The sequence below is a fragment of the Cryobacterium sp. genome (genome assembly GCF_026786305.1).
Classification (GTDB): Bacteria; Actinomycetota; Actinomycetes; order Actinomycetales; family Microbacteriaceae; genus Cryobacterium.
In genome coordinates, this window is sequence record NZ_JAJAYI010000027.1 from 1 (window position 1) to 40592 (window position 40592).

At 66.6% G+C, this 40592-nt stretch carries 30 protein-coding genes and 1 riboswitch; of the genes, 20 read left to right on the plus strand and 10 right to left on the minus strand.

Annotation, left to right across the window (positions count from 1 at the left end):
• Positions 1 to 55 precede the first annotated feature (55 nt).
• From LH475_RS14500 to LH475_RS02705, 6 genes are all read left to right on the plus strand, one after another.
• Positions 56 to 472, plus strand: coding sequence for a hypothetical protein (locus LH475_RS14500; RefSeq protein ID WP_366145582.1), 417 nt, complete (start codon positions 56 to 58; stop codon positions 470 to 472).
• Between the two features lie 386 nt (positions 473 to 858).
• On the plus strand, positions 859 to 4440 hold the full coding sequence (locus LH475_RS02685; protein WP_297412808.1) for a S8 family serine peptidase: 3582 nt from the start codon (positions 859 to 861) through the stop codon (positions 4438 to 4440).
• A gap of 234 nt (positions 4441 to 4674) precedes the next feature.
• Positions 4675 to 8373: a S8 family peptidase gene (locus tag LH475_RS02690; RefSeq protein ID WP_196843362.1), complete on the plus strand. Its 3699-nt coding sequence runs from the start codon at positions 4675 to 4677 to the stop codon at positions 8371 to 8373.
• A gap of 85 nt (positions 8374 to 8458) precedes the next feature.
• Positions 8459 to 9697, plus strand: coding sequence for an MFS transporter (locus LH475_RS02695; protein WP_297412809.1), 1239 nt, complete (start codon positions 8459 to 8461; stop codon positions 9695 to 9697).
• 91 nt (positions 9698 to 9788) lie between these two features.
• Entirely contained in the window at positions 9789 to 10787 is a 999-nt protein-coding gene (locus LH475_RS02700; protein WP_196843361.1) for a ring-cleaving dioxygenase, read from the plus strand.
• A 76-nt stretch (positions 10788 to 10863) separates the two neighbouring features.
• The gene (locus LH475_RS02705; RefSeq protein WP_196843360.1) at positions 10864 to 11571 is read left to right on the plus strand and encodes an alpha/beta hydrolase; all 708 of its coding nucleotides are present in this window, start codon (positions 10864 to 10866) and stop codon (positions 11569 to 11571) included.
• Between the two features lie 35 nt (positions 11572 to 11606).
• Here LH475_RS02705 and LH475_RS02710 read toward each other — a convergent pair whose 3' ends face one another.
• Positions 11607 to 11963, minus strand: a complete 357-nt coding sequence (locus tag LH475_RS02710; protein WP_297412810.1) for a YrdB family protein — start codon at positions 11961 to 11963, stop codon at positions 11607 to 11609.
• 76 nt (positions 11964 to 12039) lie between these two features.
• Complete coding sequence (gene purU / locus LH475_RS02715; protein WP_297412811.1) at positions 12040 to 12900, minus strand: formyltetrahydrofolate deformylase; 861 nt, start codon at positions 12898 to 12900, stop codon at positions 12040 to 12042.
• Positions 12901 to 13116: 216 nt separating this feature from the next.
• On the opposite strand from purU, the gene LH475_RS02720 reads away from it, so the two are divergent.
• On the plus strand, positions 13117 to 14370 hold the full coding sequence (locus LH475_RS02720; protein ID WP_196843358.1) for an MFS transporter: 1254 nt from the start codon (positions 13117 to 13119) through the stop codon (positions 14368 to 14370).
• A gap of 32 nt (positions 14371 to 14402) precedes the next feature.
• On the opposite strand, the gene LH475_RS02725 is transcribed toward LH475_RS02720, so the two are convergent.
• Positions 14403 to 15809, minus strand: coding sequence for an amino acid permease (locus tag LH475_RS02725; RefSeq protein WP_196843535.1), 1407 nt, complete (start codon positions 15807 to 15809; stop codon positions 14403 to 14405).
• A gap of 491 nt (positions 15810 to 16300) precedes the next feature.
• Between LH475_RS02725 and LH475_RS02730 the strand changes: the two genes are divergently transcribed.
• From LH475_RS02730 to LH475_RS02765, 8 genes are all read left to right on the plus strand, one after another.
• Entirely contained in the window at positions 16301 to 19267 is a 2967-nt protein-coding gene (locus tag LH475_RS02730) for a Na+/H+ antiporter subunit A (protein WP_196843357.1), read from the plus strand.
• Positions 19264 to 19809, plus strand: coding sequence for an NADH-quinone oxidoreductase subunit K (locus LH475_RS02735; RefSeq protein WP_196843356.1), 546 nt, complete (start codon positions 19264 to 19266; stop codon positions 19807 to 19809). The genes LH475_RS02730 and LH475_RS02735 overlap by 4 nt, the downstream gene beginning before the upstream one ends.
• Complete coding sequence (locus LH475_RS02740) at positions 19806 to 21413, plus strand: Na+/H+ antiporter subunit D (RefSeq protein WP_297412812.1); 1608 nt, start codon at positions 19806 to 19808, stop codon at positions 21411 to 21413. The genes LH475_RS02735 and LH475_RS02740 overlap by 4 nt, the downstream gene beginning before the upstream one ends.
• Positions 21410 to 22015, plus strand: coding sequence for a Na+/H+ antiporter subunit E (locus LH475_RS02745; protein WP_297412813.1), 606 nt, complete (start codon positions 21410 to 21412; stop codon positions 22013 to 22015). The genes LH475_RS02740 and LH475_RS02745 overlap by 4 nt, the downstream gene beginning before the upstream one ends.
• Complete coding sequence (locus tag LH475_RS02750; protein WP_297412814.1) at positions 22012 to 22281, plus strand: monovalent cation/H+ antiporter complex subunit F; 270 nt, start codon at positions 22012 to 22014, stop codon at positions 22279 to 22281. The genes LH475_RS02745 and LH475_RS02750 overlap by 4 nt, the downstream gene beginning before the upstream one ends.
• On the plus strand, positions 22278 to 22622 hold the full coding sequence (mnhG, locus tag LH475_RS02755) for a monovalent cation/H(+) antiporter subunit G (protein ID WP_196843353.1): 345 nt from the start codon (positions 22278 to 22280) through the stop codon (positions 22620 to 22622). The genes LH475_RS02750 and mnhG overlap by 4 nt, the downstream gene beginning before the upstream one ends.
• 50 nt (positions 22623 to 22672) lie before the next feature.
• Positions 22673 to 22761: riboswitch (ZMP/ZTP riboswitch) on the plus strand.
• Positions 22762 to 22782: 21 nt separating this feature from the next.
• Complete coding sequence (gene glyA, locus LH475_RS02760; protein ID WP_297412815.1) at positions 22783 to 24075, plus strand: serine hydroxymethyltransferase; 1293 nt, start codon at positions 22783 to 22785, stop codon at positions 24073 to 24075.
• A 183-nt stretch (positions 24076 to 24258) separates the two neighbouring features.
• Positions 24259 to 25143 carry a bifunctional methylenetetrahydrofolate dehydrogenase/methenyltetrahydrofolate cyclohydrolase gene (locus LH475_RS02765; RefSeq protein WP_196843352.1) on the plus strand — a complete coding sequence of 295 codons (885 nt, stop codon included), beginning with the start codon at positions 24259 to 24261 and terminating at the stop codon, positions 25141 to 25143.
• An 81-nt stretch (positions 25144 to 25224) separates the two neighbouring features.
• On the opposite strand, the gene LH475_RS02770 is transcribed toward LH475_RS02765, so the two are convergent.
• Genes LH475_RS02770 through galT form a run of 3 tightly spaced genes read right to left on the minus strand, consistent with a single transcriptional unit; the run spans position 25225 to position 28197 of the window.
• Positions 25225 to 25767, minus strand: a complete 543-nt coding sequence (locus LH475_RS02770) for a gamma carbonic anhydrase family protein (RefSeq protein WP_196843351.1) — start codon at positions 25765 to 25767, stop codon at positions 25225 to 25227.
• A gap of 52 nt (positions 25768 to 25819) precedes the next feature.
• Positions 25820 to 26977, minus strand: a complete 1158-nt coding sequence (gene galK / locus LH475_RS02775; protein ID WP_297412816.1) for a galactokinase — start codon at positions 26975 to 26977, stop codon at positions 25820 to 25822.
• Entirely contained in the window at positions 26974 to 28197 is a 1224-nt protein-coding gene (galT, locus tag LH475_RS02780) for a galactose-1-phosphate uridylyltransferase (RefSeq protein ID WP_297412817.1), read from the minus strand. The genes galK and galT overlap by 4 nt, the downstream gene beginning before the upstream one ends.
• A gap of 84 nt (positions 28198 to 28281) precedes the next feature.
• On the opposite strand from galT, the gene LH475_RS02785 reads away from it, so the two are divergent.
• The 3 genes from LH475_RS02785 to LH475_RS02795 are packed head-to-tail and all read left to right on the plus strand — an operon-like array spanning position 28282 to position 32185.
• Complete coding sequence (locus tag LH475_RS02785) at positions 28282 to 29112, plus strand: DeoR/GlpR family DNA-binding transcription regulator (RefSeq protein ID WP_297412818.1); 831 nt, start codon at positions 28282 to 28284, stop codon at positions 29110 to 29112.
• 9 nt (positions 29113 to 29121) lie between these two features.
• Positions 29122 to 30108, plus strand: a complete 987-nt coding sequence (locus LH475_RS02790; RefSeq protein ID WP_196843347.1) for an aldose 1-epimerase family protein — start codon at positions 29122 to 29124, stop codon at positions 30106 to 30108.
• A gap of 49 nt (positions 30109 to 30157) precedes the next feature.
• Positions 30158 to 32185: a TPM domain-containing protein gene (locus tag LH475_RS02795; RefSeq protein WP_297412819.1), complete on the plus strand. Its 2028-nt coding sequence runs from the start codon at positions 30158 to 30160 to the stop codon at positions 32183 to 32185.
• A gap of 106 nt (positions 32186 to 32291) precedes the next feature.
• Here LH475_RS02795 and LH475_RS02800 read toward each other — a convergent pair whose 3' ends face one another.
• Positions 32292 to 32933, minus strand: coding sequence for a LysR family transcriptional regulator (locus tag LH475_RS02800; protein ID WP_196843345.1), 642 nt, complete (start codon positions 32931 to 32933; stop codon positions 32292 to 32294).
• A 72-nt stretch (positions 32934 to 33005) separates the two neighbouring features.
• On the opposite strand from LH475_RS02800, the gene LH475_RS02805 reads away from it, so the two are divergent.
• Positions 33006 to 33938 (plus strand): DMT family transporter, encoded by a 933-nt coding sequence (locus LH475_RS02805; RefSeq protein WP_196843344.1) that lies wholly within the window; start codon positions 33006 to 33008, stop codon positions 33936 to 33938.
• Between the two features lie 152 nt (positions 33939 to 34090).
• Here the strand turns inward: LH475_RS02805 and LH475_RS02810 are convergent, their stop codons facing one another.
• The 3 genes from LH475_RS02810 to LH475_RS02820 form a co-directional block, all read right to left on the minus strand.
• Positions 34091 to 35596 carry an APC family permease gene (locus tag LH475_RS02810; RefSeq protein WP_196843343.1) on the minus strand — a complete coding sequence of 502 codons (1506 nt, stop codon included), beginning with the start codon at positions 35594 to 35596 and terminating at the stop codon, positions 34091 to 34093.
• A 308-nt stretch (positions 35597 to 35904) separates the two neighbouring features.
• Positions 35905 to 37023, minus strand: coding sequence for a helix-turn-helix domain-containing protein (locus tag LH475_RS02815; protein ID WP_297412820.1), 1119 nt, complete (start codon positions 37021 to 37023; stop codon positions 35905 to 35907).
• An 801-nt stretch (positions 37024 to 37824) separates the two neighbouring features.
• Entirely contained in the window at positions 37825 to 38421 is a 597-nt protein-coding gene (locus LH475_RS02820; RefSeq protein WP_196843342.1) for a TetR family transcriptional regulator, read from the minus strand.
• Between the two features lie 156 nt (positions 38422 to 38577).
• Here LH475_RS02820 and LH475_RS02825 point away from each other — a divergent pair, with 156 nt between their 5' ends.
• Positions 38578 to 40500, plus strand: a complete 1923-nt coding sequence (locus LH475_RS02825) for a primary-amine oxidase (RefSeq protein ID WP_196843341.1) — start codon at positions 38578 to 38580, stop codon at positions 40498 to 40500.
• Positions 40501 to 40592 lie beyond the last annotated feature (92 nt).

Below are 40592 nucleotides of genomic sequence, written 5' to 3' on the forward strand. Positions count from 1 at the left end.
CCCACCCCCCCCCCCCCCCCCCCCCCCCCGGGGGGGGGGCACGCTGGCGTTCTGGGTGCAGGCGCAGCTGTTCTCGGTGGCGCACGGCACCGGCGCGGTAGAGAATGCAGGCATACCCCGCCTTCTCGCGCTTGTGCGCCGCTACCCCCTGGCCGCTACCCCCTGGCCGCTACCCCGCCAGATCGCCCACCGGCTCGACCCTGACTCGGGTGAGGCCACCGACGTGCCCGCCACCGAGGTGCTCGAAGCGCTCTCCCGCGCCAAGACGGTTGTTTTTGACAAGACCGGAACGCTCACCTGGGGCACGCCAGCGATCACCGAGGTGCGCCCCGAAGCGGGCTGCACCACCGACGAGCGCTGGACCGTGGCGGCGTCGGCCGAGCAGTATTCGAGTCACGTAGCTGGCGGCATCCGCTATTGCGGCCGCGCACGAGCGCGGGAGCGATCGGTCAGGAGGCCGTCGACCTCGTGACCATTCTGAACGCGCTGCGCTCGATTGGCAGTCGGCGGGATGGCGCCGCGGCGCGCGGGCTTTCGGTTGCCGCGAGCGGTCCCGAAAAAGCGGACAGAACGGTACACCCAGTAGTAGACAGACCGTTCTGAATCAGAGGCATTTCACGGCCTGAATTGTGCACACGTCAAGGTAACGATCGTGTTACCGAGCAATCTGCACACTGTACGGGGGTATGGCCAATGCGATACGTTCACGATCACGCTGTACCTCGAACTGGGGCAGAGCGGCCGGCGCACTCCGATCGAACGGACACACACGTGAAATCACACTTCAGGCGAACCACGCTCCCGCCCGAAAGCCCGCACGTCGCCCCGCACCAGGCGCGGAGCGTGATGGCACTGTTCATGACCACAACCCTCGTCGTCGCCGGCGTCCTCGTCGGTGCGAGCGGCGCCGTAGCCGCACCGATGGCCCCCGGACTCGGCGGCACGATCGGCGCCGGCATTGGCCAGCCGGTCACCAACTTCACCGACGGTCGCTACATCGTGACCCTGGCCGACGACGCTGTCGCCACCTACACCGGCGGGGTGGACGGCTTTGCGCCGACCAGCCCGGACGCCGGCGCCCGCCTCGATCCGCGAAGTCGCGCCTCGTCGAGCTACTCCGACTACTTGGGTGGTAAGCAGAAGAAGGTGGCGGCATCCGTTGATGCCACGATCGACTACTCCTACACGCTCGCCCTCAACGGGTTCGCCGCCGAACTGACCGCAACGCAGGCCGCAGCGCTCTCGGCCGAGAAAGACGTCGTGGCCATCACGCCCGACGACCTCAAGCACGTGACGGCCACCTCGTCCACTGATTTTCTCGGACTCTCCGGCGATGACGGCGTCTGGGCGAACACCGGCGGTGCCGAAACCGCGGGCGAGGGCGTCGTCATCGGCGTGCTCGACACCGGGCTTGCACCGGAGAACCCCTCCTTCGCCGGCCAAGCGCTCGGCAGCACGCCCGGCGCCGCTCCCTACATCGACGGTGACACGATCACCATGAACAAGAGCGACGGCACCACCTTCACCGGCCAGTGCGTCACGGGCGTGCAGTTTGCCACGAGCGACTGCAGCACCAAGGTTGTCGGCGCGCGCTACTTCGTGACCGGCTTCGGCGCCGACCGCATCGGTGGTCCGTCTACCGGCGAATACCTCTCGCCGCGCGACGGCGACGGCCACGGATCGCACACCGCGAGTACCGCGGGCGGCAATCATGACGTCACCGCGACCATCAGCGGCCTCGACTACGGCCTCATCTCGGGCGTGGCCCCGGCGGCGAAACTCGCCGCCTACAAGGTGTGCTGGTCCGGACCCGATCCCACGTTGTCGACCGATGACGGCTGCGCTACCTCCGACCTGCTGGCCGGCATCAACCAGGCCGTTGCCGACAACGTCGACGTGCTGAACTATTCGATCGGCGGCGGAGCGGCCGACACCACGGTCTCGCCGACCGACCAGGCCTTCCTCGGCGCTGCCGCAGCGGGCATCTTCGTAGCCGCCTCGGCCGGTAACGCCGGACCCGGTGCGTCCACGCTCGACAACGCCGCCCCGTGGATCACCACGGTCGCCGCGAGCACGATCCCCGGCTATGAGGCGACCGCCACCTTCGGCGACGGTACAGCTCACGCGGGCGGATCGATCTCGGTCGACCGTGCCCCGGGCGCCACGCCGCTGGCTGGAACGCTCGTACGCGGTGACCTCGTGGCCGTCGCCGGCCACGACTCGGCCGACGCCCTGCTCTGCGGCCCAGGTTCACTCGACGCCGACCTCGCCCGTGGAACCATCGTGTTCTGTGAACGTGGTGTCTACGACCGGGTGGCGAAATCGGCCGAGGTGCTGCGTGCCGGCGGCATCGGCATGCTCCTGGTGAACCGTGTTCCCGGCTCGGTCGACACCGACGAGCACACGGTGCCCACCATTCACCTCGACGCCCCCTATTGGGACGCGACGTTTGCCTACGCGGGCAGCGCCGGGGCATCCGTTGTCTTCACCGATGGCAACACGACCAGCTACACGCCGCCGACACCGCAGGTGGCCGGGTTCTCCTCGCGCGGACCGGTGCTCGCCGACGGCAGCGACATTCTCAAGCCCGACGTGACCGCGCCCGGCGTGGCCATTCTCGCTGACGGCCCCAACGCCGCGGGTGGCGAGCCGACCTGGCAGTTCCTCTCCGGCACGTCGATGTCGAGCCCGCAGATCGCCGGACTCGCCGCCCTGTACCTCGGCGAACGTCCCCTCGCGACGCCGGGCGAGATCAAGTCGGCCCTGATGACGAGCGCCTATGACACCGTCGACGCCAACGGCGACACCGTCACAGACCCGCTCACGCAGGGGGCCGGACACGTCGACCCGACGAAGATGTTCGAACCGGGCCTGCTCTATCTCAACGACACCGAGGCCTGGTACTCGTACATTCAGGGCATCGGCTACGACGTCGGCGTCGACCCGGTCGACCCGAGTAACCTCAACCTGGCCTCCATCGCGATCGGGTCACTGACCGCGCCGGAAACCATCACTCGCACCGTCACGAGCACCGAGGCCGGCACCTTCACCGCCCAGCCGGTCACCGTGCCTGGTATCGACGCGGTCGTGTCGCCCGCCACGCTGAGCTTTGGTGCCGCGGGCGAATCGGCCAGCTACACGGTGACTTTCACCAGAACGGATGCCCCACTCGATACGTTCTCGACCGGCACGCTCAACTGGGTGAGCGACTCGGGAACAGTCGTGCACAGCCCCGTCGCCATTCAGCCGGTGACCCTGATCGCCCCCGCCACCGCGGACGGCACCGGGGTCGACGGTTCGGTCGACGTGTCCATCACCCCCGGAGCCACCGGAGACGTGGCACTCAACCTGATCGGCCTCGCGGCCGGGCTGCACCAGCCCGACGCTGCCGACCCGTCGAGCCCGAACACCGGAACAGGCACCGCCGGCGACGAGTTCAGCTACCAGGTCGAGGTTGTGAACGGCACCCAGCTCGCCCGATTCGATCTCGACGCGGTCGACCAGACCGCCGACCTCGACCTGATCGTCTACCGCCTGAGCGGTGACGGCGGCAGCCCGGTCGCCGGCTGGCAATCAGCGACCGGTTCGGCCGATGAGCTCATCGACCTGGTCGATCCGCAGGCCGGCTTCTACCGGGTGATCAACTCGGTCTACAGCGGAACGACGGCGTTCAACGTGAACACCTACTCGGTGCTCGCCGGCGCCGGTGAGGGGTCGTTCGCGGCCGCGCCGCCGGTCGTCGCGGGCCAGCAGGGCGTAACGGCGACGTACTCGCTGTCCTGGTCGGGCCTTACCCCCGACACCGGGTATCTCGGTCTCGTCGGCTACGGCGACAGCGCGGTATCGACGGTCGTGTCCGTGGCCAGCGGCGCAGCGGCCGAGCCGGAGGCGCCCGTGAACACGGTCCTGCCGTCGATCGAGGGCACCGCTGTGGTCGGACAGAAGCTGACCGCCAACCCCGGCGAGTGGAACGTCGCCGGGCTGGAGTACAGCTATCAGTGGCAGTCCGATGGTCGCGACATCAAGAAGGCCACCGAGACCGACTACGAGCCGACCAGATCGCAGGGCGGCAAGACGCTCACCGTGGTCGTTACCGCTACGGCCGACGGCCGGCCGGCCGGCGCGGCCACCTCGGCCGGGGTCGTCGTGAAGTACGGCGCCACGGTTGACCTGAAGGTGGAGTCGAGGGCCAAGCCGCACTCGGCGGGCGTGAAGATCGCGGTGTCGGTGACGACCGACGCACCGCGCTCGGCGCAGTTGGGAACAGTGCAGGTCCTGGTCGACGACACGAGCTACGACGTCGCCCTCGACAGGTTGGGCGAGGGAACGCTCACCCTGGCCGACCCGGACCGCGGCACATACACGGTCACCGCGCACTATGCCGGCACCGACCTCGTCGCCGCGGCAACGAGCAAGCCGGGCACGCTGATCGTGCGGTAGCCGGGCCGCGCGGCAAACGCGCGCCGCAGCATCCGCTTCGAATCGGATGCCGCGGCGCGCGTTTGAGCGTGCCCGCCCGCTGATCCCCCCAGCGTGCGGTACCTGTGGAATGCCCCTATCCGGGGGGCGGCGAGCGCGCTACGGTCACGAGCGAACTGTCCCGCGATAGGAACAGTCAACCGTTCCTGCTGTGGAACGAGACCACCTCGCACCGTTATCGGATTGGACACCCACGTGAGTTCTTTCTTCAGGCGCACGACGTCTGCGCCGGATTCAGCGCTGAACCCGGCGCCAACGTCCCGCCCGCGCCGTCGCGCCACAATCGCGGCCACCGTCACCATCGCCCTGGTGGGCGCTTCAACGCTCGTCGGCGGGGTTGTGCCGGCCAACGCCGCCCCCGCAGCGACGGGGCTGTCCGGCAGCATCGGCCATACCGGCGGACAGCGCATGGACTTCACGGCCGGCCGCTACATCGTGACCCTCAGCGACGAGGCCGTCGCGCTGTACCAGGGCGGTGTCAATGGTTTCTCGGCCACCATGCCGGGCGCCGGGGCCAAACTCGACGCCCAAAGCCGCTCGGCCGAGAGCTACCGGAACTATCTCACGCGGGTACAGAGCGAGGTGGCGGCATCCGTTGACGCCACCGTGGGGTATTCCTACACGCTCGCCCTCAACGGTTTCGCCGCGCAGCTGAGCGGCAAGCAGGCGGCGACACTCGCCGCACAGAGAAACGTGGTGTCGGTGGTACCCGACGCTCTCCGGCACGTGACCGTGCAGTCGTCGACCGACTTTCTGCGGCTGAGCGGGCCGACCGGCCTGTGGTCCGAGCTCGGCGGGTCGAGCGAGTCCGGAAAGGGCGTCGTAATCGGCGTGCTCGACACCGGAATCGCCCCGGAGAACCCCTCATTCGCCGGCGCAGCGCTCGGCACGACGCCCGGCGCTGAGCCGTGGTTCGACGGCGACACGATCACCATGAACAAGGCCGACGGAACCACCTTCACCGGCACCTGCCAAAGTGGCGAACAGTTCACTACGCGTGACTGCAACACCAAGGTGATCGGGGCCCGCTACTTTCTGAACGGGTTCGGGGCCGACCAAATCGGCGACGCTTCAACGGGTGAATATGTCTCCCCGCGGGACGGCGACGGCCACGGTTCGCACACCGCGAGCACCGCCGGCGGTAACGTCGACGTGCCGACCATGATAAACGGGGTCGATTTCGGCGTCATTTCGGGGGTGGCCCCGGCCGCCAAGATCGCCGCCTACAAGGTGTGCTGGTCGGGCCCCGACCCGTCGGTCACGAGCGATGACGGCTGCGCGGACACCGACATTCTGGGGGCCATCGACCAGGCCATCTCCGACGGCGTCGACGTGATCAACTACTCGATCGGCGGCGGCCCGGCCCAGACCACGTTCTCAGCCACCGGCCAGGCCTTCCTGGGCGCGGCAGCAGCGGGGATCTTCGTGGCCGCCTCTGCCGGCAACGACGGACCCACCGCGTCGACCCTCGACAACGCTTCACCGTGGATCACCACGGTCGCCGCGAGCACCATCCCCTCGTACGAGGCGACGGCCACCCTGGGTGATGGCTCGACCTACGCCGGTGCGTCGATCACCGTCGACCGCGCGCCGGGAGCCACCCCGCTCTCCGGCAACCTGCTGCGGGCCGACCTCGTATCGGTGGACGGCTTCGACCCAGCCGACGCACTGCTCTGCGCACCGGGCGCACTCGACCCGGCCAAGGTGGCCGGTGGGATCGTCTTCTGCCAACGCGGCGTTTACGACCGGGTGGCTAAATCGGCCGAGGTGCTGCGGGCGGGCGGCAGCGGCATGCTGCTGGTCAACCGCACACCGGCCGACGTCGACACCGATGAACACTCGGTGCCGAGCATCCACTTGGACGCCCCCGCCTTCGATCCGGTCTTCGCCTACGCGGCCACGGAGGCTGCAACGGTCACGTTCACGCCCGACAACACCACCGCCAAGCCGACCCCGGTGCCCCAGGTGGCCGGATTCTCCTCCCGTGGGCCGGTGACCGCCGACGGCGGCGACCTGCTCAAGCCCGATATCGCCGCTCCCGGTGTCAGCATTCTTGCCGACGGTGCCAATGCGGCCGGGGCCGACCCGACGTTTGAGTTCTTGTCGGGCACCTCGATGGCCAGCCCTCACATCGCCGGTCTCGCCGCGCTGATTCTGGGCTTTCGGCCGCTCGCAACCCCGGCCGAGATCAAATCGGTCATGATGACAACGGCCAAGGACACGGTCGATGCCAACGGTGACCGGGTGACCGACCCGTTTGCACAGGGGGCCGGACAGGTCAATCCCTCCTCCTTCGGCTATCCGGGCCTGGTCTACCAGAGCGGCCCGGCCGACTGGCTGGCCTACCTGCAGGGCATCGGTTTTGATGCCGGCGTCGATCCGATCGACGCCAGCAACCTGAACCTGCCGTCGATTCAGATCGGAGCCCTGACCGCACCCGAGACGATCACCCGCACGGTGACCGCCGTACGGGCGGGCACCTACACCGCTATCCCGATTGAGATCCCCGGCGTCACGGCGGTCGTCTCCCCGGCCACCATGACCTTCGGTGCTGTCGGTGAGAAGCAGAGCTACACGGTCACCTTCACTCGAACAACTGCCCCGCTCGACGAATATGCCACCGGCTCGTTGGACTGGAGCTTCGGCAACGGTGGTTCGGGTGACCCGGGCGACTCCTTCGACGTGGTGCACAGCCCGATCGCTGTTCGACCGGTCACCGTCGTCGCCCCCACGGAGGTGGACGGGACCGGCGTGGACGGGTCGGTTGATGTGACGGTTACCCCGGGAGGGTCGGAGCCGGTGCCGCTCACACTGAGCGGCCTCGCCACCGGGCTGCACCAGGCTGACCCTGCGGACCCGTCCAACCCGCACTCCGGTTCCGGCGCGACCGGCGACCAGTTCAGCTACGAGGTGGAGCTGGCCGGCGGCCGGCTGGACCGGTTCGACCTGAACGCAGTGGACGACTCGACCGACCTGGACCTGTTCGTGCTGCTGCTCGACGGCCCGGGCGGTGACCCGGTTGCCGGATGGCAGTCCGCCACCGGATCCGCCGATGAACACGTCGACATCTTCGACCCGGAAGCCGGTTTCTACCGCATCATCGTAGACGTCTTCTCGGGGTCGACCACGTTCGACGTGAACACGTTCGCGGTCGCGTCGGGAGAGCCCACCAGTGGGTTCACCGCAACACCGGCGACGATTCAGGGGCCGCAGGGCGTTCCGATCACCTACACGCTGAACTGGGCCGGCCTCACGCCGAACACGCCCCACCTCGGTGTGGTTGACTACGGCGACAGCACCGTTTCGACGATTCTCGCCGTCGCGGCCAGCGCCGGGAACGAGCCGGAGGCCCCGATGAACGCGGTGGCGCCGAGCGTGTCGGGCACCCCCGAGATCGGGCACGTGTTGACGGCTGATCCCGGCCAGTGGAACACCGAGGGCCTCGCCTTCGGCTACCAGTGGCAGAGCGACGGTGTCGACATTGCCGGTGCGACAGCGTCGACCTTCACGCCGAGAGCGGCGCTCGCCGGAACGACGCTGACCGTGGTGGTGACGGCGTCAAAGGTGGGGTTGCCGAGCGCCTCGGCAACCTCGGCCGGAGTGGTGGTGAAATACGCGGCCAAGGTTAGGGTGACACTGAATCACCGGGCCGTCTTCTCCTCCAGCCGGGTCACCGTGTCGGTCACCGTTACGAGCAAGGGCACGGTCGGCGACACCGCCACGGTCACGGTCGACAAGCGCCGCTTCACCGTGAAGCTCGACGCGAAGGGGCACGGCAGTGTCACCCTGCCGCAGCTCGGTCGCGGCCTGTACAGGGTCGTCGGGCACTACGCCGGCAACGACACGGTTGCGGCCGCGACCAGCCCGGCGCGTTCCCTGCTGATCGTGCGGTAGCCCCCACGCTGCCTGACCGGGCCCGGGCTTCTGCAGCCGGACCCGGGGCGCGGGAGACTGCAGCCCGGCAGCCTAGGCTGGGGGGATGCGACTGGAGGGATGGATGCGGGGGCGACCCGGAGTATCCGTTGTACCCGGCGCGAGCCCGAAGCCTCGACTGAACCGCGACGTGATTGTGCTCGGCCTCATCGCCTTCTTCGTGATGGTGGGGTTCGGCGTTGTCGTTCCGGTGCTTCCGGTCTACGTGCAGAGCTTCGGGGTGGGCAACCTCGAGGTCGGGGCGGTCGTCTCCGCGTTCGCGCTCATGCGTTTTGTGTTCAGCCCGGCCTGCGGTCGGCTCATCGACTGGGCGGGGGAACGCACCGTTCTGGCCGTCGGCATCGGCATCGTCGCGCTCTCGAGCGGGCTGGTCGGCGCCGCAGACAGCTACCTGCAACTGTTGCTGCTGCGCGGCGCGGGCGGCATCGGCTCGGCCATGTTTTCGGTGTCGGCGATGACATTGCTGCTGCGCACCGCCGAGCCTGGCCGTCGGGCCCGCGCGATCGGTTTCTATCAGGGCGGATTTCTCATCGGGGGCATGGCCGGCCCCGCGATCGGCAGCCTACTCGCGACCATCTCGCTGACCGCCCCGTTCTTCTTCTACGCCGGCACCCTCACCGTGGCCGGCCTGGTCGGGCTGTTTCTGTTGCGCTCCGGGGGGCGGGGCAGCGCGCTCGCCGCGGTCGACGCATCCGCCGTGCGCACGCCCTTTCGGGAGGTGCTGCGCGACGAACGTTTTCGCGCGGCCTGCCTGGCCAACTTTGCGCAGGGCTGGACCTCGCTGGGGGTGCGCACGACGCTCATTCCACTGTTCGTCGTCGTCGTGCTCGGCGGCACGAGCTCGTGGACCGGAATCGCCCTCGCCGCTGCGGCCGTGGCCCAGGCGCTCGCACTCGCACCGGCCGCCCGGTTTGTTGACATCGTCGGTCGCAAACCGGCCATCATCGGAGCTTTTGCTCTGGCGGGTCTCGCGATTGTGGCAATCTCCTTCGCGCCGAACATCTGGGTGCTCGGCGCGCTGCTCTGCGTGTACGGGGTCGCTGCTGCTTTTATGGGCACCGCGCCGGCCGCTGCCGTCGGCGACGCCGCCGGCGTCCGCGGGGGCCGCCCGGTGTCGGTGTTCTCGATGTGTGCGGATGCCGGGGCGATCGTTGGTCCGCTCGTCGCGGGTCTGCTCGTTGATAGCTTCTCGTTCTCGGCCGGGTTTGCCGTGGGCGCCGTGTTCCTGCTCATCGCGGCCGCCTACGCGGTGCGGATGCCGTCGGAGCGTCGCGTCGACGGCTGACCCTGGCTTGGTGGCAACCCGATCGGGAATACCCAGCGAGGTGCATGCGTTTGCATGAATGTCTACCGATTTTTTGCCAGGAGAGGACCTCATGACCGTCCAGACCACCGGACTGCACCACGTCACCGCGATTGCGGGCGCCCCGCAGCGCAATATCGACTTCTACGTGACCGGGCTCGGCCTGCGACTCGTGAAGAAGACCGTCAACTTTGACGACCCGGGGACCTATCACCTGTATTACGGCGACGATTCCGGCCGGCCCGGTTCGCTGCTCACCTTTTTTCCGTGGACCGGTATTCGCAGCGGCCGCACCGGCTCCGGCCAGTCGACGACGACCGCATTCTCGGTCCCGGCAGGCAGCCTCGGCTGGTGGAAGGCGCACTTCGCGAAGCTCGAAGTGGAATCCGAGGTGACGGGACGCTCCTCGAATGAAGAACGGCTCTCACTGCGCGACCCCGACGGGCTGCAGCTCGACCTGGTGGCGTCGTCAACCGTGGATCCGCGTAATCCGTGGGATTCCGCATCCGTTCCCGCCGAGTTCGCGGTGCGGGGGCAGCACTCCTCGGTGCTCACCGTAGCCGACCCGGCAAAGACCGTGCAGGCGCTCACGACCGACCTGGGCATGCACGTCATCTCCGAAACGGATGGTCGCATTCGGGTGGGCGCCGGCGACGGCGCGGCCGGCAACCTCGTTGACGTGCTCGCCGACCCCACCGGCGAGCCGGGCCTCACCGCCGGTGGAACCGTGCATCACGTGGCGTTCCGGGTGCCAGACCGCACCACCCAGGCCGAATGGCGCGAGCAACTCGTGGATCGTGGCTACGGCGTGACGGCGATTCTCGACCGCCAATACTTCACCTCGATCTACTTTCGCGAACCGGGCGGCGTGCTGTTTGAAATCGCCACCGACACCCCCGGATTCGACATCGACGAGCCGCTGCTCGAGCTGGGCAGGTCGCTGAAGCTTCCGCCGTGGCTTGAACCGAGCCGCGAGGCGATCGAGAACGCGGTCGCGCCGCTCGCGCTACCGCCTGAGAATAACCCGGCCATAACGGATGCTGCGGCGCCGGTCGCCGCTGGCGCCCAATGAGTGCCGCGATCATCGACGGTGCTGCGCTTGAAGACAGAGCCGCGATGCTGGTCGCCGTCACGCTGGTACCGGGCGCATGAGCGCCGCAGCACCGGACGCCCCGTGGCCGCACCTGTTTCGTCCGGGGGCAGCCGACGCCCCCGTGCTGGTACTGCTGCACGGAACCGGTGGCAATGAGCACGAGGTGAGCCGTCTGGCCGACGTGCTTGACCCGAACGCCGCCGTGTTGGCGCCGCGCGGGCGGGTGCAGGAGAACGGGCTGAATCGCTGGTTCCGGCGACTGTCGGAGGGCGTCTTCGATACCGACGACGTTGCTCGACGAGCCGACGACCTCGCCGGGTTTCTGGTCTGGGCGCGGAAACATTACGCCTTGGGTGACCGCCACCTGGTGGCCGTCGGATTCTCGAACGGCGCCAACATCGCCCTCGCCACGGCGTTGTTGCACCCCGAGGTGCTCGCGCGGGTGATCGCGTTCTCCGGGATGCATCCGCTCGACCGAGTGCCGACGGCCCCCGATTCGGGTACCGAGCCGCCTACCGCTGTTGCCGCGGGGAGTGAGCACGCGATCGATGTGCGGCTCGCTCAAACCGAACTGGCGGCATCCACTGTGCTGCTGCTGAACGGTCGACAAGACCCCATGGCACCGCTGGCGAGTGTGCAGAAGCTTGTCACCGCCCTCGTCGAACGCGGTGCAACGGTGCAACAGGAGCTGCGCCCCGGTGGGCACGGCATTGCCGAAACGGATATCGCAGCCGCCGCGGCGTGGCTCAGGAATTTTTCATAGTCGGGTTCGATGGATGCGCGCCGGAAGACGCGCGGTTAGCGCACTTCTTTGCGTCCGGAGATGACGCCGCTGACCGTTGCGACGATGGCAAAGATCACGGTGATGATGGGAAAACCGAGGTCCCACCAGGCGATGGCGGCGGAGCCGAAGATGGCGATCTCGATGAAGGCTTTACCGAACAGGTCGAGGCGGAACACGGCCTTGGGCGACCGGAACAAGGCCCAGACCAGAATGGCGAAGGCGGGGGTGGCGAGGCCGAGTAGCACGCCCGGCCACGGCAGGGGCCAGGCCAGGAAGCCCCAGATGCCGAGGCTGACGAAGGCGACGAGTTCGAGTACGAACCGGAGCATGTCGTTGGGGCCGATTTTCGGTAGGTCGCGCGTATCTGTCACCCGTCAATCCTAGCGATGCCCGTCACCCCTGGGTTCCGGGCCCGGTCGCGGAGGGTGGGCAAGGAACGGCGCGGGACTACTTGAAGATGATCGTGCGGGCCCCGTCGAGCAGCACGCGGTTCTCGGCGAACCACTTCACCGCCTGGGTGAGCGTGCGGCTCTCCTCGTCCTGCCCGATCGAGACGAGCTCCGCCGGGGTACGCGAGTGATCGACCCGCACCACGTTCTGCTCGATGATCGGCCCCTCGTCGAGATTACCGGTCACGAAGTGGGCGGTCGCCCCGATGAGCTTCACTCCGCGTGCGTGCGCCTGGCGATAGGGGTTCGCGCCCTTGAACCCGGGCAGGAAGGAGTGGTGAATGTTGATCGCGCGCCCGCTGAGCCGCGCGCACAGTTCGGGCGAGAGAATCTGCATGTAGCGGGCGAGCACGACGAGTTCGATGTCGAGTTCCTCGACCGCCTCGACGACGCGGGCCTCGAAGTCGGACTTGCTCGCAGCATCCGTGATCGGCAGCGATTCGAACGGAACCCCGTAGAACCCCACGAGGTCGCGCAGTGTGCCGTGATTGCTGAGCACGAGCGGAATCTCGACCGGCAATTGACCGCCGCGCTGGCGAAACAACAGGTCGTTCACGCAGTGTCCGGCGGTGGACGCGAGCACGAGTGTGCGCAGCGGACGACCGACGACATCGATGGTCGACGCCATCGCATAGCGGTCGATCACCGGCCCGAGCGCCGCCTCCAGTTCGGGCCGCGTGGCCGGCGACTGCACCTGCAGCCGCATGAAGAAACGCCCGGTGTCATCGCTCGAGAACTGCTGGCTCTCCGAGATGTTGCCCTGCGCCTGCACGATCGCGCCACTGACCGCGTGCACGATTCCGGGCTGGTCGGCGCAGACGAGTGTGATTACCCAGTGATGCGGGGTCGAGGAAGTCATTGGCTCAGAATACCCGGCGCGGGAGCGGATGCCCCGGTCGCTCACCGTGCCGCCATGCCGCTCACCGTGCCGGCATACCTGGTTTGGGTAGACTACGGGTTGGTCGCACTGAACAAGTCGGCCCCGGGCGCGCACGTCGGCGCGTAGTCGAGTGGCTTCGACCTCGGTGTGAATGGTCCCACCGGTCGACCTTGACGTCCCAGTGCGAATGCAGTCATGACCAACACCACCAATATCCTTTTGCCCACCGGGTCGATTCCCGTCGTGCCCTCCGCCCGGGCCGACCCGCCGTTTCCCTGGGTCGGCCTGATCACCCTGTCCGCCGCCGTTTTTCTCTCGGTCACGAGCGAAATGCTGCCGACCGGTCTGCTCCCCGAAATGAGCCGCAGCCTCAACGTTGCGCAGTCGCAGATCGGGCTCCTCGTCTCGTGGTTCGCGTTCACCGTCGTACTCACGAGCGCACCGGTGGCCATGTTGACCCGCCGTTTACCGCGGCACGGCCTCATCATTGCCGTGCTCATCCTCTTCGCGGTGAGCAACATCCTCACCGCCATCGCGCCGACCTATGCGTTCGTCATCGCCGCCCGGGTGCTCGGCGGCGTCGCGCACGGCCTGTTCTGGGCGGTTGTGGGCGCCTACGCGGGGCACCTCGTGCCACAAGCGCAGATCGGCCGCGCCGTCTCCATCACGGTCGCGGGCGGCACGCTCGCCTTCGTCTTCGGGGTGCCGCTCGGCACCGCGGGCGGCCACCTGCTGGGCTGGCGGCTCTCCTTCGTCGTGCTCGCCGCTCTGATGCTCGTCGGCGCGGTTCTGGTCTGGAAATTTCTGCCACCGGTGGCGCGGTATTCACCCGGCGCACCGGAATCCGCTGCCGCGACCACGACTCGGCAGCCGCGCGACGCGACCGTGCCGGCGGTGGTGCTGATCTGCATCATCACGGGCATCACCATGATCGGTCACTACAGCTTTTACACCTACATTGCGCCGTTCCTGCTCGATGGGCTCGGTGTTGACCTCGCTCTCATCGCCCCGCTGCTCTTCGCCTACGGCGTCGCCGGCGCGGTCGGACTGCTGCTCGTCGGCACCGTCCTGGGCCCGCGCCCGAGCCTCGGCCTGATTCTGGGCCTCGCCGTGAGCGCCCTCAGCGTGACGCTGCTCGCGGTCTTCACGGCGACGCTGCCCGTCGCTCTCGTCTCGTTCGTGCTGTGGGGCATGGCGTTCGGCATGCTTCCCCCGCTTTTACAGACCCGGATGCTGCACGCCGCGTCTCCGCGAATCCGCGACACCGCGAGTGCCTTCTACACGACCGCATTCAACGCCGGGATCGGCGGTGGCGCACTGCTCGGTGCGGTGTTGATCGAAAGCGTCGGCCTGGAGATGGTGCCGATCGTCTATGTGGGGCTGCTGGTCGTGGCCCTCGCTCTCGTGATCGTCACCGACCGCATGACCCACCGCCGCGAACGCGCCTGAGCGCGCTCGGCGCATCCGCTCAGACGCAGCGGCTAGCGGCGCGGGCGGTCGGAGAGTGGACGGTTGGCAACGACCGGTACGTGGCCGGTGAAACCGTCGCGGGCGGCCGCGATCTCGAGAATGCGGCCGCGGCAGGCGTACCAGCCGATCATCAGCCCGGGAATGATGAGCACGAGCGAGCTGATCGTGAGAGTGCCGACCGGCCAGTCGAATGCCATCAGCATCAGCACACCGACGAGGAACACGAGCGTCACGTAGCCCGAGTAAGGCGCCCACGGCATGCGGAACACCGGGCGCACCAGAATGCCACGTTTGGCCCAGGCCTGCAGTCGCAGCTGGCACAGGACGATCATTCCCCAGGCGCTCACGATGCCGATCGCGGCCATGTTGAGCACGATCTCGAAGGCCTCGTCGGGCACGATGGCGTTGAGTCCCACGCCGAGCAGCGTCACGACCCCGGTCAGCAGAATGCCGCCGAACGGAACCCCGTTGCGGCTGATCTTGCCCGCGAAGCGCGGCGCCGATCCGGCGAGCGCCATGGACCGAAGTATGCGTCCGGTGGAATATAAGCCCGCGTTGAGCGAGGACAACGCCGCGGTGAGCACGACGAGGTTCATTATTACGTCGACACCGTCGACCCCGATCGTGCCGAAGAAGGTGACGAACGGGCTCTCGCCTGCCTTGTATGCCGTGTACGGCAACAACAGCGAGAGCAGCAGAATTGATCCGACATAGAACACTGCGATGCGAATAATGACCGTGTTGATCGCCTTCGGCATGACCTTTTCAGGGTTCTTCGTCTCGCCGGCCGTCGTGCCGACCAGTTCGATGGAGGCATACGCGAACACGACGCCCTGCACCACCAGAACGGATGCGATCAGCCCGTTGGGCAGCCAACCTCCGTTTTCGCCGATCAGCGCAAACCCGGTCGTGGCCCCGGCGAGTGGCGTGCCGAAAATCACCATCCAGGTACCGACGATCAGGAACGCCACGATCGCGAGTACCTTGATGAGGGCGAACCAGAATTCCATCTCGCCGAACACCTGCACCGAGAGCAGGTTGAGGGACAGGACCAGACCGAGCGCGGCAAGAGCATACAGCCACTGCGGCACGGAGCCGAACGGCGCCCAGTAGGTCGCGAAGAAGTTCATGTACAGGGCGACCGCGGTCACGTCGACGATCGCCGTCATGGCCCAGTTGAGCCAGTACAGCCAGCCGGTCACGAACGCAGTTTTCTCGCCGAAGAACTCGCGGGCGTACGACACGAAGGAACCGGAGCTCGGGCGGTGCAGCACCAGTTCGCCGAGCGCCCGCAGAATGAGAAAGGCGAAGAAACCGCAGATGGCATAGACAAAAACCAGAGCGGGACCGGCGCTTGCGAGGCGTGCGCCGGCGCCGAGGAACAATCCGGTGCCGATAGCGCCGCCGATTGCGATCATCTGCACGTGGCGGGACTTGAGTCCCTTGTGCAGGGCGTCGTCCTCGTGCACGTTCAGAGCGTCTTGGATGTGCTCGAAGGGAGTTTCCCCTGGCGGGTTCGCGTGGTCGTGGTGACCGTGCGGCTTCGGAGACTGGTTGCTCGGTGCGGGCGTGGGGGAGGGCTGCTGGCCGCGGGTGGGGCTCAAAACGGTTCTCGATTTCGCTGGCCGTTTGCTCGGGAACAGCTTCTCAGGTACGAATAACGGCGCGTTGCGAACAAACGGCGCTTGCCAAGAAACGGTTCGAGAGGGGCACGGGAGTGGCCGGAAACTGCACTCACGCGCGCTTCTGGCGGCGTGCGGCGTCGGCCGGGGGATAGCGCAACCCTACCCCTGCACCCCCGCGCGTGCCCGCCCGCGCGATCTCTTGATCGCCGAAAACCCGTCAGGGTGCCGCCGGTCGGCGGGTAGGGTAGACCTTCACACCCCGACCTGACAAGCCTGGAGGACGCATGGTTCCATTCCTCCTCGCGTTCATCGTGCTGTCAGTACTCACGCCGTGGTTCACCCGGCGACTTGGCACCCGCGTCTTCTACCTGATCGCCCTGCTGCCGGTTGGCGCCTTCGCGTACACGCTCACCCAGACCGCCACGGTCACCGCTGGCGGGGCCGTGACCCAGTCGATCCCGTGGGTTCCGCAGCTCGGCATCAGTCTGTCCTTCCGGGTCGACACGCTGGCCTGGCTGCTCGCGCTCGTCGTCACCGGTATCGGCGCCCTCGTGCTGGTCTATTGTGCCCGCTATTTCACCGACGACGAGCCCAGCCTCGGCCGTTTCGCAGCACTGCTGCTCGCTTTCACCGGCACCATGTACGGTCTCGTCACCGCCGACGATCTCGTGATCGTGTTTATGTTCTGGGAGGTCACGAGCGTGCTCTCCTACCTGTTGATCGGGCATTACACGCATAAACGCGAGAGCCGTGGCGCCGCCCTGCAGGCTCTGATCGTGACGACGTTCGGCGGCCTGGTGATGCTCGTGGGCGTCGTGATGATCTCGGTCGCCGCCGGCACAACGAGCCTCGCCTACATCGTGGCCAACCCGGTGACGAACACCATGGGAACCTGGGCGGTTCTGCTCATTCTGGTCGGGGCGCTCTCGAAATCGGCGCTCGTACCATTCCACTTCTGGCTGCCGGCCGCGATGGCCGCGCCGACCCCGGTCAGCGCGTACCTGCATGCCGCCGCGATGGTCAAGGCCGGAATCTACATCGTCGCCCGTCTCGCTCCCGGCTACGCCGACAGTGACGGTTGGCTGCCGGTGCTGGTCACCCTCGGGGTCTGGACCATGGTGGTCGGAGCCTGGCGGGCCCTGCGCCAGTACGACCTCAAACTGCTGCTCGCCTACGGCACGGTCAGCCAGCTCGGCTTTCTCATGATCGCGATCGGGTTCAACACCCGCGACACGGCGCTCGCCGGCGCCGCCCTGCTGCTCGCGCACGCGCTCTTTAAAGCGACGCTGTTTCTTGTCGTCGGTGTCATCGACCACCGGGCCGGCACGCGCGACTGGCGCAGGCTCAGCGGCGTCGGTCGCAGCGCCCCGACACTCGCCGTAATCGCGCTCGTGGCGGTGGCGTCCATGGCGGGCCTGCCGCCGGTGTTCGGATTCGTGGCCAAGGAAGCCGTGTTCACCTCGCTGATCGACGCCGCCGTCGGGGGTTCCGGCTGGGGCTACGCGGCGCTCATCGGCACCGCCGTGGGATCCGTGCTCACGGCGGCGTACAGCATCCGTTTCTTCTGGGGTGCCTTCGGAACGCGCAAGGAACAGCCGAGAACCGTGCTGCACGCGAGCCCCTGGGACACGCTGCTCGCCCCCGCTGTGCTCACCGTCGCGACCATCGGTCTCGGGCTGTTCGCCTCCGTACTCGACCCGCTGCTCGCACCCTACGCCGACACCGTGCCGGGTGCCGGCAGTCTCACCGAACCGCCGTACCACCTCGCGTTGTGGCACGGGCTCGAACCGTCCGTCTACCTCAGCGCCGTCGTTCTGCTGCTCGGAGCCCTACTGTTTCGGGCACGCCGCGGGGTGTTGCGGCTGCAATTGAGAGTGCCCGACTATATCGACGCCGGCCGCGGTTACGGCAAGGCCATTCGCGGCGTCGACCGCGTCGCGGCCCGGGTCACCCACTTCGCCCAGCGGGGCGGACTGCCACAGTACCTTGGCACCATCCTCACCGTCTTCGTGCTCGCTCTCGGCGTCGCGCTCGTCGTCAACCGCACCTGGCCAGACACGATCGTGCTCTGGGACTACCCGGGCCAGATCATCATCGCCCTGATCATGGCCACCTGCGCGGTGATGGCGGCTCGGGTCGGGCAGCGGATGACCGCGGTCATTCTCGCCGGCGTCACCGGCTACGGCCTCGTCGTCCTGTTCGCTTTTCATGGCGCACCCGACCTCGCCCTCGCCCAGGCCCTGGTCGAATCGATCACCATCGTGATCTTCGTGCTCGTGCTGCGCCGCCTGCCCGCGAACATCGCCCAGCACAACAAACCGGTACGCCGCAAGCGCCGCGTGCTGATCGGCAGCCTCGTCGGCCTGGTCATGGGCACGATCGGCTTCATCGCGCTCGGTGCCCGCCAGTTCGAGAGTATCGCCGGGGCACTGCCGCGGCTGTCGGTTGAAGACGGACACGGCAACAACATCGTCAACGTGATGCTCGTGGACATTCGAGCCTGGGACACCATGGGCGAGGTATCCGTGCTCATCGTTGTGGCGACCGGAGTCGCGAGCCTGCTCTTCGTGTCGGGTCGTAATTCCATCGTGCCCCGGCTGAAGGAATCCCGCCGCCTGCGCTCGGTCGCCAACCGTCGCCGGGTCGTCGCCGACCCCGAGTTCTCGAGCGAGGGCCATGCCGTCACCCGTCAGGCTTTCCTGCTCGCGGGGCGCAAGAACCCGCAGCGCAGCCGGTCGATTCTCATCGAGGTGCTCGTGCGGTTGCTGTTCCACCCCGCGATGATCGTGTCGATCTACCTTCTCTTTGCCGGCCACAACCTACCCGGCGGCGGGTTCGCCGGCGGACTGCTCGCCGGCCTGGCCCTGGTGGCGCGGTATCTCGCCGGCGGACGCTACGAGCTGAGCGAAGCGGCCCCAATCGACCCGGGCAAGATTCTCGGCCTCGGCGTGATTCTCGCCGTCGGCATGAGCGTCGTCTCGCTGTTCTTCGACGGCGTTCCTCTGGAGTCGGCGTACTTCACGGCGACCGTGCCCGTGCTCGGCGACCTGTCGTTCGGCACCGCGACCATCTTCGATATCGGCGTCTACCTCGTCGTCATCGGCCTCACGTACGACATTTTGCGCAGCCTAGGCAGTGAAATCGACCGGCAGAGCGAGTCGGACCAGAGCGGGCTGCGGCCCACGCCCGAACCCCTGATCGATGTCGGGGCGCCGACCCCTGCCACGAAAACCGAGGAGGTCAACCGATGAGCGCCTCCCTCACCCTCGTCATTCTGATGGCCGTCATGTACGCGGCCGGCGTTTACGTGATGCTCGAACGCAGCCTCACCCGGGTGCTGATCGGCTTTCTGCTCGTCGGCAATGCCACCAACCTGCTCATTTTCATCATGAGTGGGCGGGCGGGTAGTTCACCGATCGTCACCGGTACGAGCCTCCTGGACATGGTCGACCCGATTCCCCAGGTGCTCATACTTACCGCGATCGTGATCAACTTCGGCATCACCGCACTGCTGCTCGCGCTCATCTATCGTTCCTGGTGGCTGGCCCAGTTGGGTGACGAGGGCGATACCCTCACGGATGAGCACGCCGGCGAGAGCGCCGGTGAGGCCGACGCCACCTTCCGCTCCTCGTCAGACGATGACGATGCGATCGCCGAATCCATCGAGGGCTTCGAGCGGGGCGACGGCGCCACGAGCGATGAAGTCAGCAGGAACCGCCCAGCGAATGCTGGCGGCCGCGCTGGTGCATCCGCTCGCAATACGCCTGTTCCCGATGAGGGAGACCAGCGATGACCCCCCTGGTTCCCCTCATCGTGTGCCTGCCGCTGCTCGGTGCGGCGGTCGCCCTGACGCTCGGCCAGCGTCGTCGCCTGCAGGTGATGGTGAGCGTGGCGAGCCTCGCCGCGGCGACTGTCATGAGCGCGGTGCTGCTCGTGCTGGTCGACCGGTTTGGTCCGGCCGTGGTGCAGGTTGGCGGCTGGGAGGCCCCGTGGGGCATTGTGCTCGTCGTCGACCGACTCTCGGCGATCATGCTGCTCATCTCGGCGCTCATGCTGCTCGGAGTTCTGCTGTTCGCGGTCGGCCAGGGCATCGTCGACGGCGATACCGAAGCTCCGGTGTCGATTTTTCACCCGACCTATCTCGTACTGGCCGCCGGACTGTTCAACGCCTTCGTGGCCGGCGATCTCTTCACCATGTATGTCGGCTTCGAGATGCTGCTGTCGGCGAGCTATGTGCTGCTGACCCTCGGCGGCACGGGCGCCCGCATTCGAGTGGGCATCACCTACATTGTCGTGAGTCTGGTGTCGTCACTGCTGTTCCTGAGCGCGATCGCGCTCATCTACGGCGCGACCGGCACGGTCACCCTCGCCCTCATCGCCGAGCGGATGCCCGACCTCCCGGCCGATATCCAGCTGATCCTCGGATTGTTGCTGCTGATCGCCTTCGGGGTGAAAGCCGCCGTGTTTCCGATGTCGTTCTGGCTGCCGGATTCATACCCGACCGCGCCCGCACCGGTCACGGCGGTGTTCGCCGGACTGCTCACCAAGGTTGGTGTCTACGCGATTCTGCGCACCCAGACCCTGTTCTTTCCCGATAACCAGTTTTCGATGCCGCTCATGATCGTCGCGGCACTGACCCTGCTCGTCGGCATTTTGGGGGCGCTCGCCCAAGCCGATATCAAACGGCTACTTTCGTTCACCCTGATCAGCCACATCGGCTACATGCTGTTTGGCATTGCGATCGGAACCCCGCTGGCCCTTGCGGCGACCATCTTCTACGTCGTGCACCACATCACCGTACAGACGACCCTGTTCTTGGCGGCGGGGCTCATCGACCGCGTCGGCGGCACCACGTCGCTGTCGCGCCTCGGCGGGTTGCTCAAATCTGCCCCGGTCGTGGCCATTTTGTTCTTTCTCGGCGCGCTCAACCTCGGCGGCATCCCACCGTTCTCCGGCTTTCTCGGCAAGATCGCCCTCTTCCAGGCCGGCACGATCGTCGGCGACCCGATCATCTACGTGCTGATCGGTGTCGGTGCTCTGACCTCGCTGCTCACGCTGTATACCCTGGCTCGAGCTTGGAACCTGGCCTTCTGGCGGCCCAAGAACCAGGTCAAGGATTACACCTCGTCGATGTCCGCGTCGCTGGTGGAAGACCCCCAGGACGAGGGCATCGTGCTCAAGAAGACGGTGTCACCGCTCATGGTCGGCACGACGACCGCCATGCTCGTCCTGACCCTCGGCCTGACCATTTTCGCCGGTCCGATCTTTGAGCTGACCACCCGGGCTGCCGGCAACATCAGCTCGCCGTCCACCTACATCGACGCCGTGTTCCCGATCGGCACCGGAGCGATCGAAGACACGAACGTGGGCACAAACTTCGAAGGCGGCGCCAAGTGACCACGTCGCGCGAACGCCTTGAAGCCGTCGGCAACCAGATTCCGCCGCTGATCGCCCTGATCGTGCTGTGGATGCTGCTCTGGGGTGAGTTCTCCTGGCTGAACTTGCTCGTCGGGTTCGTTGTCGCCATGATCGTCACCGTGGTGTTCTACCTGGTGCCGGTGCAGCTGAGCGGGCGCCTGCATCCGCTGCACACCGTGGTATTTTTCGTGCGGTTGATCGTCGACATTGTGCGGGCCTCGATCGATGTGTCCTGGCTGGCGGTGAAACCTCGGCTGGTCACGAGCAATGCGATCCTGGAGATTCGCTTGCGCACCCGTAGCGACCTCATCCTCACCTGGACCGCTGTGGCTACGTCGATCGTGCCGGGTTCGATCGTCGTCGACATCGACCGGGAATCATCGATCCTGTTTCTGCACGTGCTGAACATGCACAGTGCCCGCGATATCGAGCGGTTTCGGCGGCGCGTTCTCGACACCGAGCGGCGGATCGTGCGCGGCTTCGGCTCCCGCGAAGATGTCGAGCGGATGCGCGGGGTACGGCCAGAGAACCGTCTCACGGCCCGCCGCGCCGCACGAACCAATGGAAAGGCATCCTCATGATGTTGCAGAGTGTGGCCGTGGTCGCCGGGGTCATGTTCGCGGTCGGGGCGCTCCTCGCCGTGTACCGCATCGTCGTCGGCCCGAGCGTGCTCGACCGCGTCATCGCCTCGGATGTGCTCGTCGCGACGATCATCTGCGCCCTCGGCGCCGAGATGGCCCTGAATCGGCACACCGACACCCTGCCGGTGCTGCTCGTACTGGCACTGTTCGCGGTGCTCGGATCCTTCAGCGTCGCCCGCTTTCTGCCCGCGCGGGACAGCGCATGAGCGCCCTATTCCACGATGTACTGACGGCGGTTCTCGTACTCGCCGGCGCCACCATGTGCCTCGCCGCCGGAATCGGGCTCATCCGCTTTCCCGACGTGTTGTCGCGTCTGCACGCCGCGACCAAACCGCAGATTTTTGGTCTCATGGCTGTGACAGCGGATGTCGCGATCAACAACTTCTCGGTCGGCACCGTCACGCTTGTCGTTGCGATCGTCGTCTTTCAGGCCCTGACCGCGCCGATGGCCGCGCACCTGGTGGGCCGGGCCGCGTACGAGACCGAGCACCTGCGCCCCGACCTGCTCATCGTCGACGAATTGGAGGCCCGCCGGGCCGCTCGCTAACGGCTCGCGGTCTGGCCCATCGACGCAAACGCCGGCACAGGCTGATATGCTGGCGGAGTCGCAACTGGCGTAGCACGAAGATGGGTCACCATCGGGGAGCGACTGACACGGTTGGTGGCCGCACGCCTGGGCCGCAACATCCACACGTAAGGAGAACTCCGTGCCTGATACCGCTACCGTTCTGAGGTCGACCTTCAACGAGCCGCTCTCGGTTGTCGACCCCGAGATTGCCGCCGTGCTCGAGCAGGAGCTCGGCCGCCAGCGCGACTATCTCGAAATGATTGCGAGCGAGAACTTCGTTTCCCGCGCCATTTTGCAGTCGCAGGGCTCGGTGCTCACCAACAAATACGCCGAGGGCTACCCGGGGCGCCGCTACTACGGCGGATGCGAGTACGTCGACGTTGCCGAGCAGCTCGCCATCGACCGCGCCAAAAGCCTGTTCGGTGCCGCCTACGCGAATGTGCAGCCGCACTCCGGCGCCACCGCCAACGCCGCGGTACTCTCCGCCATCGCCACGCCCGGCGACACCATCCTCGGGCTCGAGTTGGCCCACGGCGGCCACCTCACCCACGGCATGAAGCTCAACTTCTCGGGCAAGCTGTACAACCCGGTGGCCTACGGCGTCGACCCGGAGACTTTCCGTATCGACATGAACGTCGTGCGCGACAAGGCCCTCGAAAGCAGGCCGAAGGTCATCATTGCCGGCTGGTCGGCTTATCCGCGCCACCTCGACTTCGAAGCCTTCCGTGCCATCGCCGACGAGGTCGGCGCGTTGTTGTGGGTCGACATGGCCCACTTCGCCGGACTCGTCGCTGCTGGCCTGCATCCCTCGCCCGTGCCCTACGCCGATGTCGTGTCGAGCACCGTGCACAAGACACTCGCCGGCCCGCGCTCGGGGATCATTCTGTCGCGCGATATGGCCCTGGCCAAGAAGCTCAACTCCAACGTGTTCCCCGGCCAGCAGGGCGGACCGCTCATGCACGTGATCGCCGCCAAGGCCACCGCGTTCAAGCTCGCGGCCGAGCCCGAGTTCAAGGAGCGCCAGGAGCGCACCCTGCGCGGTGCCAGCATCCTCGCCGACCGCCTCACTGCCGATGACTCGCGGGCCCACGGCATCGACGTGCTCACCGGCGGCACCGACGTGCACCTCGTGCTCGCCGACCTGCGCCACTCTGAAATCAACGGCCAACAGGCCGAAGACGCCCTGCACGAGGTCGGCATAACCGTGAACCGCAACTCGGTTCCGTTCGACCCGCGCCCGCCGATGGTCACCTCTGGCCTCCGCATCGGCACGCCCGCCCTGGCCACCCGCGGATTCGGCGATGTCGAGTTCACCGAGGTCGCCGACGTCATCGCCGAAGCGCTCAAGCCCGGCGCCGATATTGCCGCGCTCCGCACCCGCGTCGGCGTGCTCACGCAGGCGTTCCCGCTGTATTCCGGGCTGCAGCAGTAACGTAACCGCGTCGATAACGGATGCCGCCGGCCGGCTCGGTTAGCGGCATCCGTCGTCTCGGCATTGACAGCGCGTCGCTCGTGCGTTGCCTGCGCGTTACCCGCGCGACTCGTACCGATCGCAGACTGGACGACGGCACGCGGCCCCGGTGCACCGACGTAAACGATCAGACTAGGAACCACGATGACGGCAATCACACTGGACGGGGTCACAACCGCGTCCGATATCAAAGCCGAGCTGCGGGACCGTATTTCTGCCCTGCGCTCGCACGGCGTCGTGCCGGGCCTGGCCACCCTGCTCGTGGGAAATGACCCGGGTTCTGAGCTCTACGTTGCGGGCAAGCATCGCGACTGCGCTGAGGTCGGCATCGAATCGCTGCGTATCGACCTGCCCGGTTCGGCGACCACGGCCGACGTGCGCGCCGCCATCAACGACCTCAACAACAGTCGTGAGGTGACCGGCTACATCATTCAGCTGCCGCTGCCGGTTGGCCACAACGAGAACGCGATGCTCGAGCTCATCGATCCGTCAAAGGATGCCGACGGCCTGCACCCGACCAACCTGGGACGCCTCGTGCTCGGTATCGAGGGCGAACTCCGCTCACCGCTGCCCTGCACCCCCGCTGGGATCGTCGAGCTGCTACGCCGGTATGACGTGCCGATCGTGGGCAAGAAGGTCGTCGTGGTCGGCCGTGGACTCACGGTCGGGCGTCCGCTTGGCCTGCTTTTCACGCGCAAGGGCCTCGACGCGACCGTCACCCTCACCCATTCCCGCACGGTCGACCTCGCCGCTGAGGTACGTCGCGCCGACATCGTCGTGGCCGCTGTCGGTGTGCCGCACCTGGTGCAGGCCGACTGGATCAAGCCCGGTGCCGCGGTACTCGACGTGGGAATCACCCGTGTGCACGACGAGGTCACCGGCAAGGGCAAGCTCACCGGCGATGTGCACCCCGACGTGGCCACGGTCGCCGGGCACCTCTCACCCAACCCGCGCGGCGTCGGCCCGATGACTCGCGCCATGCTGCTCTCCAACGTGGTCAAGGCCGCCGAGCAGTCGCTGCGGGCGTAGGCTGCCCGCCGTCGGCGGTCTCGGCAGGCTCGACGAACGAAACATTGGTCGAGCGCATGCCCGTTGGTCGAGCTTGTCGAACTACAGTGCGGTCAGGGCCGCGCGGTGCCGCTCGGTGTGCTCGAGATAGTTCTCGGCGTTGAGACGGATGCTGGCGATCTCGTCGTCGGTCAGCGGGCGACGAACCTTCGCCGGCACCCCGGCCACGAGCGATCCGGGCGGCACAACGGTGCCGCCGAGCACCACGGCTCCGGCGGCCACGAGCGATCCGGTGCCGATGAGGGCGCCGTTCAGAATGGTCGCGGCCATGCCGACGAGCACATTGTCTTCGATCGTGCAGCCGTGCAGCACCGCTCCGTGCCCAACCGAGACGCCCGTGCCCAGGGTGAGGGGAAAGTCCGTGTCGACGTGGCACGAGACGTTGTCCTGCAGGTTAGACCCGGCCCCGATCGTGATCGGTTCGAGCTCGGCCCGCAGCACGGAGTTGTACCATACGCTGGCCCGGTTGTGCAGGGTCACGTTGCCCACAATGACGGCGCCCGGCGCGACGAACGCGCTCTCGGCGATAATCGGGGCGGGCGTGTTGGGCAGCGCAATAATGCGGGCAGAACGGTCGGCAGTCATAGGCGCCAGCCTACCGGGGCACTCGCTCGTCGCGTCCAGCGGATGCCGCAGCCTACTCGCGCCCGGCGCCGTCGGCGGCGCGCACGACGAACAGGTCGGGCGTACGTAACCCTCGGTCGTCGAAAGCCGCCAGAACAGCGGCCTTGACCGCGGGCAGGACGGCCCGCGGCGTGAGTGCGATCGCCGCGCCGCCGAATCCTCCGCCGGTCATTCGGGCTCCGATGGCCCCGGCCGCACGAGCGGTCGTGACCGCCAGGTCGAGTTCCGGCACAGAGATTTCGAAGTCGTCGCGCATCGACAGGTGTGAAGCATCCAGGAGGGCTCCGATCGCGCCCGGGCCGTGCGAGCGAAGCGCCTGCACGGTGTCGAGCACCCGCTGGTTCTCGGTCACGATGTGCCGCACCCGCCGAAACGTCTCGTCGTCGAGGGTTTCAGCGGCCCGGCCCAGGTCGTGCAGATCAAGGTCACGCAGCGAGTCAACTCCCATGAGCGCGGCGCCGGCCTCACAGCTGGCTCGTCGGGCGGCATAACCACCGCTGGAGTGGGCGTGTACCACCTTGGTATCGATGACCAGCAGATTAAGCTCAGCGGCGTCGAAGCCGAGCGGAATCACCTCGGAGTGCAGGCTGCGGCAGTCCAGAAAGACGCCGCAATCGGCGCGCCCGAGCAGCGATGCTGACTGGTCCATGATGCCGGTCGGCGCACCCACCGCACGGTTTTCGGCCAACTGACCCACCCTGGCGAGCGTCGGACGGTCCAGACCGAGGTTCCAGACATGGTTGAGCGCAAGGGCGATGGCGCTTTCGATTGCGGCCGATGACGACAAGCCGGCACCGATGGGCACCTCAGAGTCGATGTAAACGTCAAAACCGCCCGCGCGGCTCAGATCGGCGCCGAACTGGCTGAGCGCCCACGCTACGCCGAGCGGGTAGGCCGACCAGCCCCGCAGGTTCTCGGGCTGAAGGTCGTCGAGCCGAAGCCCAATGATGTCGTCCGAGAACGAACTCGCGACGGAAATCAGTCGGTCGTCGCGCGGACTGAGCGCGACCACGGTGCGCCGGTCAATTGCGAGCGGAAAAACGAAACCCTCGTTGTAGTCGGTGTGCTCGCCGATCAGGTTGACCCGTCCCGGCGCCGACCAGACTCCGGCCGGGGCCTCGCCGAACCGCATCGCGAAACCGGTGACGGTGCGCGCGTGCACAGCGCTCATTGAGTAACCCGTGCGGCAGCGGATGCGGCCCCCGCGGCCTGTGAGGTTTGCGCCGGCCCACCGCGCTCTGCGGCGGCATCCGCTACGATACTGCGCTCAACCCCAGCACGAATGAGCTCGGCGGCCTGTTCGGGCGTGACGTCACCGATCCAGGCGCCCATGGCGGCCTCCGAGCCGGCCAGAAACTTGAGTTTATCCTCGGCCCGTCGGGGGCTGGTTACCTGGAGCATCAATCGGATGTCGTCTCGGTGCACGTTGACCGGGGCTTGGTGCCAGGCAGCGATGTACGGGGTTGGACTCGTGTAGATCGCGTCGATGCCGCGCAGAAGGCGGCGATACAGTTCGGCCAGTTCGTCGCGTTCGGCCAGGCTTGTTGCGGCGATGTCGGGTATCTGGCGATGCGGCAGCATGTGCACCTCAAGGGGCCAGCGGGCGGCGAAGGGTACGAAGGCGGTCCAATGCTCCCCGCGAAGAAGCACGCGTTCACCGGCCTGTTCACTCTGGAGAACGTCGGCGAAGAGCCCGGGGCCGTAGCGTGAGACCGATTCGATGAGCCGCTGGGTTCGCGGGGTGACGTACGGGTAGGCATAGATCTGGCCGTGCGGATGCCGCAGGGTCACCCCGATCTCTTCGCCTCTGTTTTCAAACGGAAAGACTTGCTCGATGCCTGTCATGCCGGAGAGTGCAGAGGTTCTCTCGGCCCAGGCTTCGATGACGGTACGGGCCCGAACGACCGAGAGGCTCGCGAACGATCCTTCGTGCTCGGGGCTGAAGCAGACGACCTCGCATCGGCCGACCGATCGTCGAGCGCGGCCGAGCCCGACCGTCGCAAGGTCGTCGAGACCGGTCGGGGCGTTGTCGTCGGCGAGCAGCGGACCGAACGAGGGCGACTTGTTCTCGAACACGGCCACGTCGTAATTACTGGGCACCTCCGATGGGTTGTCGGGCGTCGCCGGTGCGAGCGGGTCGAATCGGGCCGGTGGCAGGAAAACTCGGTTCTGCCGCCCAGCGGCGATCGAAACCCACTCGTTGGTCAGTGCGTCCTGACGCATGCTTGCGGTCTCTTGTCGCGGCGCGGGTAAACGCAGATCAGCGCCGCGCTCGGCCGGGAGGGCAGAATCCGGGTCGTCAAAGTAGATGAGGTCGCGTCCGTCGCTGAGCTGATGGGTGTGGCGCGGGATGCGCGGATCCGCGAGGAACGTGGGGGCAGGGTTTGTCATGACAGACCCACCGTAACAAATTTGCGTATCTGAAACCACTACTTTCGTATTGAAAAAGAAACACAAGTAAGTGAAGATGGAGGTATGACCGAGGCGACGACCGATCAGGACGTATTGCCGGCGCATCAGCGCCGTGAGCAGATTGCGCAGTTGGTCATCGACCGCGGATTCAAGAAGGTCAGCGAACTCGGCGAAACGTTCGGGGTCTCCGGTGTCACCGCACGCACCGACCTTGATGCCCTCGAACGGGCCGGTCGAGTGCGTCGCGTGCACGGCGGGGCTGTTGCGGTGGCCTTTTCGGGGCTGACCGCACGCGAATTCTCGTTCGAAGAGGCACTTTCGGCCTCGGTGCTACCGAAGCAGCAGATCGGCACGCTCGCGGCATCGCTCGTTTTCAGCGGACAGAGCGTGATCCTTGATGTCGGCACGACGACGCTGGCGATTGCCCGTGCGCTGCGGGCAAGGACAGACCTGCGCGACGTCGTCGTGATCACCAATGGGCTCAGCATTGCTCTCGAGCTCGAGCCTGCCATTCCCCGCTTCTCCGTGATCGTCACAGGCGGTTCCCTGCGCCCGCTGCAGCATTCCCTCGTCGACCCGCTCGCCGGCCTGATTTTCGCCCAGGTGCACGCCGACCTCGCCTTCATCGGCTGCAACGGCGTCGACGTCGAGCACGGAGTGACGAACATCAACCTTCCCGAGGCGGGCGTGAAGGCACAGATGCTGGACTCAGCCACCCGGGTAATCGTCGTGGCCGACGGGTCGAAGATTGGCCGGGTACACCTCGGCCGAATCGGCGCGCTCGACGCCTTCGACACGCTCCTAACGGATGCTGCCGCCGACGCGGCCACGCTGGCACCCCTCCGCAAGTACGGATTGACCGTGCTTCAGCCCGGTGGCGACAGCGCCCCCTAGGCTGGGCGAATGAGCGCAGCAACGGGACAGCAGTTTGAACTCACCGTGCAGACGCCGAGCGGCGGTGCACGCGCCGTCATTACAGAGGTGGCCGCCGGCATCCGCTTGTATACGGTGAACGGCATCGATCTGGTCGAGCCTTTTCCGGCCGAGGTAACACCTCCAATGGCCGCGGGAATCGTGCTCGTTCCGTGGCCGAACCGTATTCGCGACGGTAGCTGGACTCAGAAGGGCGTGACTCGTCAGCTCGCTCTGACCGAACCTGCCCGCCACAATGCCATTCACGGTTTGTTGCGCTTCGGCGCCTATCGGCCGGTCGCCAGCACAGCGGCGTCGGTCACGCTTTCAGCGACCGTCTTTGCGCAGTCGGGTTACCCGTTTCAGGTTGAGACGCGCGTCACGTACACGCTCACGGCTGATGGCCTGGAGGCCAATCACACCCTGCGCAACACGGGTTCGGATTCGGCCCCGGTAGCGCTCGGTACCCACCCGTACCTCAAGATTGGGGATGTGCCGACGGGCGACCTCGTGCTGCACCTCTGTGCTGAAACGCACATCGACGTCGATGAACGTCTGAACCCACTCGGTGAAAGCGCCGTCGACGGTACCCGATTCGACCTGCGTGGGGGAGCACGTGTGGCCGATCTCGACCTCGACGATGGTTTTGGGGCCGTACGGGTCGTTGACGGCCGCAGCGAACATCGTCTCCAGGCCCCCGACGGTCGCAGCGTCACCCTCTGGGGCGATGAGAATATGCGTTACGTTCAGGTCTTCACGCCCCGAATCTTTCCGGTGCGGGCGAGCGAAAATGAAGCGGATGCGCGCGGGCAGGCGATCGCCATTGAGCCCATGACGGCACCCGCCGACGCGTTCAACTCCGGCGCGGGCCTGACTTGGCTACGACCGGATGAATCCTGGACCGTGCGCTGGGGTATTCGTCATGAGGGGTTCACCGGGACGCAGCGGGTTTCGGTTCAGAGCAGTGCCGGTGCCTAAACTGATGGTGTCTTCTGTAGCGCGTCACCGACAGCGAGAAAGTAGAGCGATGCGAGCATTCGTGGCACTCGGCGCCGGACTACTGGCGCTCATCGTGGGCGCGGGAGCCTCGACGGTGGCCTACGCCACGGCACCCGTCGATTTCGGCGCGAGCCACGTGGTCGACTCGGCCGGGGTTCTCGGCGACCGTGCAGCCGAGGTCACCAACCGGCTCGACCAACTGTTCAGCGACACGCAGATCGACCTCTACGTTGCCTTCGTCGGCTCGTTTACGAATCCGAGCGACCGAGAACAGTGGGCCGACCAGGTGATCAGCCAGAACGGCATGGGCACCAATGACATTCTGCTTGCGGTGGCCACCGACGATCGGGAATACCAGCTGCGCGTCACACCGGGCTTTCCCCTGACCGCCTCCCAACTCTCCGATGTGCAGCTGGGGTCGATCGAACCTGCCCTCCGCGACAGCGACTGGGCCGGCGCTGCACTGGCGGCAGCTGATGGACTCGCCGCCGGCGTTTCCGGCCAGGGCCAGCCCGAGACCGGCCCGGGCAACCCCAGCGACGGCCAGGTGCAGCCCGATGCTGGCCAATCAGGCGGGGGCGGGGCAATATTCAGCACCGTGATCGTGCTGATCGGGATCGGACTGATCTTCCTCTTCATTGTTCGTCGTCGTCGACGTCGTGCCTCACCCGTTGCTCGGGTGGAGCCGCAGATTTCCACCGAACAACTCGGTCATGAGGCCGGCCGCGCCCTCGTGCAAACTGACGACGCCGTCAAGACCAGCGGGCAGGAGCTCGGCTTCGCGACGGCCCAATACGGCGAGGCGTCCACCAAGCCATTCCACACCGCACTTGCCCAGGCCCAGCAAAAGCTTCTGGCCGCTTTCACCCTGCAGCAGAAACTCGATGATGCCGAACCCGACAGCGACGAGCAGCGTCGCGCCTGGTTCAATGAAATCGGGCAGCTCTGCGCCCTTGCAAACGCGCTGCTCGACGAGCAGACCGCTGACTTCGACGAACTCCGCCAGGTCGCCAAAAACGCACCGGCGGTGGCAGCATCCGTTGCCCAAAAACTAGCCGAACTGCAATCCCGCGTGCCCCGGGCTGAACAAGAGCTCGCCAGCCTCGCTTCTCGCTACACCGAGGTGGCCCTCGCTACGGTCGCCGACAACCCGGCGCAGGCCCGCGAACGCATCACCTTCGCGAGCGAGGCTCTGGGTGAAGCCAGGGCGCGCCTTGAGGCCTCCGACTCTGGCGCTGCCGCGGTCACCCTTCGCGCCGCCGAAGAATCCGTCGATCAGGGCGAACTGTTGCTCGAGGCGATTGACCGTCTGTCGTCCGGGCTCGGCAAGGCGGTGGCCAGCATCGCTCCTCTCGTCGCTGACCTTGAGAACGACCTGAGAGTCGCCCGATCTATTCCGAGCCAGGCCGACGCCGGTGCGAATCTCCCGGGCGTAATCGCGCTCACCGAGCAGTGCCTGAGCGAGACGAAGACCCGGCTCGCGTCGGGCCCGGTCAATCCGCTCGAACTCGGTCAGCGACTTGAGTCGGTCAATGCGCAAATGGACGCCGTGCTCAAGGGCGTTCGCGATGCCACCGAGCGAGCACGCCGGGTGCGCACGGCCCTCGACCAGACCCTGCTGTCCGCCCGCGGTCAGGTGTCGGCCGCCGAGGACTTCATCGGCGCGCGACGCGGTGCGATCGGACCGGAGTCGCGCACCAGGCTGGCGGAGGCTACCCGGTTCGTGGCGCTCGCCGAAGCCCAGGCGGGCGTTGACCCCGAGGCGGCGCTTGCGGCGGCCCAGCGCGGAAACGCGCTCGCCGCCGAGGCGAACGCACTCGCCCGCAAAGACGTCGATGGCTACGGTAACGACGACGACTTCTTTGGTGGCGGCCGGGGCTCGCGTGGGAGCAACGGCTCGTTGGGTGCGGCGCTTGGTGGCATCCTGATCGGATCGCTGTTGAGTGGTGGCTTCGGCGGGTTTGGTGGCGGTGGCGGGTTTGGTGACGGTGGCAATAGCGGTGGCGGTGGCGGGTTTGGTGGCGGCGGCGATAGCGGCGGCGGTGGCAGCTTCTGACTCACTAAGAACGGGGCAGGCCCTCTTCGTTCTGAGTTCAGCGGGCCCGGCTGGCCAGCTTTTGACAGCACGTGCCACACGAGGTCGCCGGTGTTGAGCAGTCCGCCTAACGCTGCCCGGCTCCGATAACCAGTTCGGCGAGCACCCGGCGCACCGACGTGCGAACAAGAACTTCTGGTCGGCTCAGCACATCGATCTGCCGCCCCACCGACAGGTCGCGAAACGGTACGAGCACCATACCATCGCCCTTGCGGGGCGCTATCGTGTAGCGCGGCAGCAGTGCTAGGGCCGCCCCGGTCGCGACGACCGAGGCCGCCACGAAGAACTCGTTGATGCGGTGCGCGATCCGTAGCGGCGCATCGGCCGCAGCGGCGACCACGTTCACCGCCTCTGCGAGCGGAAAACCGGCGTGTCCGGTGACCCAGGATTCGTTTCGAATATCGTTTATCGACAGTGACACACTCACGGTCACCGGCAGGCCGGGGTCGTTCTGAAACCGCGCCACCGCTTCATCCGTCCGAGCCATCGCTGTTGACACACCGGTGGCCGCCAGCGCCAGTGCCACCCCGGCCGGCGTCAACCCGAGTACCCGCCCGCGTTTCTCGGTGAGCGGTACGCCGGCCCGCCGTTGCACGGCGCGGAGCTGCTGCGACACCGCCGACGACGAGACGTGCAGTGCCCGAGCCACCGCGGCGACGCTTTCGCGCTCGCCGAGCTCCCGCAACACGGCCAGTTGACGCACTTCCATGAGCCGAGGCTAAAGTATCTGTTCAAAAAATGGCATCTAGACTGCACGGATGCCGTCCCGCACGATTACCCCATGACCACCACCCTGGCCCATCGCTCGCTGCTGCCGCGCCTTGGGCGCTACCGGGTCGACATCGTGCTCCTGCTCGTTGCCGCGGTGTGGGGCGGCAGTTACCTGAGTGCAAAGGTGCTCACCGAGCAGGCCAGCGTATTCGCCGTTCTCGCACTGCGGTTTCTGGTGGCGGCGCTCGCTCTGGTGATCGTATGGGTGGTTCGGCGCGAGCGGCTTCCGTCGCGGCGTGCGGTGGGTATCGGGGTGCTGCTCGGGGTGACGCAGGCGAGTATCCTCTGGCTCGAGACCCAGGGAGTGGCGTTCACCTCGGCCACGAATGCCGGGTTGATCATCAGCCTCACCATCATTGTCACGCCGGTACTCGAGTCGGTCGCGGCCCGCCGGTGGCTACCGCGCCCGTTCTTCGTTGCCGCCGTACTCGCGGTGGTCGGGGTCGCTCTGCTGGTCTCCGGAAACGGATTTTCACAGCCGGACGCGGGCGACCTGCTCATCCTCGCGGCGGCGCTCGTGCGCTCCCTACACGTCACCATGATGGGCCACCTCACCCGCGGCCGTAGCGACAGCACCATCACGCTCACCCTGCTGCAGGCACTCGTGGGGGCGGCCGTCTTCACCGCCTTCGACGTTCCCGGCCTCGTCGCGGCCATTGCGACCTTCACACTGGCCGGATGGGTCGGCGTACTCTACCTCGGCCTTGCCTGCAGCGTGTTCGCGTTCCTGGCGCAGATGTGGGCAATCCGCCGTACCTCTGCCGCCCGAGCGAGCCTGCTCATGGGCACCGAACCCATCTGGGCGGTGCTCGTGGGAGTATCGCTCGGCAGCGAGACCCTCGGTCTGTTGGGTGCCGCCGGGGCCGTGCTCATCATTGCGGGAACCTTCTGGGGCCAGCGTATCGAGGCCGCCCACCGTGTGAACTCGGGCCGCCTAGGCTGACCCGGCGTGTGGCTCCGGCGCCTGCGTCCCACTGGCCGAGCTGTGAGTTTCCCCCGGTGAATTGGTGTCGTTCTCATAGGTCTTGCTCACAGGTCGGCGCAGCGAAACCACGCGGCGCCCAGAGTGCTCTCGAGCGGATACCGCAAGCGACGTTACGACAGCACGTCGCGCACGAGGTCGTCGTTCTCGTGGTTCTGCAGCCGAGAGAAGATGTAGCCACCGATCAGCAGCACGAAGGGGAGGGCGACGAGTACCCAGCCGATGGTGCTGAGGCCCCAGGAGGTGGTGGTCGGGTCGACGCCGTCGGCCACGGTGCCGGCCAGCAGGCCGAAGTGGCTCATGAGCAGGTATTCGCCGAGTAGCAGACCGACCGTGGCCAGCACCGGGGCGATCAGGGTTTGGAAGATGTTCTCGGTGCCCTGATTGCGATGAAAGTAAACGATGATGGCGATGCTCACCAGAATTTCGATGAGCACGATGGCGATGACCGCGAGGCCGCTGAACCAGTAGAACAGGTTGAGCACCGGGTCGAGCTGGAACACCGCGAACACGACGAGCACGACGCCGGTGATGACGGACGTGACGAGCGACGCCGTGCTCGGGGCTCCGCGCCCGTTGACCGTGCGGAGCAGCTTGGGTAGCGCTCCGCCGCGACCGAGCGCGAACAGGTAGCGGCTGGCCGCGTTCTGAAACGCCAGGAGTCCGGCGAACAAGCTCGACAGCACGAGGATGCTCATGAGCGTCGCCATCCACGGGCCGACGTACTGGGTCGCCAGTGCGAACAGCACCGCGGCCGGGTCGGCCAGGGGAACGCCCGCAACCGAAGACAACTCGACGGTCTTCTCGACCACGGTCGACGTTCCCATGCCAGTCACCATGGCAAACGCGGTCAGGCCGAACAAGACGGTAATGACGACGACGGCAAGGTAGGTAGCGCGGGGGACGACCGTCTTGGGATCCTTGGATTCTTCACCGTAAATGGCGGTGGCTTCGAAGCCGATGAAGGAGGCGAAGGCGAAGGCGAAGGCGATGCCGGCCGAGCCGGCCAGTCCGCCGGCGACGATGGCGGCGGGGTTGAATGAGGCCCAGAAGTTCAGGCCCTCCGGCCCGCCGTCGATGAGGATGGCGACCGCGGTGACCACGAGGGCGGTCAGTTCGAGCAGCATCAGCACGCCGAGTACCTTGGCACCGACGTCGACACTGAGCAGGGAGAGCAGGGTCACGACGCCCCAGGACAGGAGTGACCAGGCCCACCAGGGGAGCACACCAACTTGACCGGCCATCAGGGCGCCGAAGAATCCATAGATGGCGAGTTGAATGGCGAGGTAGGCGAGGATCGACACGAACGCCGAGGCGGTGCCGAGGTGGCGCCCGAGGCCGCGGCCGATGTAGGCGAAGAAGGCGCCGGCGTTGGTGACGCGCTGGCTCATCGCGGCGTAGCCGACGCTGAACACGAGCAGGGTGAGCCCGACGACAACGTAGGCGCCGGGGGCCGCCGCGCCGTTGCCGAGCACAATCGCCACGGGCACCGCTCCGGTCATACCGACGAGCGGGGCCGCGGCTGCGACGACGAAGAAGACGATTCCGAGAACGCCGAGCCGGCCCGTGTGCAGGGCCGTTTCCGGTGCTGTGGTTGAATCAGGTTTGGTCTGGGTCATGGCTACTCCTCGTTGAGTAAGAGGTCGAGTGCAATTGTGTGCGTGAGGCTGGTGTCGGAGAACGGATGCTGCGGCATCCGTTCCGCTGTGTGTCTCACAGCGTGTCAATCTCTGTGCTAAACCGTTTGTCATTTGCGGCACCGCATTTGTCGAATTGCGCAGTGCTGTCGAGGTTCACGTGCTGTGGCGCGGCACCAGCTGTCGGGCTGCGCAGCGCTGCCGAATGGCGCGGTGCGGTGGTGCTGAGCTGCGTGCTCTCGAGCGGCATCGCACGTGTCGAATCGTGCAGGCTCAGCACGCCCGAGCACTCACCCGCGGCGGTACGTGCTCGGCGTCTTGCCGAACGCCGTGCGAAAGATGCGGCTGAAGTGCGCGGCGTCGACGAAGCCCCAGCGGGCGGCGATGGTGCCCACCGAGCGATCGCCGAGAATGGGGTCGCGCAGGTCTCGGCGGCAGTGCTCCAGGCGGCGGGTACGGATCCAGCTCGCCACGGTGCTGTCGGCCTCGTGGAACACATTGTGAAGGTGCCGAGTCGAGATGAAGTGGGCGGCCGCGATGCTCGCCGGGCACAGCTCCGGATCGCCCAAATGCCCATCAACATACGAGCGGATGCGCGCGAGCAGGTCGCCATGCACCCCCGCCACGGGATCGCGGCGCAGGTTCAGTTCACTCTCGAACATGGTCGCGATGAGGTCGACGGCGTTGTAGGCGAGGCGGTGTCCGCTCGCGCCGGAGAGCACGTCGAGGTTCTCTGCGAGCTGCACCATGAACGGACTGATCAGGCGGCCCAGTCCCGCGTCGCCGGGCAGTCGCACGGCGGTGAGCTGGCCGACCGAATCGGCCGGAAGGTCGAGCACGTCGTGCGGAAACATGAGCACGAGGGTACGAAAATCCTCTTCAAAGGCGAGCGTGTACGGCCGGTTGGTGTCGTAGACGGCCAGGTCGCCCGGGCGCAGGGTTGCCTCCCGGTTGTCCTGCACGAGCATGCCGGTGCCCGCCAGCTGCAAATTCAGCTTGAAATACTGCCGAGCGGATGCCGCGATCAGGGCCGAAGTACGCAGAACCTGGTGTCCGTTGGCGGTGACCTCGACGATCGACAGCTCGTCAAGCACCCGCGAGCGCAGGGTGCCGTGAAAGGTGCGGGAAACACTCCGCACCTCGAGCGGAACGAACGACTGCGACACGAGCGTGCGCCACTGCGCGAAGGAGTCGGCGACGGCGAACTGTACGCTGTCGGTCGGTACCGTGCTGGCCAAGCTGGCAGTGTCGGTGGCCGAAGTGGTGGCCGACGTGCTGGCCGACGTGGTGGCCGACGTGCTGGTCGACGTCGTGGTCAGCGTCTGGCTGAGCGGAACGATGTCGTTGGGCGGGGCGACGATCGTCTCGCGTGCGGCTTGCGCCGCCGGGTTCACAACCGTCATCGTCACGAGGAACTCCTTCGCCGGGTCTAGTTCGGCGACCAGCTCGGTCCTCGGGGGCGGATCGATGATCGTCTGCAGCCAATGTAGTACCGCGCGCGCCGAATGTCATTCTTTTTTCGACACTCGGCGAAAAAAGACCCGTATGACGCACGTGCATGAGGTAGCGGTCCCTCGTGCTGATCAATGCAGGCCACGCTGCGGCTGTGGCGGCTGGGCGGCAACGCGCACGACGCGACTATGGCTGCGGTGCGTGACCATCCCGTCGGTCGACACCATCTCGTTGGTCGAGACCATCTCGGCCATCCGGCACGGCGTCAGCGGGCTTCGGTGCCTCGCTACTGATGCTGGAGTTGGAGTATGAGCGGGTTCTTGCTGTGCAGTGGGATCAGCGTCTGTTGCGGGTCGATCGTTACGGGTGGCTGCAGCCAGAACGGGCCGTGGTCGGAAACCACCTGCCAGCCTTCCTGGTCTAGTCGGCGGGTCCAACGTCCCTTCCGCAGCGCGCTTCTCGGCCGCCAACGTGACAGTCAATTCCGCGGCATCCGTGTCGGCCATCAAGATGCCCGACACACCGAGCTTCACCGCTTCCGCGCGGCTGGAGCCGTTCACGTGCTGAATCATCGCCCCCGGCGGCGCAAACCCCCGCCCGCCGCCAGGCCCTCCCGGCCGAGCTCCGGCCGTGACCGCCGAGCGACCGTGCCGGCCATCCACTCCGCGAATACACCCAGCCGCCGCCGCACCTCCACCAACGACCGTTGACCACTGACCACTGACCACTGACCACTGCGCACGTGCAGCTGAGAACGGCTAGTTCCCGGTGGCGAGCAGACGCAAGTACCCGTCCAGCTGCATCACGAGATGCTCGGGCGCGTGCTCGTCGGGGGAGAGCGAGGCGGTAATCTGCGCGCCCAGCACGACGTTCATGAGGTGACCCACAACATCCGTATCGGTGATGCTGGTGTGCACCTCGTCGGCCGCGCGCGCCTCGGCGAGGTGACCGAGCAGTGCGAGCCGCCACTGCAACATCGACTCGTCGTGCAGCTGCGCTTTGGCGGTGCTGTTGAGCGCCTTCTGCCAGAACGGAATCACAATGCGCGCCTCGCTCACGCGCGTCTCGTCGAGCGGCAAGATCTCGTGGCAGTAGGCGCGCACGGCAGCCAGTCCGGTCAGTCCGGCGGTCGAGCGCGCGATGCGCAGATTGGTCTGGCTGAACACGTGCCCGAAGGCGAAGGTCAGTAGGTCGTCCTTGGTGCCGAAATAGGGCTTGAGTGCGCCGTTGGCGAATCCCGCCTCGGTCGCGATCTCGCGCAGGGTCGCGCCCTCGATACCGTGGCGAGCGATGATGCGCCACGTGGCATTGACCAATTCAACGCGACGCTGGTTGTGATCGACGACTTTCGGCATGGGCCCTCTTCTGGTGGCGAAACCTTAGCTTGTCAGAAAGATTCGTCAAACGCTTGCCATCGGTAGCGCTGACCATTTATATTCTACAACCATAGGAAAAAAACTCTCTCGGGTCCACACCATTGTGGTCCGGGCCGATCCAGGAAAAGAGAACCCATGTCTCCCGGGCTTGCCGCCGACACCGACACCGTGACCGCCTTCGCGCTGCCCACCGCGGAGGAACTGCATAAAGTGCGCACGATTCTGGCCGACGCCGACCTCTTTGGCGACAGTATGCGCGTCGCCTATCTCGGTCTGCTCGACCCGCCACGCGGCGCCACAAGTGAAGAAACGGATCGCCGCTTTCGAGTCTTCCTGCACGATATCTCCGGCGCCGCTCCCACCGACGTGACCGTTTCGGTCACGCACGCCTTGGTCGAATCGAGTGTGACCCTGGACACCGCGCTCACCGGCGAACTGCCCGTACTCGAAGAGGAATTCGGCGCCGTCGAAGAGCTCCTCACGACGGATGCCCGCTGGCTCGCCGCCCTCGCCGCCCGCGGCCTCGACGTGGCCACCGTGCGCGTCGCGCCACTCTCCGCCGGGGTGTTCGAGTACCCGAACGAGAAGGGCCACCGCATTCTGCGCGGCCTCGCCTTCGTGCAGAATTTTCCCGAGGACAGCGCTTGGGCGCACCCGATCGACGGCCTCGTCGCCTACGTCGACATCGTCGCTAAGACCGTTGACCAGGTGCTCGACTTCGGCGTCGTTCCCATTCCTGCTGAACACGGAAACTACACCGATCCCACCCTCACCGGGCCGCTGCGCGACACGCTCAAGCCGATCAGTATCACCCAGCCCGAGGGCGTGAGCTTCACCGTCACCGGCGGCAACCACATCGAGTGGGAGAAATGGAGCCTCGATGTGGGCTTCGATGTGCGCGAAGGCGTCGTGCTGCACAACATCGGCTTTCGCGACGGCGAACAAACGCGGTCCATTATTCGTCGCGCCTCGATCGCGGAGATGGTCGTGCCCTACGGCGACCCCGCGCCCGTGCGCTCCTGGCAGAACTACTTCGACACCGGCGAATACCTCGTTGGCCAGTATGCGAACTCGCTGGAACTCGGCTGCGACTGCCTCGGTGAGATCACCTACCTGAGCCCGGTCATCACCGACGGCTTCGGCAACCCGCGCGAAATTCGCAACGGCATCTGCATGCACGAAGAAGACTGGAGCATCCTCGCCAAGCACAGCGATCTCTGGAGCGGCATCGAGTACACCCGCCGCAACCGTCGCTTCGTGATCTCCTTCTTCACGACCGTCGGCAACTACGACTACGGTTTCTACTGGTACCTCTATCTCGACGGCACGATCGAATTCGAGGCTAAAGCCACCGGCGTAGTCTTCACGAGCGCCTATGCCGGCAAGGGTTACCCCTACGCCTCCGAAATCGCCCCCGGACTCGGCGCCCCCTTTCACCAGCACCTGTTCAGCGCCCGCCTCGACATGGCTCTCGACGGCGACACCAACCGCGTCGAAGAAGAAGATGTCGTGCGCGTGCCCATGGGGGTCGGCAACGAACGCGGCAACGCCTTCACCCGCCAGCGCACTCTGCTCGCCACCGAATCCGATGGCGTCAGGCAAGCGGATGCCTCCATCGGCCGCACCTGGCACGTCTCCAACCCCAATTCCCTCAACCGCCTCGGCGAACCCGTGGCGTATAAGCTGCACCCCCAAGGGCTGCCCATGTTGCTCGCCGATCCCGACTCCTCGGTGGCCCAGCGCGCGGCGTTCGCCACCAAGGGCCTCTGGGTCACCCGCTTCGCCGAAGACGAACGCTATCCCACCGGCGACTTCGTCAACCAGCACTCCGGCGGCGCCGGACTGCCCGCGTTCATCGCGGCGAACCGCGACATCGACGGTGAAGACATCGTGCTCTGGCACACGTTCGGCCTGACCCACTTTCCACGGGTCGAAGACTGGCCGATCATGCCGGTCGACACCGTGGGCTTCAAACTGCGCCCCGACGGCTTCTTCGACCGCAGCCCGGTGCTCGACGTGCCGGCGAACGTGCCGCCGGCATCCGGTCACTGCCACTGAGCCACTGGTCGGGCGGGTGCCGCCCCGCCGTGGCCGGGGGGGGGGGTGTGGGGGGGGGGGGGGAAAAAAAGGCGGAGGGCACACGCCGCCGC

What these genes read in the sequence shown, in the direction of transcription:
- LH475_RS02790 (WP_196843347.1), top strand. Translation starts at nt 29,122, where the DNA reads ATGAGCGCAGCAACGGGACAGCAGTTTGAACTCACCGTGCAGACGCCG.
- LH475_RS02685 (WP_297412808.1), top strand. Translation starts at nt 859, where the DNA reads ATGACCACAACCCTCGTCGTCGCCGGCGTCCTCGTCGGTGCGAGCGGC.
- LH475_RS02705 (WP_196843360.1), top strand. Translation starts at nt 10,864, where the DNA reads ATGAGCGCCGCAGCACCGGACGCCCCGTGGCCGCACCTGTTTCGTCCG.
- LH475_RS02750 (WP_297412814.1), top strand. Translation starts at nt 22,012, where the DNA reads ATGATGTTGCAGAGTGTGGCCGTGGTCGCCGGGGTCATGTTCGCGGTC.
- LH475_RS02735 (WP_196843356.1), top strand. Translation starts at nt 19,264, where the DNA reads ATGAGCGCCTCCCTCACCCTCGTCATTCTGATGGCCGTCATGTACGCG.
- LH475_RS02805 (WP_196843344.1), top strand. Translation starts at nt 33,006, where the DNA reads ATGACCACCACCCTGGCCCATCGCTCGCTGCTGCCGCGCCTTGGGCGC.
- LH475_RS02700 (WP_196843361.1), top strand. Translation starts at nt 9,789, where the DNA reads ATGACCGTCCAGACCACCGGACTGCACCACGTCACCGCGATTGCGGGC.
- LH475_RS02720 (WP_196843358.1), top strand. Translation starts at nt 13,117, where the DNA reads ATGACCAACACCACCAATATCCTTTTGCCCACCGGGTCGATTCCCGTC.
- purU (WP_297412811.1), bottom strand. Translation starts at nt 12,900, where the DNA reads ATGACTTCCTCGACCCCGCATCACTGGGTAATCACACTCGTCTGCGCC.
- LH475_RS02820 (WP_196843342.1), bottom strand. Translation starts at nt 38,421, where the DNA reads ATGCCGAAAGTCGTCGATCACAACCAGCGTCGCGTTGAATTGGTCAAT.
- LH475_RS02800 (WP_196843345.1), bottom strand. Translation starts at nt 32,933, where the DNA reads ATGGAAGTGCGTCAACTGGCCGTGTTGCGGGAGCTCGGCGAGCGCGAA.
- mnhG (WP_196843353.1), top strand. Translation starts at nt 22,278, where the DNA reads ATGAGCGCCCTATTCCACGATGTACTGACGGCGGTTCTCGTACTCGCC.
- galT (WP_297412817.1), bottom strand. Translation starts at nt 28,197, where the DNA reads ATGACAAACCCTGCCCCCACGTTCCTCGCGGATCCGCGCATCCCGCGC.
- LH475_RS02695 (WP_297412809.1), top strand. Translation starts at nt 8,459, where the DNA reads ATGCGACTGGAGGGATGGATGCGGGGGCGACCCGGAGTATCCGTTGTA.
- galK (WP_297412816.1), bottom strand. Translation starts at nt 26,977, where the DNA reads ATGAGCGCTGTGCACGCGCGCACCGTCACCGGTTTCGCGATGCGGTTC.
- LH475_RS02825 (WP_196843341.1), top strand. Translation starts at nt 38,578, where the DNA reads ATGTCTCCCGGGCTTGCCGCCGACACCGACACCGTGACCGCCTTCGCG.
- LH475_RS02795 (WP_297412819.1), top strand. Translation starts at nt 30,158, where the DNA reads ATGCGAGCATTCGTGGCACTCGGCGCCGGACTACTGGCGCTCATCGTG.
- LH475_RS02785 (WP_297412818.1), top strand. Translation starts at nt 28,282, where the DNA reads ATGACCGAGGCGACGACCGATCAGGACGTATTGCCGGCGCATCAGCGC.
- LH475_RS02770 (WP_196843351.1), bottom strand. Translation starts at nt 25,767, where the DNA reads ATGACTGCCGACCGTTCTGCCCGCATTATTGCGCTGCCCAACACGCCC.
- LH475_RS02730 (WP_196843357.1), top strand. Translation starts at nt 16,301, where the DNA reads ATGGTTCCATTCCTCCTCGCGTTCATCGTGCTGTCAGTACTCACGCCG.
- LH475_RS02765 (WP_196843352.1), top strand. Translation starts at nt 24,259, where the DNA reads ATGACGGCAATCACACTGGACGGGGTCACAACCGCGTCCGATATCAAA.
- LH475_RS02740 (WP_297412812.1), top strand. Translation starts at nt 19,806, where the DNA reads ATGACCCCCCTGGTTCCCCTCATCGTGTGCCTGCCGCTGCTCGGTGCG.
- LH475_RS02725 (WP_196843535.1), bottom strand. Translation starts at nt 15,809, where the DNA reads ATGATCGCAATCGGCGGCGCTATCGGCACCGGATTGTTCCTCGGCGCC.
- LH475_RS02810 (WP_196843343.1), bottom strand. Translation starts at nt 35,596, where the DNA reads ATGACCCAGACCAAACCTGATTCAACCACAGCACCGGAAACGGCCCTG.